The organism is uncultured Polaribacter sp. (assembly GCF_947495205.1).
Lineage (GTDB): Bacteria > Bacteroidota > Bacteroidia > Flavobacteriales > Flavobacteriaceae > Polaribacter.
Window position 1 is genome coordinate 57,672 of sequence record NZ_CANLXV010000007.1, and the last position, 57,671, is coordinate 115,342.

Genomic DNA, 57,671 nt, shown 5'->3' on the forward strand with positions numbered 1-57,671 from the left:
TACAATGTGAATATTTTGCTTTAGAAGGTTTAGGAAAACTTTTAAATACCATTAAAAGTGTACAAAAAATTCACAATGCAGATTTAGAAATTGAAGGATTACTTTTAACAATGTTCGATTCGCGTTTACGCCTGTCTAATCAGGTTGTAGATGAAGTTAGAAAGCATTTTTCTAGTATGGTTTTTGATACAATTATTAGACGAAATACGCGTTTAGGTGAAGCACCTAGTTATGGTGAAAGTATAATTGCTTACGATGCAACTAGTAAAGGCGCTGTAAATTATTTAAATTTAGCACAAGAATTACTTAAAAAGAACGCGTAATGGCAAAAGCAACAAAAAAGCAAGCTTTAGGTAGAGGATTGTCTGCTTTACTAAAAGAATCTCCAAACATTAATTCTGCATCAGATAAAAATGCAGATAAAGTGGTAGGTAATATTATTGAAATTGAATTGGGTTTAATTGATGTAAATCCTTACCAACCTAGAACATATTTTGATGAAGAAGCCTTAAGAGAATTAGCAGGTTCCATAAAAGAACTAGGCGTAATTCAGCCAATTACTGTTAGAAAATTAGCGGGTAATAAATTTCAGTTGGTCTCTGGAGAACGCAGATTTAGAGCTTCTAAATTAATAGGCAATAAAACAGTACCAGCATACATTAGAATAGCTAACGACCAAGAAATGCTAGAAATGGCATTGGTAGAAAATATTCAAAGAAAAAATTTAGATCCAATAGAAGTTGCCCTTTCTTACCAACGTTTAATTGATGAAATAAAACTTACGCAAGAAGAGCTAAGTACAAGAGTTGGTAAAAAACGTTCTACGGTAACTAATTATTTAAGACTTTTAAAATTAGATCCTATTTTACAAACAGGCATGCGAGATGGCTTTATTTCTATGGGCCATGGTAGGGCAATGATTAATGTAGAAAACACGGAAGATCAACTCGCTATTTACGAGAAAATTTTAAGAGATAAATTATCTGTTAGGCAAACAGAAGATCTTGTAAAAAGCCTAAAAACAGGTAGTATTGCAAAGCCTAAAAAGAAAGCAATACCTGCTTTTGTAAAAAATAACACAAAAGAAATTAGCGCTTTTTTTGGTCACAAGGTAACAATTACTGCCACTAGCAATGGTAAGGGAAAAATATCTATTCCATTTCATTCTGAAGAAGATTTTAATCGCATAAAAAACTTACTAAAATAAGGTGCTTTTAAAAAAAATCATATTCGTTTTAGTGTTATCTTTTTCTAGTTTAACAATTTTAGCCCAAAAAGATGCTGCAAAGGTTAAAATAAAAAAAAATGCATCATTACAGCAAGGTAAATACGAACCTTTAAAACCAACTAAGGCTGCATTTTATTCTGCCATATTTCCTGGAATGGGTCAAATTTATAATAAAAAATATTGGAAAGCTCCATTAGTTTGGGCTGCCTTAGCAGTACCTACTTATTATTATCAACTAAATAATAACGAATACAAAAGATTCAGGCGTGCTTACAGATTAAGAAGAACTGGTTTTCAAGATGAGTTTACAGATAATTTTGGAAATGAAAGTGTTTCTTTAGAAACCTTAGAACGTGCACAACAACAATTAAGCGAAAATAGAGATTTATCTTTACTATCTGGTGTAATTGTTTACGTTTTACAAGTTTTAGAAGCCAGCGTAAATGCACACTTATTACAATTTAATACAGACGATAATTTAACAATTAGACCAACTATTGTGCAAGATCCAATTCAGTTTGATGCACCTAAAGTTGGTTTTACACTAAAATATACTTTTTAAAAATGAAAATTGCACTTTTAGGTTATGGAAGAATGGGTAAAGAAATTGAAAAAATTGCAGTTTCTAGAGGTCATGAAATAGTTATAAGAAAAGATGTAAACGATGTTATAGACATAAATATAGCAGATGTTGCCATAGATTTTAGTGTACCAACTTCTGCGTTTGATAACATTACCAATTGCATAAAAAATAATGTTCCTGTAATTTCTGGAACCACAGGTTGGTTAGAAAAATATAATGATGCTGTTGCTCTTTGTGAAAAAGAAAAAGGAGCGTTTATCTATGCATCCAACTTCAGCTTAGGGGTAAATATTTTCTTTGAACTGAACAAGCAGTTGGCAAAAATGATGCGTAATTTAGAAGATTACAACATTTCTTTGGAAGAGATTCATCACACCAAAAAATTAGACGCACCAAGTGGAACTGCAATTACTTTAGCGGAAGGAATTATAGAAAATTCAGCAAAAAAGAATTGGGATTTAGACGAAAAAACATCCGAAGAAAATATACCTATAGTAGCAAAAAGAATTCCTGAAGTTCCTGGTACGCACACAGTTTGGTACGACTCTAAGGTAGATTCTATAGAAATTAAACACACTGCACATAACAGACAAGGTTTTGCATTAGGAGCTGTGGTAGCTGCAGAATGGATTCTAGGAAAAACAGGCGTTTTTAATATGAAAGATGTGTTAAGTTTAAAATAAACTGTAACTTTTTTTATAAAAAAACACTAATTAAATAATAAATTGACTTCTTGAGCGCAGTTTAACCATTTATTTTTAATTTTTAAATAATATTGCTTTACTGCGCTTAAACAGACATCAAAATAAAAAATTATGACATTTACAGAATGGTTTATCTTCTTTTTAATTGTACAGATAATTCACTTTTTAGGTACTTGGAAGTTGTATGTTAAAGCAGGTAGAAAAGCGTGGGAAGCAGCAATACCCGTTTATAACGGCATTGTATTAATGCAAATTATAAATAGACCAAAATGGTGGATTATTCTACTATTTATACCCATTGTAAACCTTTTAATGTTTCCTGTAATTTGGATAGAAACCATAAGAACTTTTGGCTATTATAAAAAAATAGACTCTCTTTTAGTAATCTTAACTTTAGGCTTATATATTTTTTACATCAATTATAAAGAAGATGCTAAATACAATGCAGAAAGAAGTTTAAAACCGCGCTCTGAACTTGGGGAATGGGTTAGTTCTATTACTTTTGCTATTATAGCAGCAACGCTAGTGCATACTTATTTTATGCAACCTTTTACCATACCAACTTCTTCCCTAGAAAAATCGCTATTAATAGGAGACTATTTATTTGTTAGTAAATTTCATTATGGCGCCAGAGTTCCTTCAACAGTAATTGCAGCACCAATGGTGCACGATTCTTTGCCTTTTACAGGAACAGCTTCCTATTTAAAAAAACCACAATTACCGTACACAAGGTTACCAGGATTACAAAAAATAAAAAACAATGATATTGTTTGTTTTAATTGGCCTGCAGATTCTTTAGCAACCATGTGGGGCGATAATTCTGGAAAATTCACTTACAAACCTGTTGACAAAAAAACAAATTATGTAAAACGTTGTGTGGGTATTGCAGGAGATTCTTTAGAAATTAAAAATGGTTATGTTTACATAAATGGTAAGAAAAATGAGTTGCCATACAGAGCTAAAATTCAATTTTATTACACCTATGAAGCTAAAAAACCTATAGATAGAAATAGTTTTCCAAAGTTTTTAATAGAAAAAGAAAGAACAGGTGTTTATAGAATTTCTAATGAATACTGGAACGATTCTAGAGTGCAAGATGCATTTAAACAAAGTGCAAATTTAACCAAAATTGGTGCTGACTCTTTGTATACAGAAGTAGCAGGTGGTGTTGCGCAAAATTTAGCAACTCGTTTAAAAATGGAAAACGTTGCGAATAAAATAAATATTAATTTAACTGAGGAAGAAGTAATTCGTTTAAGAAAACAGCCAAACACAATTTCTGTAACTAAATTAAATTATGGTGCAGATAATGCTATTTTTCCTCATATAGAAAGCAATCATTGGAGTCAAGATAATTTTGGCCCAATATACATACCAAAAGCAGGAGCTACCGTTAAATTAGACACAAAGTCTTTACCATATTACGAGCAAATTATTAAGAATTATGAAAATAATGATTTAACTTTTGTTGGTGATGATATTTATATTAATGGTGAAAAAGCAGATACCTACACCTTTAAACAGGACTATTATTGGTTAATGGGTGATAACCGTCATAATTCTTTAGATGCACGTTATTGGGGTTATGTGCCTTTTGATCATGTTTTAGGAAAACCTGTATTAATATGGTTTAGTTGGGATGCAAATGCAGGCTCTTTTGGCGAGAAAATAAAATCGATACGTTGGGATAGAATGTTTACTACTGTTGGTGGAGACGGCGCACCAGTGTCCTATAGATATATAGCATTTGGTTTAATTGCCTTATATATTGGTTATAGCTTTTTAAAATCTAAAAAGAAAAAAACTAAATAACTTTATTCTTTTTGAAACAACATCATGGCGCTGTTTATACCCACGTACTTCTCTCCTATAATTCAATATCAAGAAATTATAAAATATAAGGATATTGTATTTGAAGTAGAAGATAATTTTCAGAAACAAAGCTATAGAAACCGTTGTTACATATACAATACAAATGGCAAACAACTATTAAACATACCTGTAAAACATCCAAAAAACTCGGATAGAAAAAAAACAAAAGATACACGCATAGAAAATGATGAAAATTGGCAAGATCAACATTTTAAGAGTTTAAAAACAGCCTACAGAAACTCTCCTTTTTTTGAGTTTTATGTAGACGATCTTTTACCAATTTTTGAAAAAAAATACACCTTTTTGCAAGATTTAAATATAGATACTTTTCTTTTTATAAATGATGCTCTGCAATTGGATATTAACTTTAAAAAATCTAATACCTACATAACTAACAATAATGTATTGGATTTCAGAGACTTGGCCGACTCCAAAAACAAACCAGAGATACAAGCCAAAAAATACATACAAATGTTTGACTTAAAGCATGGTTTTCTTCCAAATTTATCCATCTTAGATTTATTATTTATGGAAGGACCAAATAGTACTTGTTTATTGTGAAATTATGATTAACTTTGCCTAACCAAACTTTCCCCCATAAGAAATAAAAACATTTCTAATGGAAAACTTATTACATTACTTAGATGCGTTTGAAACTATATCAGACGAATCAAAAAAAAAGTTGTTTAAACTAGCAAAACCTGTATCTTTCAAAAAAGGAGAGTTTTTAGGTAAGCTAGGAGAAAAGCACAAATTCATTTACATTTTAGATACGGGTATAGTGCGTTCTACTTTTATAAACAATAAAGGAAAAGAACAAACTAGGAATATCTTTATGGGCAATAGAGCTGTAGGTGCTTTAGATGCATTGATTTTAGATAAGCCCGCAAAATTTAGTTACATCTGCTCTACAGACTGTACTCTTTTTGCCATACACTTTAAAAAGTTTAAAAAACTGGCCAAAAAAAACAACGCAATTGGGCATTTATATGCGAAAATTTTAGAGCTTGTATTTTTAGAGGTAGAATCTAAGGTCATTGAACTATCTAACTTAAATTCTACAGAAAGGTATTTGAAATTAATTAAGCAAACACCTGAAATTGAAAATGCTGTAAAGCAATATCACATTGCTTCATTCTTAAACATTACTCCTGTACAATTAAGCCGAATAAGACGTAGTTTAATAGAAAAATCTTCAACATTAGCCTAATAAATAACTTTTAATATTTGACTATACTACATTATGGCTTGCATTTTATTGCACCTCTAGGAATTTCGTTACTATTTTTTAGAAAAAAATGGAAGATGGTATATTTGATATTTTTAGCCTCTATGTTAGTAGATTTAGACCATTTACTGGCTACACCAATTTTTGTTGAAGAACGATGTAGTATAAATTTTCATCCGCTACATTCTTATATTGCTATTGGTTTTTATACGGCTGGCTTGTACTTTAAAAAAGTAAGAATACTTTGTATTGCACTGCTATTTCATATGTTTACAGACTATTTAGATTGTCTTTTATAAAACTTGTTTAAAAGTGCATCAAATTCATTAGAAATTTTTAATTTAATTACTAAAAAAATATAAAGAATTGTAATTAAAATACTTTTTAGAGCAATATTAATGATTGGTGATACTGTAAAATCTAAAATTACTATCTCTCCTATGGAAAAATCCCAAAAATAAAATGCAGAAAACAGTACCATTATTATTGTTAGCATTTTTAAAGATTTCGGAGTAAAAGGTGTTATAGAAAATTTATAATGTACAAACCATAACTTAAAAGAATTAAATAGTAATAAGGTTATTAGAGTTGATAATGCAAGACCATCTGTACCTATTTGTAAATTAAAATAAAACAATTTATTTAAAAAATACACACATAAAGACATACCAACAGCAATTGGTAATGCAATTTTGTAAAATTTAGAATTATTTATAATAGCTCCATTACTTCCTAAAAACATAGTAAAAAGTTTTGCCGCAGAAATCATTAAAACCACCAATTCTCCACCAGCATAACCTTTTTCTGGCATTAATTTAAATAATTCTCTAACGCCACAGTTTACTAGAATAAAAAAGAGTCCGCCCACTAAAAGCAAATTTATAGAACTCTTTTTGTATAAATTTTCTACTTCTTTTGTATTAAATTCATTTAAAGATTTTGATGTTAAAGGTTGTAAAATCTGTGTCATAGCTCTACTAGGAGCCTCTATAAAAGAGCCAATAAATACGGCTACAGAATAATACGCTGCCTTTTCTATAGTGTCTTTTCCTGGAATCATTATTTTATCTATATCTAGTAATATAGCACCCGCAGAACCTGCAAGAATTATATATAAAGAATATTTTAAAACTTCTAAATAATTATCTGGTAGCTTAAAATAAAACTTAGGAAAATACATAGAAAATGCATAAAACATCATTACAAAAGCTCTTAAAACATAAGCTCCTGTTAAAAAGTAAATAAACTCTGGTTTGGTTATAAATTCACAAAAAACAGCTATTAATAAAATACAAACTACTACTCTATTCCATAGTTCTTTTAAAATATTACCAAAAACAGTTTGTAATTGTACTTTTGTCCAAGAATAAAAAAGTTCAAAATAGGCACAGGCTACAGCAACTGCATAAATATAAAAAGTATAATTTTCTATAATTTCATTTTCTTCTGTAACTCTACTCATAATCCATGTATGTGCATAATCCCAAAAAAAACCTAATGGTAAAGCTATAAAGAAGGGTAAAAATATTACAGACCATAAAAATTTATCTTTTTCTACTTTTGTGCTATAAGAAGAATAAAATTTTACAATTGTATATTGAATTCCAAATGCTGTTAACGGCATTATTAAATTAGAGGCAGATAGTAAAAAAGTAACCATTCCGTAAAATTCAGATTCTAAAAACCTGGGATAAAAAACAATGGTATTTATACCTCCTACTAAAAAAGCTCCGTAAATAATTATTGTATTTCTAAAAGATTGCTTTAAAACAATTCCCATATAATCTTATATCTTTTTTATAATTTCTGCCAACTGTTTTGTAAGCTCTTTTCTATGGTACTTTTTAGTATTCTTAGAAGTTACAACTAAATTTCCTTTTTTATATTGTTGATATAATTGTAAAATTTCAAATTTTAATTTAGCTTCATTACTAAAATCTAAAACAACACCTGCATTTGTATCTTTTAAAATTTCCGATAAATCTCCATTTTCTGGCCCAATGGCTAAAATAGGTCTTTTTGCCTTTAAATACTCAAACAATTTGCCGGTTACAATACCTTTATTATTTGGCACGTCTGGAATTAACAATAGTAAAACTTGACTTTTATTTTGAAATTCTATGGCCTTTTCATGCGCAACATAACCTATAAAATTAGTGTTTTTAGTAAGGTTACAATCTGTAATTTCATGCTTTATTGCTGCAGCTATATCTCCTATAAAATTGAGTTGTAAATCTTCTTTAAACTTAGCATCTCCTTTACAAAGTTCTTGTAAAACAGCAAATAGCACTTTAGGGTTACTTTGTATTGGCAATAAGCCAATGTAAGAAATGGTAAATTTTGAATCTAATTTCGTTTCTTCTTCTTGGTTAATTTCGTCATCAAAACCATTGGTAACTACATGTACTTTATTTGCAAATTTTAAAAACTCTTTTTTTAAATTCTCACTAACTGTAACCACACAATTGGCTTGTTTTAAAACTAGTTTTTCTAATTTTAAATTTCTATTTTTAGCAAATGCTAATTGCTTAAAATCTTTATTATAATATAAATCTGACCAAGGATCTCTAAAATCTGCCAACCATTTTACACCTAATTTTTGTTTTAATTTTTGTGCAATCAAATGCAAACTGTGCGGTGGTCCTGTTGAGATTATTACATCAACAGCATTATTGGTTATATATTTTTCTAGATAAGTAACAGATTTCTTTACCCAAAATATCTTGGGATCTGGTATAAAAAAATTACCTCTTATAAAAGATAAAAATCCACCTTTACTTAAATTAGAAACTCCTGTAGATTTTTTCTTTTTCCAGAATAAAATATTGGTGGGTTCCCAAACGGGTTGCTTTAGCACCCTTAAATTTTTAGATACTTCTTTTAAAAGTGTTGTGTCTTCTTTTGGATAATTGGCATTATCTGCCGTATAAATAATTGGTTCTATATCAAAATCTGGTAAATATTTAGCGAATTTTAACCAACGTTGTACGCCAGAACCACCTGCAGGCGGCCAATAATATGTTATTATTAAAACTTTCAATGCGCTAAAGTATCATATAATTTGAGTAATTTTTTTGACGTTTGTGCCCAACAAAATTCACTTTCTATAAAATGCTTTCCGTTTGCTCCTAGTGTTTTTCTTAAATTTTCATTTTGATGCAGCTGCAATACCTTATCAGAAAAATCTATAACATCTTTTTCTTGATGCACTAAACCTGCCTTAACCTTTTCAATTAAATTTTTCTGAGCAATTGCATTACTTACTAATACTGGTTTTGCAAAACTCATGTATTGAAAAATTTTATTCGCGTAAGCCACATCATGCTGCAAATTTCTGTGTAAAGGAGAAATACAAATTGCGCTAGACAGTATATAAGATTGAAATAAACTTACATCTTGCCAACCTTCAAAATCTACATATTTACTTACATTTAAATCTTTTACTTGTTGCTTTAAAACAGCATCCGTTGTGTTTTTACCCACAATTACCAATTTTACATTAGGTATGGTTTGTTTTAATTCCACTAAAGAAGCAATAGCAGTTTGTAAACCACGTCTTATATTGGTATCTCCTAAATATAAAATTACAAACTTATTTTTGTATTTTTTGATTATGGATTCTTCTACCTTATAATCCGTAAAAAAAGACTTTCTAATGGTATTTGGCACTAAAACTAATTTTTCTTTTGCCGTTGGAATTCTATCAGATAGGTTTGTTATAAATTCTGGAGAAACAGTAATTACTTTAGCTGCTTTTTCTATAAATTCATGTTCCTTTTCTTTCCATTTTTTGGGAGAAATGATATATTTTCCAGGGAATTTCTGTAAATGTGGATACAATTTCATTACCTCTGGCATATTATCATGTAAATCTAAAACGGTGGGTAAATTATACTTTTTATTCGTTTTATAAACCGCTTCTGCTATTCTAATATCATGAATATGCAACGCCTCTATTTTTGTTTCGTCTATAAATTTAGTGATTTTTTTTTGCATCAAAAACCTATAAAGTGGCAATGTATAAGCTAACGCAGATAATTTATATTCTAAAGTATTAGATTGATATCTTTTTACGTGAATACCATTAATAACTTCAGATGTTTTTTCATTTTTATATTTTAAACAAAATAAAAAAACTTCGTGCCCATGATTTACTAAAGAAACTGCTTCATTTTCTACCCTAGGATCTGGTGGAAAAGATGCATCTAAAATCATACCGATTTTCATGAGTTTCGTTTCTTTTTCTCATCATAAAAAAACCATCCAACAGAAACAAATAGCAATAAGGCATATGAAGTTAGTGAATATATTTTTCCTTCTGCAATAACTTTTGGCTCAAATTTAAATACAATTTCGTGGGTTCCTGCAGGAATTTTCATTCCTCTTAACACATAATTTACACGATAATGTGGTTGTAACTTTCCATCTAAATAAGCATTCCAGCCATTCTTGTAATAAATTTCTGAGAAAACAGCAAACTGGTCTGAGTTTGTATTGGAAGCATACACCAATTTATTTAAACTATTTGCTTTTAAAGAAATGGTAGCTAAACTATCCTTTTTTATTGGTAAATTTAATCCAGATTTTTTTAAATCGTTATTTAAAAGAACGGCGGTTGTTTTAGTATCTAAATCATCTAACGCCTGCATTTCTTCGTTTGCATTAGCTACGCCCAATAAATTTTCTACAAACCAAACATTGCCGTTTGCTTCTATATTTTGTTGTGCCTCTAACTTACCTTCTTTATTAGGAATAATTAAATATTTAGTATTTAACATATTTAAAATAGGCATATTATTATTGGCTATTTGATATTCAAACAACTCATTATACCTACCTAATTTAGCAGCGTGATAACCACCAATAGAATTATGAAAGTAAGATGTACTCCCATCATTCATTACATCAATAGCAAAATTTGCAACCCTGTAATGGCCTGTGTCTTTTAATATTTTTTTATCTACTTTAGAGGCTACAAAAGGTTTTTCAATTTTTCTAGCTGCTTTAAAATCATCTGAATTTACATACTTTTTATTTACGGTTATCAAATCGATAAGCACCAAAACTAAAATTGCGAATATTACAGGCAACTGCTTTATTTTTTTCTTTAATAAAAACCATAACAATCCGCCGGTAATTATTACTAAAATTAAAGAACGTAAAGTATCTGTTAACAACATTGCTTTTCTATCTGCAATTACAGCATCTAAAAAACCAGGCACTTCGCCATATTGTTGTGCATCTCTTAAACCTTCAAAAGTACCAAAAACGTGTGCGCATAGAAAACCAAATAAGAGTAAACCTACAAAACTAAATACAGCTTTTTTTAAACCTTCCCTTTTTGTTTCAGCAGACAAGTTAGCCCCAAAAAACTCTTTTAAACCTAAGACTGCTAAAATAGGCACACATAATTCTGCGATAACTTGTATTGAAGAAACTGCTCTAAATTTGTTATATAAAGGAATATAGTCTATAAAAAAGTTGGTTACAACCTCTAAATTTCTTCCCCAACTTAAAATTATAGCGAATAATGTAGCTGAAACTAACCATTGTTTTAACCTTCCTTTTACCAAGAAAATTCCCAAGAAAAACAGAAAGAAAATAACTGCTCCAATATATGCTGGCGCTTCTACAATAGGTTGATCTCCCCAATAGGTTAAAACCTGTTCTGAATATTCTTTTGCTACTTTTTTACCTGCTTTTTTTTCTATAAATTGATAAAAATTAGAATTTTCTCCTAAAGCCTCTACAGTTCCACCACCCATAAATCTAGGAATAAACAAATTAAAAGTTTCTAATTTGGCATAACTATACTGGGTTATATAAGCTTTATCTAAACCTTTGGTAGCTGCTTTTTTAGAACCATCTACATTTATAGTCAATTCAGATTTACCTCTTGTACTAAATTCTGAATATTCTTTCATTGCCATTAAACGTGGCGCGTTGGCACCAATACCTAAAATAACAGCAGCAATGATAACAGCAACTTGTTTAAGAAATACAGGTATCTTTTTCTCTTTTATGGCATTAATAAACTCTACTATTCCTAAAATCAATAAACAAAAACCAAGGTAATAAGTCATTTGTATATGGTTTGCATAAATTTCTAATGCCATTGCAAAACCTGTAACCATAAAACCAAGTACATATTTTTTTCTAAAAATCCATATAAAACCTGCAAGTACCAATGGCATATATGCAATTGCGTGTGCTTTTGCATTATGTCCTGCTCCAAAAATAATAATTAAATAGGTAGAAAAACCAAAATCCAAAGCACCTAAAATTGCAAGTCTATACTCTACTTTTAGCGCCAACATCAAAACAAAAAAGCTTAAAAAATAAAGAAACGTATAATCTGCTGGTCTTGGCAAAAAACGCAGTAATTGATCTATACTTCTTACAAAATCATTAGGATAATATGCACTTACAGAATAAGCAGGCATTCCACTAAAAGAGGCACCTGTCCAATACGGTTCTGTATTATTTTCTGCTCTAAAATCATTAATATCTTTTACCATTCCTCTAAACTGAGTAATGTCTGATTGATTTAATTTTTGGCCTTTTAAAACGGGATGAAAATAAATTAATGAAGCTAAAACAAAAATAAGTACAGCAACTAAGTAAGGAATAATTTTAGGAATTTTCACTTTAAGATTTGGTTTTGATTGATTGATGTTTTTAAAGAGCGAGGTTACTCAATTTCTTCAAAATCTACATATTCGCCTACAGAGTTTTTACTTTGTTGGCCTTGGTTTGGTTTTTTATCTATAATGGTTTCTCCTTCTCTTACATTTGCATTCTGTTGGCCTTGTCTCTGACCACCAAACTGTTGCGCTGCCTTTTTCTGCATAGTTTCTGTTGCTTTTTTTATTAAAAAAGGAGCAAAAAGACGTGCTAAAAACTTAAAACCATAGTAAAAAACAAGAATCCAAAAAAGGGTTTTTAATAATCCAGGTAACATAATTTGTTTTAAAAAATCAACCAAAAATAACAATTTGTAAACAATTGATACGTTTACTTTCTATAAAACTTTCTTAAACCTAAAAAAGTAGGGTTTGCCTTTAAAAATTTGCTTTTTTATCCTATGTTTGTGAAGTATGATTTTTGTAGATGATAAAAAATTTTTCGGCCATAAAAGCTCCTTTAAAAAAATAGTTTTTTTAGGATTGGTTATGCTAATTCCTAAATTGTTTTTTGCGCAATATACAGAAGTAATTAACTCTAACAAACCTGGTTTTTCTGAAAGTCCTTATAGTGTTGGTACTGGTGTTTATCAATTTGAAAGTAATTTGTTTTTAAGAGATATTAGCATAGAACCTACGTTTTCTAAACCACAATCTCTAGGAATCGATTTGCTTTTTAGAACAAGTTTTTTACTAGAAAAACTAGAACTAAATGCGCAATTTACTTACCAAAGAGATAAAGTTGCGTTTAAAAATATTTTTACTTCTCATTACTTTTCTTCTGGTTTTAGTAGAATTACAATTGGGGCTAAATATTTGGTATACGAACCAGAATACACAGATAAATCTAAAGAAGTTAGAAGTTGGAAACGTAGAAATGCATTTGACTTTAAACGCTTTATACCTTCTGTAGCTGTATATTTAGGAGTGAACACAGATTACGTAAACGAAATTCATCAAACGGGACAAATAACACCAAAAGCAGGTATTTTACTTCAGCATAATTTAACAAGTGACTTTAATGTGATTACCAACTTATTTTATGACAATATTGGAAGTGATTTTGCTGAATGGTCTTATATTATAACTGCAACCCAAAACTTTAGCAATAGATGGTCTGCATTTTTCGAAAATCAAGTTATTTTTCAAGAATTGCAAAATAATATTAATTTAGGATTAGGATTTGCTTATCTGTACAACAGAAACTTGCAACTAAACACGTCTGCAAGAATGCTTTTTGAAGGAAAAGCACAGGGTTTTTATGCAGGTTTAGGTGTTTCTTACAGAATTGACAAACATAAAGACGCCTTCAAAGAATTAGGCGAAAAAGGAGAACCTATTAAAGATACTCCAATTTCTAGATATGATAAAAAACAGAATAATATTTTTTACAAGTTTCTAAGAATCTTTAAAAAGAAAGATAAAAATAACAGTAGACCAACACGAACAAGAATACAGGAGAGTAAAAAGAAGAGTGGACGGTTTTTAGGTGTTTTTGGAAAAAAAACAGAAAACAGAGAAAAAAAAGTACGCAAAAAAAGAGAACGAAAAGTAAAACCTAAAAAAGAGGAAACTGAAATAGAAAAATTAGAAAGAGAAATTAAAGAGCTAGAAGAAGAAATGAAGAAGGAAGAAAAAAAATCTAAGAAAAAGAAGAAAAACAACAACTAATCATAGATTTATTTAACAGATGATTACCATAAAAAAAATAGAATCTGCAAAGGAAATGAAGCAATTTGTTACATTTCCTTTTTCTTTATACAAACATAATAAATATTGGGTACCTCCTATTGTAAAAGACGAAATAGCCAATTTTAATCCAGCCATAAACCCTGTATTTCAAAATGCTGATGCTCAATTTTTTATAGCTGTTAAAAACGGCAAAATTGTTGGTAGAATTGCAGCTATTATCAACTGGTTTGAAGTAGAAAAACAACAAATTAAAAAAATGCGTTTTGGTTGGTTTGATGTTATAGATGATATTGAAGTAAGCAAAACACTACTAAACAAAATAAAAGCTATAGGTCTAGAAAATAATTTAGAATATATAGAAGGGCCTGTTGGTTTTAATAATTTAGACAAAACGGGTGTCTTAATAGAAGGTTTTGACCATATAGGCACAATGATTACTTGGTATAATCACCCATATTACAAAGATCATTTAGAAGAATTAGGCTTTGTAAAAGAAAAAGAATACCTAGAAAGTACTTTTAAATTTAAAAATGTAGATGCTGTTTATTTTAATAGAATTAGTAAAATAATTCAAAAACGTTTTGAATTAAAACCTTTAGATTTCACCAAAACCAAAGACATTTTACCTTATGTAGATGAAATGTTTGAAGTATTTAATAAATCTTATGCGAAACTCTCTACATACGTTCCAATTTCTGATGCACAAATTGCTTTTTTTAAGAAAAAATACATTTCTTTTATAAATCCTGAATATATAAAATTTGTAATTGATAAAAATAATAAATTAGTAGCCTTTGCTATTGTAATGCCTTCTTTTTCAAAAGCATTGCAAAAATCAAAAGGTAAATTATTTCCGTTTGGTTTGTTTCATTTATTAAAAGCAAAAAAACAATCTAAAGACGTTATATTTTACTTAATTGGTGTAGCACCAGAGTATCAAAACAAAGGAGTTACCGCCATAATTTTTGATCAATACACCAAAACATTTACACCTTTAGGTATAGAGAATTGTATTAGAACTCCAGAGTTAGAAGACAACAAAGCCATTGAAAAACTTTGGAAAGATTTTAACCCAAGAGTTCATAAACGCAGAAGAACATATCGAAAAAATATTTTGTAAATCTTTAGATAATCGTAATTACAGTTATTCGAAAAAAATTTAATCTAAAGTGACTTTAATTTAAAAACTATTAGTTCAAGGAATTTTAATTTCTCATCAAAATTGTATCGCACACAACTTTAAAACTTAAATTTAAAAATCATTTTAAATCCTTAAATTTGAATGCTAATTCTAAAACTTTAAACCTCTAGTGCAACTCTTTTTCAATTCAGACATTTCTAAAGAAACCAAGCAAATTACTTTTGATAAGATTGAAAGCAAGCACATTGTGCGCGTTTTGCGTAAAAAAGAAGGCGATATTTTAAAAATTACCAACGGTAAAGGTTTTTTGTTTGATGCAGAAATTAATTTTGCAAACGATAAAAGATGTGCTGCCCATATTATTAAAATTGAAGAAAAACCAAAACCTTGGAGCTATTACTTACACATAGCCATAGCACCAACTAAAAATAACGATAGGTTGGCATGGTTTTTAGAGAAAGCAACAGAAATAGGCATTGATGAAATTACGCCCATTATTTGTACAAACTCAGAACGCAGAGTTGTAAAAACAGAAAGGCTAGAGAAAATTGTTCAATCTGCTATGAAGCAGTCCTTAAAATTTACTTTACCAAAATTAAATGCACCGCTAAAATTTAACGAGTTCCTAAATCAAGATTTTAAAGGTAAAGTTTGTATCGCACATTGCGAAAATCAACCTAAAAACAAGCTAAAAGAAATTTTAAAACCTTCAGAAAAAACAACCATTCTTATTGGGCCAGAAGGCGATTTTTCTACTAAAGAAATAGAAAAAGCTATAGCGCTTAATTTTACACCGATTTCTTTAGGCGAAAGCAGACTTAGAACAGAAACTGCAGGTTTGGTGGCTGTAAATTTAGTTTCTTTTATCAATCAGTAGTTTTTGCTTATCTTGCTTATAAAATAGTATTAATGAAAAAAACAATTACACTCTTTTCTCTAATTTTATACATTACAATTACAGCACAAGACGTTGCTATTTTAAAGTACAATGGTGGTGGAGATTGGTATAGCAACCCAACTGCAATACCTAATTTAGTTGAATTTACAAACACAACTATTAAAACTAATATTTCTAAAAACCCACAAACAGTTACAGTTTCTAGTGAAGAAATTTACAATTTCCCAATTGTATTTATGACAGGACATGGAAACGTTTTTTTTTCTGATGATGAAGCTAACAATCTAAGAAACTATTTAATTTCTGGTGGTTTTTTACACATTTCTGATAATTACGGATTGGATAAATTCATTAGAAAAGAGATACAGAAAGTGTTTCCAAAATTAGAGTTTCAAGAAATTCCTAGCAATCACCCTGTTTATAACCAAACTTTTAAATTTCCAAACGGAATTCCTAAAATACATGAGCATAATAAAAAACCAGCACAAGGTTTTGGTATTTTTTATGAAGGCAGATTGGTTGTTTTTTATGATTATGAAACCGATTTAAGTGATGGTTGGGAAGATGAAATCATACACAACAACCCAAAAAGCGTAAGAGAAAAAGCGCTAAAAATGGGCGCTAATATTATTGAATTTGCATTTAAAAATTAGTTTTGGTTTTTGGTAATTGATTTTTTTGATGGTTTAGGTGTTATGACTTTATTAGCTGCTTTTTGGGGCGTTTGGGATATTTTTTCTGGTTTACTTTTAGCCATTTATTGGGGGTAGAAAAACAAAGCATAAAACTACAAGTATAATTACAAATTAAGAGATAAAAACTTGAGAACACTTTGGTATTTTTTATTTAAACTTTTCCTAAAAACAGGGTTGTTTTTCTACACCAAAAAAATAAAAGTTTCAGGGAAAGAAAATATCCCAAAAAAAGGAGCCGTTTTGTTTGCAGTAAATCATCCAAACGGATTAATTGATCCACTTTTGGTGACTACCAATATTTCTAGAGTAAATCATTTTTTAGTTAGAGCTGCAGTATTTAAAAAGCCCTTAGTAAAATGGTTTTTAGGTACTTTAAATTTAATGCCCATTTATAGAATTAGAGATGGTGCAAGTAATCTTGGAAAAAACAAAGCCATCTTTGAAGATTGCTTTAATATTTTTAAAAACGGCAAAACTTTAATGATTTTTCCAGAAGGAAGCCATGACAGCAAAAGAACTGTAAGAACTTTAAGTAAAGGGTTTACACGCATTGTATTTGGGGCAATTGAAAAATATCCTGAAATCAAAATTACAATAATACCTGTGGGTATTACCTATCAAAACGCAGCTGCTTATCCCAGTAAAGTTGCCATAAATTTTGGCAAGCCAATTCTTGCAAATTCATTTTTACATAAAGATAATTTACCTGTAGCTGCCATAAAATTAAAAAATGAAGTTAGCTACCAATTAAAACAATTGTGCGTACATCTTAAAAATGATGATAATTATAACACAAAATTAAAGCATTTAAATAAAGCTCAAATAGATTTTACAGAGGTTCAAAAAATAAATAAATTCATAGAAGAAGATATTTTTCTTATAGAAAAAAAACCTCAAAAAAACAATTACAAGTGGTTGCTACTGCTTATAAAAATTAACTTTTTTGTTCCGTTTTTAATATGGAAAGTTGTTTCTAAAAAAATAGATGAATTCGAGTTTATAGATACTTTTAGATTTGGAATTAACGCAATAACTTTCCCTATATTTCTTTTGATTCAAGGTCATGTAATAAAGTTATTTTTTGGCAATATTGTTGGTATAAGTTATTTAGCAATTTCAATTTTATTAGTATTACTCTATACCAAATTGGCTCCTACAAACACAAAAAACAACTAAGCATTAGAAATAAAAACTATTAAGCTATTTAAATTTTCCTTCTTTTTTTTAGCGTAAAGTAATTTTGCATAAAAAACTTAATTTATAATGGCATCTTGAATTACCTGTTGTATTTTAGTTCGCATATTACTTCTTACCAAAGCTCTATTCTCCATTGTTGGGTATACTCTATTTGACAGAAAAACATAAACCAAACCGCTTTCAGGATCTGCCCAAGTGTAAGTGCCTGTAAAACCAGAATGTCCAAAACTCTCTTGAGAAACACAACCACAAGTTGCTTTTACTTTTTCTTTTAACTGTGGTTTATCAAAACCTACACCTCTTCTTACTTTTTCGTCTAAATAATACCTATGGTTAAATTTATCTACAGTTTCAGATTTTAAATAACGTTTACCTCCATAAGCACCTTTTTGTAAATACATTTGCATTATTTTACCAACATCATTTGCATTTGCAAACAAACCTGCATGCCCGCCAACACCACCTAACATGGCAGCACCCATATCATGCACGTAACCTTGCAGTAATTGGTTTCTATAATACGTATCTTTTTCTGTAGGAATTATTTCTTTCTTAGCAAATTTCTTTAAAGGTAAAAAACGAGTTCTGTTTGCGCCTAAAGGCTTATAAAATTCATTTCCTGCCAATTGATCTAATGGTTTTTTATATTTCTTTTCTAAAGCTAGCTTTAAGATATAATAGCCTAAATCGCTATATTTATAACCTTTGCGTGTTCTTTGGTCTGCTTCTTTAATATACTTATAAATACTATCTTTATAACTAGCAGTTATAAATAAATCTTCGGCAACTTTTACTTTAAATTGTTTGGATTTTTTATGGCTATATATTTTAGTATCATTTTCGCCTGTAAGACTGTCTTTCGTTTTTAAATAAAACGGAATCCATGCTTTTAATTGTGCATTGTGAGAAAGTATGGCTTGTACAGTTACATTTGCTTTATTGGTGTTTTTAAAATCTGGTAACACTTCTTTTAAAGTTGCTTTTAAAGGTATTTTATGTTCTTCTTCTGCCTTCATTAATAAAGGTAACGATGCTAAAATTTTAGTTAATGAAGCCAAATCATAAATATCAGAATTTTTTACAGGCAAGCGTTTCTCAAAAGTATGGTAACCATAACTTTTATTTAAAACAACTTTACCATTTCTAGCCACAAAAATTTGTAAACCTGGCGCCATTTTTTCTTTAATAATAGTATCTGCCATTTGATCTATAATTCTTAATTTTTTAGCGTTTAAACCCGCAGCTTCTGGTATGGTGTATTCTAATCTATTTAATTTTGTTGTTAATAAACCTCTACCTTCACTAAAATAATTACCAATAGAAACAGGTAGTTTCCCTTTTGCATTAAATGCACCAAATAACATTTGTGCAGACAATTCTTGCGAAATTTTACTGTTTTGGTAAGAAACCACAACACCCTCTATATTTGTAAAACTTTTAAGCTGCAACAAACTATACGGACTCGCAAAAACATCTAAAACCACTTTTTTTTGTCTTGCTATTTCTTGCAACCAAACCAACTCTTTATTCGTAAATTTATAACTCTTCCAAGGGTTTTTATTAGATTTATGAAAACCGATAATTACATAATTAAAAGGTTTTAATTTTTTAGCCAAACCATCTAAATTAGGATCAGCAATTTCAGTTATCTCTGTATAATTTTTCAACATACTTACAAAAGCCTTATTACTTGCATCACCAAGTTTTACGTAAGCAATTTTCTTTTTATCTAAATTTTTAATGGGTAAATTTTGGTTGTTATTTTTAACTAAAGTAATTGCATTTTTCACTAATTTTCTATGCAATAAATCGTCCTGAACCCTATTAAGATCTTCTTGTAAACGTTCTAAAACTATAGGTTTTAATTTTTGCAAACCTGCCCAATACTTTGCTTTTAATATTTTTTTTACAGAAAAATTAATTCTTTCTTCAGTTAAAGTATGGGTTTCTAAAGCTTTTTTTAATAAAGCTATAGATGCTGGTATTTCTTGCGGAATTAATAAAACATCATTTCCTGCTTGTATTGCTGCCAAATTAATTGCAGCAGAAGTTGCATAATTTGCAGCACCTTTCATATTTAAACCATCTGTAATAACCAAACCCTCAAAACCCAATTGTTCTTGCAACAAATTGGTAACAACATTTTTAGATAAAGATGTTGGCAAATTTGCTTGAGACTCTAAACTTGGTATATTTAAATGAGCCGTCATTACGCTTCCCAAACCAGCATCAAAAGTTCTTGCATACGGGTACAATTCTATAGAATCTAAACGTGCTTTATTAAAGTTTAATACGGGTAAAGTGTGGTGAGAATCTGTTGCTGTATCTCCATGACCAGGAAAATGTTTACCGTTTGCTAAAACACCTTCACCTTGCATCCCTTTAATAAAGGCAATTGCTTTTCTGGTTACATTTTCTTTATTTTCTCCAAAAGAACGATTTCCAATAATTGGGTTTTCTGGATTTACGTTAACATCTAAAACCGGAGCAAAATTTACATGAATTCCCATTCTTTTAGCATGTTGCCCCAAATGTTTCCCAAATTCCATAACCAAAGAATCATTTCTAATGGCTCCCAAAGTCATATTCCAAGGAAAACGATACGTATTTTTCAAACGCATATCTAAACCCCATTCACCATCAAAACCAATTAACAAAGGTACTTTTGCCACCGTTTGATACGTGTTATTTAACCTTGCCTGTTTCTCTGGCGTACCTTGCATAAAAATTAAACCACCAACATGGTATTTGGTAATCATTTCTGTAATAAAATCTTGGTGTTTTTTGTCTTTATTAGAATAGGCTTGTACCATAAAAAGTTGCCCTAATTTCTCATCTACAGACATTTGATTTAAGATGGAATCTACCCAAATTTCTTGCGCTTCAAAATCTTTAGTTCTTAAAGGATCTGGTCTTTGTGCCAAAGATGATAAGGCAAATGCAACTAATAAAAAGGAGAATATTTTTTTTTTCATTTCAATTTTTTCAGAATATTTTTTGGGCGCTTTAACAGGCTTTCGCTACTCGCTTTGCACAAAAAAGTGCAAGAGCTCAAACATGCGCTCAATCCTTAGCGCAGCTTGTTTGCGAGCTTATTACATAATCAAAATCAATTTTTATACCAAAAAGCGTTTGTGCCAACTTTCTTTAGCAGGTATTTCCCAATTATTTTCTAATTCTTTTTTGGTTTGCACCATATTGTTAAAAACAATGGTTTGTGAAGTTACTTTTTGTTCTTTTGCAAAACGCTGAAAATCTGATAATTTTACCAAATTTATGTTTTCATTATCTTTAAAAGTAACATTCATTTTATCCATTAAATCTACTTTCAATTCTTTTTCTAAAGCTTGTACAAAACGCACAGAACTATCTATAGAACAACCAGAAACATTATTAAAACTCTCATCTACAGCCAACACTAAAAACTGATTGTATTTAATGGTAAAAGAGCCTTTTAAATCATCTCCATGACGTGTCCATTGGTTTATAAAATCAATTGCTTTTTCTGTAATTTTTTCTATTTCATTTGCTGTAAAAGCTCTATCTGCTTGGTAAATCCAAACTCTAGAATTATCTGGTAAATTTGTATATTCTGTAAACATTTTAAACCGTTAATTTGTAATTATTAAAAAAAACTTCTCGATAAAAAATTCTCAATAAAAGAATTTTACTCGAAATAACAACATGTGTATTTTACCTTAAATTAAATTTTTGTTGCAAAGCTTGTAATTTATCTGCATCAGACATGGTGTCTTTTGGTGCAGACATACGCTCTTTAATTTCTCTTAATACTTTTTTAGTGTATAAAGGAAAATCTGCATTTTGCATCCAATTGTTATAACCTGGGTTTTCTTTAAAAACCTCTTCTACAGTTCTACCTTTGTATTTTCCAAAAGAAAATATTTCTTGGTTTTCTTCATTCATCAAAATAAAACCAGCAAAATCTGCTCTTACACCATGTGTAGAAAATTCACTTAAACTTTCTACAGAATTTCCAATATCATCGTATTTTTCTACTTGTGCTAGTAAAATTTCAAAAGTTGCATTAGTATCTGCTTCTGCACCATGTGCGCCTTCCAACTCTTTACCACAATAAAATTGATAACCAGCACCTAAAGTTCTTTGTTCTTTTTTATGAAAAATTACTTGCACATCTATGGCTTTTCTATCTTTCATGTCAAAATCTATGCCTGCACGCATTAATTCTTCCGCTAAAAGCGGAATATCAAATCGGTTAGAGTTAAAACCTGCCAAATCGCAACCGGCTATCATTTTACTTACAGTTGGTGCCAATTCTTTAAAAGTTGGTTCTACAACAACTTTCTCGTTAGTTATGCCATGCACATCTGTTGCTCCTTGTGGAATTTCAATTTCTGGATTTACCAACCAAGTTTTACTTTCTTTATTTCCGTTAGGAAACACTTTTAAAATAGAAATTTCTACAATTCTGTCTGTTGCTATGTTTACGCCTGTAGTTTCTAAATCAAAAAATACAATTGGCTTTTCTAGTTTTAAGTTCATTTTATATTTGTATTTCCTACCTAAGCAGGCTTTTTTTTTCTTTTTAATTAAAATTATTTTGTTTTTCCTGTTTGTATAGGAAATACAACCGTGTTTATTCTTTATTTAATTGTGCTTTAAAATTCTCAATATTTTCCGAAATTTTTTTCGGTAAAATTGGTGCTTTAAAATTTTGTTTTTCTAACGTATCTAATAAAATTTCTGCCAATATTAATCTTGCAGTCGGTTTATCATCAGAAGGTATTACAAACCAAGGTGCATTTTCTTTAGAAGTTCTGTTTAATAAATCTTCATAACAAAACATGTATTTGTCCCAAAGTTTGCGTTCTTTTAAATCGGCTTCAGAAAATTTCCAGTTTTTATCTGGTCTGTTTAACCTTCTTAGCAACCTATTTTTTTGTTCGTCTTTAGAAATATTTAAAAAGAATTTTAAAACTACAGTTCCGTTTTCTGCTAAATGATTTTCAAAATGATTGATGCGTTCCATTCTATTTTCAAAAAAAGCATCATCTACATCAGCTACACTTTTTATTGCAGGTATATTTTCTCCTAAAATATAATTGGGATGTACTCTTGTTACCAATACATTCTCATAATGCGTTCTATTAAAAATACCAATTTTACCTTTTGGCGGTAAAGCAATATAATGTCTCCACAAAAAATCGTGTTTTAATTCTAACTCTGTTGGTACTTTAAAACTTTTTACAGCAACACCACTGGCATTAATATCTTTAAAAACCTCTCTAATTAAGCTGTCTTTACCTGCAGTATCCATACCTTGCAAACAAATTAAAACACCTGTTTTGCCTTCTGCATACATTTCATTTTGCAGTTTACTTAACTTTTTTCGAAGCTTTTTTAATTTTTTATCAGCATTATCAATAACTATTTTGGTCTCAATATTGGATAACTTTAAGGGTTTTAAAGCTTTATATTTTTCTAAATTCATCTGATTTTTATTGAACTTTAAAGATAGAAAAAATATAATTTTCACAAGCATTATTCTTAATTGTTTAACAAAACATTTTAACAGTATTTCACCCGTTTATTGTTAATATTTTTACCTTTGAAAACTAAAAAACATTTAAAATGATTAAAAACCTATTTATTGTATGCTTTTTTACTGTTTTATTTTTTTCATGTAAAAAAGACAGCGTAAAAACAACATCTAAAGCATTAGAAACAGCTGGCGTAAACCAAAAATCAATAACATCAGATTTACAAATAATTCCTATTTCGCACGCAACAGCTGTATTAACTTTTAATGATGAAGTAGTTTACCTAGACCCAACAGGAGGTGCAGCAGCATTTAAAAGGTTTCAAAAACCAACATTTGTTGTAATTACAGATATTCATGGAGATCATATGGATTTAAAAACGTTAAACGCTTTAGATTTAATGGAAACCAAAATTATAGCTCCAAAGGCGGTTGCTGATAAAATTAATCAAGTAAAAGCAAAAGAAATTATTGTGCTTAATAATGGTGAAGAAAAAGATTTTACAACTTTTAGTTTGGAGGCTATACCCATGTATAATTTAAGAAAAGAGGCCTTAAAATTCCATAATAAAGGAAGAGGAAATGGTTATGTTTTTACCATTAATAATGAGCGCATTTACTTTTCTGGCGATACAGAAGATATACCAGAAATGCGTAATCTTAAAAATATAGACAAAGCGTTTGTTTGCATGAATTTACCTTACACAATGACAGTTAACAGTGCTATTGATGCTGTTTTAGCGTTTTCTCCAAAACAAGTATATCCTTACCACTATAGAGGAACAGCTGGTTTAAGCGATGTTGCAAAATTTAAAGAACTGGTAAATGCTAAAAACCCAGCTTTAGAAGTTGTGCAATGGAATTGGTACCCACAATAAGTTTTAGTTTTTAGTTTTTAGTTTTTAGTTTTTAGTTTTTAAAACACTTTACTTTTTATCTCTAAAATTCAGTTTTTAAAATATACTTTTGCGTTATGCGAATAGATATCATTTCAGTTGCTCCAGATTTATTAGAAAGTCCGTTTAACCACTCTATAGTAAAGCGTGCCAAAGAAAAAGGTTTGGCAGAAATTGTAATTCATGATTTACGAAAATTTGGTTTAGGAAATTACAAACAAATAGACGACACCCAATTTGGTGGCGGCGCTGGCATGGTTTTAATGATAGAACCCATATCAAACTGTATAAAAAAACTACAAGCAGAACGTGTTTATGATGAAATTATCTACATGACTCCAGATGCGAAAACACTAAATCAATCTACAGCAAACACACTTTCTTTACAAAAAAACATTTTAATTTTAACAGGACATTATAAAGGTGTAGATCAAAGAATTAGAGATTTGTATATTACTAAAGAAATTTCTATTGGAGATTATGTGCTAACTGGTGGCGAATTAGCAGCTGCAGTTTTGGTAGATGCAGTTGTGCGTTTAATTCCTGGTGTTATTGGTGATGAACAATCTGCATTAACAGATTCTTTTCAAGACAATTTATTATCGCCACCTGTTTACACAAGACCTGCAGATTTTGAAGGAAACAAAGTGCCTGAAATTTTATTAAGCGGTAATTTTCCTAAAATTGATGATTGGAGAAGCGAACAAGCTTATAAAAGAACCGAAGAAATTAGACCAGATTTATTAAAGGAGTAATAATCCTATTATTTCTTTCTGTAAAAAATACAGTTAATTTACTATAAAGAAGCATTTTAGTTAAATAAAAAATAGTTAGCTAAAAATTTTATCAACTAAAAAAAAGTACTACTTTTGCAACCGCTAAATTAACCTCTGACGAAGAAATCGTGAATGTTGTTTTACAAAATTATTTAAATTAAAAGATATGGAATCTTTAATAAAATTTGTACAAGACGAATTTGTAACAAAAAAAGAATTTGCAGAATTTGCTGCTGGTGATACTATCACTGTTTATTATGAAATTAAAGAAGGAGACAAATCTAGAACTCAGTTTTTTAGAGGTGTTGTAATTCAAAGAAGAGGCGCTGGTCTTTCAGAAACGTTTACAATCAGAAAAATGTCTGGTACTGTAGGTGTAGAAAGAATTTTTCCAGTGAACTTACCTTCTATTCAAAAAATTGAAGTTAATAAAAGAGGTAAAGTTCGTAGAGCTAGAATCTTTTACTTTAGAGGTCTTACTGGTAAAAAAGCTAGAATTACTGAAAAAAGAAGATAATACTTCAATTTCTATAATATTTAAAAGCGTTGTGAATAATCACAACGCTTTTTTTTATTATGCCACACACTTTCTATTATATTATTAACTAAAGTTATTTTTTGCTTTTAAAGGAAATAATTTAATAATCTACTACAAAACAATCTTATTTTAAACTTCGTGTAAAATAGCTTTCAAATATTGTTAATATTGTAATAAAACTACCTTATTAATAGGATTTTACCAACATTAAAATCAACAAAAATTCTTAAATTTGCTCGCTTTCAAATAATTGCAATCCTTTTTTTGAAAGCTCATTACAATTTACAACGTTTAAAAACACAAGTTATATGAGCAAATTAGCTAAAATAATATATACAAAAACAGATGAGGCACCTGCCTTAGCTACCCGTTCTTTTTTACCAATTGTAGAAGCATTTACAAAATCTTCTAATATTGCAATTGAAGTAAAAGACATTTCTTTAGCTGGAAGAATTTTAGCAAACTTTTCTGAATACTTAACAGCAGATCAAAAAGTAGAAGATGCTTTAGCTGAATTGGGTGAACTGGCAAAAAAACCAGAAGCAAATATTATTAAACTACCTAATATTAGTGCATCTGTACCACAGATAAACGCAGCCGTTAAAGAGTTGCAAGCGCTAGGTTATGCCATACCAGATTATCCTGAAGAAGCAAAAACAGAAGAAGAAAAAGCAGTTTTAGCTTTGTTTAACAAAGTAAAAGGTTCTGCAGTAAATCCTGTTTTAAGAGAAGGAAATTCTGACAGAAGAGCACCAAAGGCTGTTAAAAATTACGCTCGTAAAAACCCACATTCTATGGGTGCTTGGTCTTCTGACTCTAAAACACACGTGGCTACTATGGAAGCTGGAGATTTTGCGCATAACGAAAAATCTGTTACCATTTCTAACGCAACTTCTATAAGCATACAACATACAGACACCAACGGAAAAACTACCGTTTTAAAAGAAAATGTAGCCCTTTTAGATGGAGAAATTATAGATGCTACTGTAATGAGTAAAAAAGCATTGCTAAATTTCTTAGAAACAGAAATTAACGATGCACATGAAAAAGGAATTTTACTTTCTTTACACATGAAAGCAACTATGATGAAGGTTTCTGACCCAATCATCTTTGGTCATGCAGTGCGTATTTTCTTTAAAGATCTATTTGCAAAACATAGCGAAACCTTTAACGAAATTGGTGTTGATGTAAATAATGGGTTTGGTAACTTATTAAGAAACTTAGAAGAAGTTACTGCAGATAAAAAAGCAGAAATTTTAGCAGATATTCAAGAAATTTACAACAATAGACCAGATTTGGCTATGGTAAATTCAGACAAAGGAATTACCAATTTACATGTACCTTCTGACGTTATTATAGATGCTTCTATGCCAGCAATGATTAGAACTTCTGGTCAAATGTGGAATAAAGCAGGAAAATTACAAGACACAAAAGCGATAATACCAGATAGTTCTTATGCAGGTATTTATACTGCAACTATAGATTTTTGTAAAGAACATGGTGCTTTTGACCCAACAACAATGGGAACTGTGCCAAATGTTGGTTTAATGGCGCAAAAAGCAGAAGAATATGGTTCTCATGATAAAACTTTTGAAATTGCTGCTAACGGAACTGTAAATGTAATTGACGCAAACGGATCTACCTTAATTTCTCATGAAGTGGAACAAGGAGACATCTGGAGAATGTGTCAAGTTAAAGACGCTCCAATACAAGATTGGGTAAAGCTAGCAGTAACAAGAGCTAGAGCTTCTGAAACACCTGCAGTTTTTTGGTTAGATGAAAATAGAGCGCATGATGCTGAAATTATTAAAAAAGTAAATACATATTTAAAAGACCACAATACAGAAGGTTTAGATCTTCGTATTTTATCTCCAATTGAAGCAACTCACTTTACTTTAGAAAGAATTAAAAAAGGTGAGGATACGATTTCTGTTTCTGGAAACGTATTAAGAGATTATTTAACAGACTTATTTCCTATTTTAGAATTAGGTACTTCTGCAAAAATGTTATCTATTGTTCCTTTAATGAATGGTGGTGGTTTGTTTGAAACTGGTGCTGGTGGTTCTGCGCCTAAACACGTAGAGCAGTTTTTAGGAGAAAACCATTTAAGATGGGATTCTTTAGGAGAATTTTTAGCACTAGCTGTCTCTCTAGAACATTTAGGTAATTCTACAAATAATGATAAAGCTTTAATCTTAGCAGAAACATTAGATGATGCCACTGATAAATTTTTAGATAATAAAAAATCTCCATCAAGAAAAGTTGGCGAATTAGACAACAGAGGTAGCCACTTTTATTTGGCATTATACTGGGCAGAAGCATTGGCAAATCAATCTAAAAACACAGATTTACAAGCAGAATTTTCTATAATTTATAAAGAATTAATAGCAAATGAAGCAAGTATTGTTGCAGAATTGAACAAAATTCAAGGATCTGCCGTAGACATTAAAGGTTATTATCAACCAAATGATGAATTGGCGAACAATGCAATGCGTCCTAATACATTATTAAATGGCATTTTAAGCAACTAGTTTTTATAACTTTATAAAGATATTAACATTAATGAGAGCCAATTGGCTCTCATTTTTGGTTAGATTTGGTTTTAACTAAACCAAACGTATAATGAGTAAGAAGAAAATTGCTATAATTATAGCCTGTATTGCTATTATTGTATTTGTTGCTTATAGCTACTTTTCACCATCTTCTAGTGATGCCATTTATTTAACATCAAAAGTAAAAAAAGGCAATTTTCTAAGTGAAGTAGTTACTTCTGGTGAAGCACAATCTACAAGTCTTAAAAAAATTACAGGACCTTCAAATCTAAGAAAATTTAGACTTAGAGAAATCAAAATACAAGATTTAGTGCCAGAAGGTACTGTTGTAAAGGCAGGAGATTATGTAGGTAAATTAGATCCTTCTGGCGTAAACGAACTTATTTTAGATGCAAGGTTAAATTTAGAGGCAGAAGAATCTAAATACACTCAACAACAATTAGACACTACACTTTCTTTAAAACAAGAAAGAAACGCGCTTAAAGATTTACGTTTTAATATGGAAGAAACCAAGTTAGAACTAAAACAATCTATATACGAGCCACCAGCTACCATCAAAAAGTTAGAAAATCAATTAGAAAAATTAGAGCGCGATTTTAGAGAAAAACAAGAAAACTATAAAATTAAAAAAAGACAAGCCAACGCTAAAATGGTTGTAGTTGGCACCAGAGTTTCTAAAATAAGAAAAGAATTAAACGATTTACTAAATCTATTAAAATCTTTTACCATTTATTCTGATGGTAATGGTATGATTACTTATGATAAAAATTGGGACGGTTCTAAGAAAAAAGTAGGCTCTTCTATAAGTCCTTGGCAAACTTCTATTGCCACATTGCCAGATTTAACTAAAATGGAATCTAAAACTTATGCAAATGAGGTAGATATAAGAAAGGTAAAAAAAGGACTACCTGTAAAGGTTGGTTTTGATGCTTTTCCAGATGTAGAATTAAAAGGTATTGTTACAGATGTAGCTAATGTTGGCGAAAACAAAAGAGGTTCTGATATAAAAGTTTTTCAAGTATTGATAAAACTATCGGAAACGAATGAAAATATAAGACCTGGAATGACTACTTCTAATAAAATTTTAACTTTTGAACGTAAAGATGTTTTAAGCGTACCTTTAGAAGCTATTTTTACTGAACATGAAACGACTTATGTTTATAAAAAGTCTGGATTTTCAATCGATAAAAAAGAGGTTGAATTAGGAGATTCTAATAACGATGCTGTAATTATAACCAATGGTTTGTCTGAAGGAGATGAAATTTATTTAAATAAACCAGAAGGATTAGAAAAAACTGAAATTGCTAAATTAAACTAGTTTTTCTATGTTCAATAAAATCTATATAGAAAAATTAAAGTCTAATTTTAGTGAGGCTGTGCGCGTAATTTTAACCAATAAAGTTAGAACGCTGTTAACTTCTCTAGGTATTATTTTTGGTGTAGCTGCAGTAATTACAATGCTGGCAATTGGTAATGGCGCCGAAAAAGAAATTTTAGCGCAGTTAGAACTGGTTGGCGTAAATAATATTGTAATTACGCCTATATCAGATGAAAAAGATGATAATTCTGAAGAGGAAAACGATGGCAACGCAACAGAAGCAAAGCGTTTTTCTAAAGGTTTAGATTTATTAGATGTGCACAGCATACAAAAAACCATTCCTTCTATAAAAACTGTTAGTCCAGAAATTATATTAGAAACTTATGTAATAAAAAAAGGAAGACAAAACCCTGTAAAACTTATTGGTGTTTCTAAAACCTATTTTAAAACATCAAACATTAATATAGAAATTGGAAAAAACTTTTCTGCCATACAAGAAGAAAATGCATTACCCGTATGCATTATTGGTAAAAAAATAGAAAAAAAATTATTCACAGGAGAGAGCGCTATTGGCAAAAGAATTAAAGTAAAAGATGTTTGGTTACAAGTGGTTGGTGTTATTGAAGAAAAATTTATATCAGATTCTGCACAAGAAAACCTAGGCATTAGAGACTTAAATCAAGATGTATATATTCCTTTAAAAACTTTTTTAGTAAGATTTAAAGATCGCAAAAACATTATAGACAAACCTTTAAACTTTGGCGGTGGTGGTAGCATGATATTTATCAGCGGAAACAATCAAGGTCCTAAAAAAAGAATTCCTAGAGGTAATTATCATCAATTAGACAAGTTGGTTGTTCAAGTAAATAATTCTAACCAACTTAACGCCACGGCAGACGTTTTAAGTAGAATGTTAAAAAGAAGGCATAATGATGTGTTAGATTTTGAAATTTCTATTCCAATTCAACTCTTAAAACAACAGCAAAAAACAAAGCAAATTTTTAATATCGTACTAAGCATTATTGCAGGTATTTCTCTTTTAATTGGTGGTATTGGTATAATGAATATTATGTTGGCTTCTGTTTTAGAGAGAACCAAAGAAATTGGTATTATAAGAGCCATTGGTGCTACACAAGAAGATGTTATTCTTCAATTTTTAACAGAATCTGTTTTGGTTAGTATTGGTGGCGGAATTATAGGTATTATTTTAGGCGTTTTATCATCCTACATTTTACAAATAACTACAGGTATAGAAACTATTTTATCATTAAGTTCTATTTTACTTTCCTTTTTTGTAGCTACATTAATTGGTTTAATTTTTGGTATTGCTCCAGCAAAATCTGCAGCAAGTAAAAGTCCTATAGAAGCTATTAGACATGAATAACATTATGAAAAAAACATTTATATATTGCTTATTTCTTTTTACTAGTTTGATCTACAGTCAACAAAAACGCTTTATTACTTTAGATGAAGCTATAAAAATAGCGCAAGTAGCATCTCCAGAATACAAAGCATTGGTAAATCAAAACCAAGCAAGTTATTGGCGCTACAGAAATTACAAAGCCAGATTTTTGCCACAGTTGCGTTTAGATGCAACATTACCACAATTTAGAAATTCTATTAATCGAATTTTATTAGATGATGGTTCTGATGATTTTAGACGTTCTAACCAAGTTAGTTTTGATGGTAGTCTTTCTTTAAATCAGAATATTGCATTAACCGGCGGAACAATCTCTGTAAGTTCTCGTTTGGAAAGAATAGATAGGTTTGAACCTAATGAATCAATTGGCTTTGCAGTAATTCCGTTTTCTTTAAACTACAACCAAAACTCTTTATTATACAATCCTTTTAAATGGGAAAAACAAATAGAACCCTTAATTTATGAAGAAGCAAAAAGAGAATTTATTGAACGTATGGAAAGAATATCTTTTAATACAAGTAGAAGATATTTTGCCTTGCTAAAAGCACAAATTCAAGAAAAAATTGCAAAATCAAATTTATCTAATCAAGATACACTTTTTCAAATTTCTAAAGGAAGATTTAAAATGGGTAAAATTGCAGAAAACGATTTATTGCAAATAGAATTATCTGTCTTAAACTCAGAAAACGAAGTAATTACTAATGAAATCAATGTAAAACAAGCTTCACAAAATTTATCTAGATACCTTGTTTTAGATACAGAAAACATTTTATTAGCAACACCAAAAGAACTTACCACATTTACAGCAACTGTAGAAAAAGCTTTAGAAGAAGCTAAATCTAATAGAAAAGCTGTTATAGAATTTAGAAGAAGACGTTTACAAGCAGAACAAAATGTAGCAGAAGTAAAAGGAAATAATAGATTACAAATGAGCCTAAGAGCAAATTTTGGTATTGCACAACAAGGCAATCAATTTGATAATTTATTTAACGATTTTAACCAGCAACAAAGTGTTGTTTTATCTTTAGGCATACCAATTTTAGATTGGGGCGTTTCTAAGTCTAGAAGAAAAATAGTAGAAGCAAATAAAGATTTAGTAGAAACCAACATTAAAATAGAGCAACAAGAGTTTGAACAAGAAATATATTTGCATGTTTTAAATTGGCAAAATCAGCGTAATTTTTTAAAAACCGCTAAAAAAGCACAAGAAATTGCATTAAAAAGATATGAAATCGCTAAAAAGCGTTTTATTCTTGGTAAAATTACCATTACAGATTTAAATATTGCGCTACAAGAACAAGATAGATCTGTATTAACTTACCTAAACGCTTTAGAAAAATTTTGGACAGACTATTACACCTTAAGAAGGTTAACTTTATATGATTTTGTGAAGAACAAAAAAATAGAAGTAAACGACATACTTTACGATTAAAATTTTGCAATAATCTTTTATTTTAACGTTTTCTTACCATACTGTTGTTGTACTTTTGTTTTACAAATTAAAACAACAATTAAACAAAAATGTTGCAACCCAAAAGATTACTCTTCCTATTTTTTTTAATTTCTTCTTTAAGTTTTAGTCAAGAAAAAGTTACTTTAAGCGGAACAATTTATGACGATGCCAATAACGAAACTTTAATAGGAGTTTCTGTTTATTTCCCCGAGTTAAACGCTGGAACCACCACAAATGAGTATGGTTTTTACTCCATTACCATACCAACAGGTACCTATAAAATACAAATTAGCTATTTAGGTTTTACAACTATTACAGAAGAAATTATTCTTTCAGAAAAAACTACTAAAAGTTTTAAATTAAAAGAAGCCTCACAAAGTTTAGATGAAATTGTTATAGAAAGTAACATAGAAAATCTAAACATTAGAACACCACAAATGAGTGTTAACAAATTAACCTCTGCAAGTATTAAACAAATTCCTGTTGTTTTAGGTGAAGCAGATGTTATAAAAGCACTTTTACTTTTACCTGGTGTAACAAGTGCAGGTGAAGGCGCTTCTGGCTTTAATGTTAGAGGTGGTGCAGCAGATCAAAACTTAATTTTATTAGATGAGTCCATTGTTTTTAACTCGTCTCACTTATTTGGCTTTTTCTCTGTATTTAATCCAGACGTTATTAAAGACGTTAAGTTATACAAAGGCGGTATTCCTGCTAAATATGGTGGTAGATTATCTTCTGTACTAGATATTTATCAAAAAGAAGGAAACAGTAAAGAGTTTAAAGCAACTGGCGGTATTGGATTAATTTCTTCTAGATTGTTAATTGAAGGTCCAATTAAAAAGGAAAAAATATCTTTTTTAATTGGTGGTAGATCTTCTTATGCACATTTATTTTTACCGTTAATCGATAATGAAAATACAGCCTATTTTTACGATTTAAACACCAAAATTAACTACAGAATAAATGATAGAAATAATCTTTTCTTTTCTGGTTATTTTGGTAAAGATCTATTTGGAATTAATGATAGCTTTGTAAATACTTATGGAAACCAAGTTGCTAATTTGCGATGGAATCATCTTTTCTCTGATAAAATATTCTCTAATTTATCTTTAATTTACTCCGATTATTTTTATGGATTAACCCTAGATTTTGTTGGTTTTGAATGGGATTCTGGTATAACAAACTACAATATTAAGTATGATATTAATCACTTTATAAACAACGACCTGAAACTATCTTACGGAATAAACAACATTTATAGCCAGTTTAATCCAGGTGAAATTGGCCCAAATAGACCAGATTCTACGATTGAAAACACACAATTAATTCAGAAATATTCTAATGAATTTGCAGCATATATAGATGCAGAACATACCATTTCAGATAAACTAAGACTGCAATATGGTATTCGTTTTAGCAACTTTGCCCGCTTAGGACAAGATGAATTAAACGTTTACGCCAATGACCAAGCCGTTATTTATAATGAAACTACAAAAACCTATGAATCTGCAAGTAGATTAGAAGAGGAAACCTTAACATTTGATAGAAATGATGTAATTACCTCTTTTAATAATTTTGAACCAAGATTTGCGCTTTCTTATTTAATTGATGATGATAGTTCTGTAAAATTAAGCTACAACAGAATGGCACAATATTTACACTTATTAACCAATACAGCCTCTCCTACTCCACTAGATATTTGGGCACCAAGTGGCAAGTATATTAAACCTCAATTGTTAGACCAATTTGCTGTAGGATATTTTAAAACTATAGAAAACGGAATGTTTACTATTGAAGCAGAAGCGTTTTATAAAGACATTCAAAATAGAATAGACTACATAAACGGCGCAGATTTAGTTGCCAATGATGCCATTGAAACTGTAATTTTAAACGGGCAAGCAAGAGCTTATGGTTTAGAGGTATTGTTTAAAAAAAATAAAGGAGATTTTACAGGTTGGCTGGCATACACTATGTCTAGATCTGAACAACAAACCTTAGGAAGAACCGCAAATGAACCTGGTATAAATTCAGGAGAATGGTATAGTACTCCTTTTGACAAAACACATGACGTTTCTGTAAACGCAAGTTATCGTTTAAATGAAAAATGGCGTTTTAATGCCAATTTAACGTACCAAACTGGGCAACCTACAAATTACCCAGTTGCATTGTATGAAGGCCCAGAAGGAATTGAAGTTCCTTTGTTTGACAGTGATAGAAGAAATGCAGACAGATTACCATCTTTTCATAGACTAGATGTTTCTGCTATTTTAACACCTAGAAAAAATAAGGATAGAAAATGGCAAGGAGAATGGGTTTTTGGAATCTATAATTTATACAACAGACAAAACGCAGCTTCTATAGTTTTTAGACAAAATGAAGACACCAGAAGAAGTGAAGCTGTACAAACTTCTATTTTTGGTATTGTACCTTCTGTAACCTATAACTTTAATTTTTAACAAAGAGTTTTAACTTTTTGTCTACAATAACATAAAAACAAAATGAAAAAAACATATTATATACTTGCAGGATTATTACTTTTTTTAAGCAGTTGCGAAAAAGTAGTAGATGTAAATTTACCTTCTATTGAACCAAAATTAGTGGTAGATGCAACTTTTGAAGTTTATTTTAATGAAAGTCCTGTAACAGCAGATACAGATGTAAAATTAACCTTAACTACAGATTTTTTTGATGAAAATATACCACCATTAAATAGTGCTACTGTTTTTGTAACCAATTTAACAGACAACACTATAATTAATTATTCTAATAAAAATGATGAAGGTTTTTATAGTGCAGATTCTAATTTTATACCAGAAGATGATGTTGCTTATGAACTCACCATTATTTACAATAATGAAACCTATAAAAGTATTCCTACAAAAAAAATAAAATCGAATCCGATAACCAACATTGTGCAAACAAGCAGGTTGTTTTTTGTAGATGAAGTTATTGAATTACAACTTAGTTTTTTAGACCTTGCAGATGAAGAAAACTTTTACTTATTCAATTTATCTAAAAATGAGTTTTCATTGGTGTCAGATCGTTTATTTACAGATGGTGCTGTAATTACAACATCAGAGTTTTTTGACCCAGAAGATTTTGAACTTCCAGAAACAATTGAAATAAAATTATCTGGTATTGATAGAGCTTATTTTAATTATTTTAGAATTTTATCTAGCCAAGGTGGCACTGGCGGTGGTGGCCCTTTTGAAACAGTACCTTCTACCCTTTTAGGAAATATTATTAATAATACAACAGATACTAATTTTCCTTTAGGTTATTTTCATATATCTGAAACAAATACGGTTGCTGTAACTTTAAATGAAATTGAAAATTAAATTTTGTTATTTCACAAAATCCTATGTGTTTAAAACGAAAACCAATCTGAACAAATAAAAATGGAGAAAGATTATTTTCTTTTAGAGGACAAGAAAAAAGAAATTAAATCCAAGTTTTCAATCAAAAACGGTTGGCTAAAAATATATGAAGATGACTCAAAAGACATTGACGACTTCGCTGGAATATATTGTTGTCTTATATCAAACGACAAAGTTGAGAAATACAGCGAGGACTATAATTGGCCACTTTCTATGGGAAGTGAAGGAAAACCATCTGTTTATGAAGATAACACATATAAATCAAATGACGAAGAAGGTTTAGAACCTTTTTTACTTTACAAAAGTTTTTCATTACAGGAATCTTCTATAAAGTATATAGATGTAGCGGAAGAATTTGTTCTTTACTTTCGCCTTTACGAAAAAGGAAATGACAAACAAAACCGCACATTTTATTATGTTAGCGATTATGGTGAATTGGACGAAGTACTTACTATTGAGCCAAAATTGATTAAAGTTAAAATCAAGTATTTGAGGGAATATATAACAATGAGAGATATGAACTTTGTGGTTTGCTATGATTTTATGAGATTGCAAAAAGAAATTCCTTCAGATTGGAACATCAAACACAAGGATGAACTAATAAAAGAAAACGACCTTATTTACAGTCATTTAATTAGAAATGTATCCGAAAAAACTCAAAGTTGGGTAATGGGAAAAGTATTCATTAAACCAAATGAAATAAAAAAATCGCATTTTGACTTAGGAGAATCGAAAAACGAAAGTTTCATAACTGAAATCGACGATGAGGGGGAATTAATTTATAAAGATTGCGGAGAAAAGGACGGAAATCATTTTAAAGTTACCTATTTCAAAAAAGAAGTTTTAAACAAATATTACAATGAACCAAACAAATATCAAGTTGATGGATTTAGCGTTGGTTCAAAATTTTTTAGATTAAAAATAGATAATAATGTAGATGAGTATATTCCGGTATTTCTTACTAATTTAAGGATGCTTCCAGAATTAGAACAACTTCATTGGAAACAATACAATATTCCGCCAAAAGAAGGAATGAATATCAGCCAAACTTATTATAGGACAATGATAGAAGGAGAATGGGCGGAGCAACCTGAAACGGTTGATTTATTTTTTAAATCAAAATATAAGAGTTTTAATAAAAAGTGGGAAGATAAATTTGGTTGGAAACTATATAAATCTTTATCGAAAACTGATGAATATCTATTTACAGCATTACACAAAATAACATCCAACAATGTCAAAGCATTTTGTGAGCAAACATTGACTATTGTAAAACTAACAGTTGACAGATTAAATGAAAAAGAGCTAACCAAAGATTTAGATGCAAAAGTTAAAGGTAGTATTACGAAATTGGAAAAATTTTTAGAATCACAAGGAATGAATACTCCCGATATGTTTGAGTTTTTAAGAAATCTTCAAAATTTGAGGTCTGGATTAATTGCTCACACATTTAGTGAATCAAATAAGGATTGTAAAAAAGCAATTAAATATTTTGGAATTGAAAATGATAATTATGTTAAGGTTATGGAGGGAATATTCGTTAAAACTTTATATACTTTCAATACTTTAGAAAAATATTTTGAATTAAACAAGGAAAGCCAAGTGCCTAAAAATGTATATAAAAATTAGAGCAAAAAAGAGCTTAACTACAAGGTTTGTTGACATTTACCAAGTCTTCAAATCTTTAAATTTGGTGTAATAAAAGTAAGAAAAATTATTTAACTATATTTTAAAATTCGGCTTTAGATCAATTCGAGAAATTACTTATAACTACCTTATTTTTAACACACTAAACGTTATTTACTATTAAAAAACGTAACTAAATCTCTACAAAAATTACCTTAAGTAGCTCGCGTTAGGGATTGCAATGGAAATCCTTTTGCCTTTTTTCGGGCAAAAGATTGTAGTGTAAAGCCCGTTAAAACGCCCAAAAAATTAGTCTTATTTTAGTGTAGAATTCAGTATTTTTGACACATGAATTTTACAAAAACTACAGAACAAGACTCGCATTACAATCATTTAGAAAAAATGACGGTAAAAGAGCTCTTAACCAATATAAATACAGAAGACAAATCTGTACCACTTGCCGTAGAAAAAGTGCTTCCAGAAATAGAAAAGTTAACTATTGCTATTACAGAAAAGCTAAAAAATGGTGGTCGTTTATTTTACATTGGTGCTGGCACTTCTGGCAGATTAGGAATTTTAGATGCGTCTGAATGCCCGCCAACTTTTGGTGTACCACATGAACTAGTAGTTGGCTTAATTGCTGGTGGCGATGTTGCCATAAGAAAAGCTGTAGAAAATGCAGAAGATTCTAAAAACCAAGGTTGGTTAGATTTACTAAACTTTAACATTTCTAGTAAAGATATTGTTGTGGGTATTGCTGCTTCTGGCACAACGCCTTATGTAATTGCTGCTTTAGAAAATTGTAATGCCAATGAAATAACAACAGGATGTATTGCTTGCAATAAAAATAGTCCTTTAGGTGCTGTGGCAAAATTTCCTGTAGAAGTTGTGGTAGGTCCTGAATTTGTTACAGGCAGCTCTAGAATGAAAGCAGGAACTGCACAAAAATTAATTTTAAACATGTTGTCTACAAGTGCTATGATTCAACTTGGAAAAATAAAGGGCAATAAAATGGTAGACATGCAACTTTCTAACAAAAAACTTGTAGAAAGAGGTGAAAAAATGTTAGTTACCGCTTTAAATATAGACTTAGAAACTGCCAGTATTTTATTAGAAAAACATGGCAACGTAAGAAACGCGATAAAAAACTTTAAATAATGAGTACAAACACTAATTTGCTGGCAAAAGGTTTAAAGAACTTAGCCATTTTAGTGGGGCTTTTTATAGCTGCTCCATTAACGCTTACCATGGCTTTTAAAGCTTTAAAAAAGTTTGAAAATACGCCTAAAGAATACATTTCTTATATGCTTTTAGCTGTTGCCGGCTTATTAATTATTTTTACAATTTATTTTGCTTTTAAAACATTTCAAGTTTTATTAAAGGCCATTTTTAATAATTAACAATGCAAAATTCAGACGGAATAATTATAGTGCTTTCTTATCCTGATACTGTTGTAAGACCTGCTTATTGGGAAACTTTAAGTAGTTTTTGGCCTAAAATTGGTATTGGTAGTAAACACGCAGTGCAAGCGGGACATGCAGCTTTATTATTATTGAAAAAAAATTGCCCCGAAATTAATTATTATGATTTTGGTAGATACATAACTACCTATGGCAATGGACGCGTAAGAAATAAAAAAACCGATGCCGAATTAGAAATAACGTTGCAAGCTACCTTTAAAAACAACCAATTAACTAACATTAAAGAAATTTTATTGTGGTTAGAAAAACATCCGGAAAAAACGCATGGTGATGGTAGAATGATTGCGACCATTAATGATGAAATAGATTATAAAAAAGCTCAAAAATATATTAATAGTATAATAAAACGTAAGGAAATACCTTATGGCACTTTTTTAAAAAATGGTAGCAATTGTGCAAGGTTTGTAACAGATACCATTATTAAGAGTACAAACCACAAAAAAATTAAAAAAAGCTTAAAACAATCTAATTATCTTACACCTAGCCCTATTGGCAATGTAATTAAAGGTACTTCTACGAATATTATTTATAGCGTTTATAAGCAAAAAGTTACGCTTTACAAAAACAGATCTATTTTAAAAGAATATAAAGCTTCTTTTTTTAATAAGTTTAATGACGAGCTAAATATAATTGGTACGGAAGAACCAAATTTATCTAAATTTAATATTAAAAAAGCAACTTGGCTTGGAGGAATTGGTAGTGGAGCTTGGTTTCATCTTGAAGAAAAACTAGATGAAAATCTGTTTAAAATTTCTAGATATACCTCTTCTGGAAAAAAAGATTTTGAAGGCATCTTTAAAAGTAATCTTAAAGACTTAGCAATAGAACAACCGTATCATTTTGAATATCCTTCTAATTGCGAAGAAATGTACATTTATCAAAAAAATAAAAAATATTATTTAAAAAACACTAAACTTTAACCTTTTTGGGCGTGGTAGGATTAAAACCAAAACTAGCATCTGGAAGTGCGATACCCAATTGATAAATAATATAACCTATACTAGCAAAGTGATGTATGGCATGACTATTTGCTTGCATTAAAATAGCACCAAGTGTGTAATTTGCATTTACTACGCCTAAACCCATATCATCTTTAACTTGTACTTTTTTATCTAAATCGTTATTTTTTAATAAATTAAGCTGTACAATAATGCGCTCTATATATTGCAAACCAAGCTTAATTTCTGTTTCTGCACATTTATCTCTATTGCGTTTGTTTAAAAAGATTTCATGGTCTTCTAAACCTTCAAAAATACAAGAAAACACATCTAACATATGACGCAAATGACAACCTATACTAGAGTAATAAGGCGCTACTGAACAATCTGAATATTGTTCATTTGAAATTTGATTTAATAAGTTTGTTCCTTTTCTTAAGTTTTTTTCAATAGCTTCAATCATAATGGTATTTGTAAAACCTATCAGTCGTTAAAATTTGCAACAATTTACTAAAAGTTGTTCGTTTTTTAAATATTTTTTTTTATTTTATTAACACACTAATAATTAGGCAAATAAAACACCAGCACCACTTTTAAACCTACTATTTTTAATTTTGGCACGCTGTTTGAAATTACAATAACAAATGCGGAAGTTGAAAAGCACACAGAGTAAACAAAATCCTTAAAACCATATATTATGAAAAAAGGTATACTTATATTATTAGCAATGTTCATGATGGTTTCTACTGTTGAAGCCAAAAATGGCAATTATTTACCAAACAACAATAACAGGATTTATGCGTATGAAAATGCAGTAAACTTTGTTGAAAACGGTGTGGAATTTTTTGTTTTTACTAACGGAGATTTTGATTTTGACACTCGTTTAAACAATTCTTTTTATTCTAGAAACGGAATAAGAATTGCACACAATAATACTAGAATTTTTAGAGATTATAGAGGTAGAATTAATAGAATTGGTAATATTTCTATTCGCTATGATTTCAGAGGAAATGTAGCTAGAATTGGAAATGTACGCATGACTTATTTTAGAAACAGACTAACAAATGTTGGCGATCTATTTGTAAATTATGATGGTTGGGGAAATCCTTTTTTTAACGGAAATGTTAGAAATAACTTTTACAACTATAATGGTGTAAATATTAATGTAAACGTAGGTAGAATTTGTAATTTTAATGATGCTTACTTTTATAGACCAAATTTTAGAAGAAACTACACGCAAATTAGAGAAGATAATAGATACTTTTACTACAAAGCTAATAAAAGAGGTGCCGCAGGAAATAGAGGTGAAATTATAAGAAGAAGAAAACCAACAAGTTTCAAAAACAGTAGCAATAGAATTGTTAGAAATAACAATAATACTTACAGAAGACCCGTAAGCAATTCTAAAAGAAGTGTAAATAACAATGCAACTACTTCTAGAAGAAATATAACACCAAATAGAAGTACCAATTTCAAAAGAAATAATGCTGTAAATAAAACACGTAATGCTGTAAGAAAACCAGCAACTGTTGACTCTAACAGAACCATACGCAATTCAAGATCTGTAAATAGCAACCAGATAAAACGAGAAACGCGTAAAGTAGAAAGCAAAAGGATTTCTAAAAACAGAAACACCACCAATTCTAAAATAGAAAGAACACGAAATAGAAGATAAAAACAGGTGTTTATACGGGTATTTAAAACAGCGGTTTTGGTTAAATTTGTAACATAGTTTTTGAATTTATGAAATTGCTAGAATAAAGCAAAAGTTAAAAACCTCATTTAGTAATAAATGAGGTTTTTTATTTATAAATAAATTAATGCTATTTTGTTTTTGATAGCATTTCTTTTGTAACTACAGTTCTAAAACCAATATGATCTGAGCTAGAACTTGGCTCCATACCCATTCTTGCAGAAATTCTAAAACTTGCACAGTAAGACTCGTGGCATAAAAAAGATCCGCCTTTTATAACATGCTCTAATTGATATGGGTTTGAAGGTGAATAAGATGTTTTTGCTCCTATTGGGTTCTTTAAAACTTCATTAATATTTAACATTTTATAATAATTTACGTTAAACAAATCTGTAGTTATCTCCCAAACATTACCTGCCATATCATACAAACCAATCTCATTTGACGGATATGATTTTACAGGAGAAATATAGTCATAACCATCTTCAGAATTATTTGTTGTAGGAAACTGCCCTTGCCATGTATTTGCATTTGTATTTAAATCTTGTTTATTATTACCCCAAACAAAAATATTATTCGTATTATTTCCTTGGGCTGCAGATTCCCACTCTGCCTCTGTTGGCAATCTTCTATTTGCCCATTTGCAGTAAGCTAAAGCATCTTCTAAACCAACATGAACTACTGGGAAATTATCTTTCCCTTCTATAGAACTGCCAGGTCCTGCAGGTTGTTTCCAGTTGGCGCCAACCTTCCAAATCCACCATTGCTGGTAATTCGCCATAGATACAACTCCTGTTGCTTTTTTATTAAAAATTAAACTTCCAGGTTGTAAAACAGACGCATCTGGTTTTGGTGTATTGAGTGGTAAATCCTTTTTTATTTCGTCCCAATTTATTGGTCTTTCTGCAGTGGTAACATAGTTTGTAGCAGCTACAAATGCTTTAAATTGTGCATTAGTAACTTCATGCGTATCAATATAAAAACCATCTACATAAACATTATGCGCTGGTTTTTCTCTTGGCATTGCTAAATTATCTCCCTCTTTTGCTCCCATTAAAAAAGTTTTAGAGGCTACCCAAATCATATCTTTTGGACTCTTAATTTTTTCTTTAAAAGTAATTAATTGATCATCTAAAAGCTTTTTATTCTCTTTTTTACTTGAATTACAAGCACTAAACAAACAATAAAACACAATGGTAAAAAGTAAAAATTTAGAATTCATTTTTAAATATTTATAGATGAAATGTTTACACAAAAATAGGTAATTATTGCACTATCAAATATTTTTTGACTCAGATTTTTTACGCAATAAAAACTACTAGCTTTTAACAAAAGATTATTGTTTAATGAAACGTTAACTTTGTTAAACATTCGTATCTTTACGTAAAATTTTATTTATTATGGCACGCAAGAAAAACATTACGAAAGACAATCTAATTTCTTGGTACATGGAGTTTGTACTAGAAAACAATCATCAACCTAAATCGGTCTTCAGTTTTGCGAAAGAAAACAATTTTGAAGAAAGCGATTTTTATAAATCTTATGGCTCTTTTGAAGCAATAGAAGAATCTATTTTCTCTGAATTTTTTAACAATACCATTAAAGTTTTGGCTAAAAGTGAAGAATATCCTGATTATGATGCCAGAAATAAGTTGTTAAGTTTCTATTTTACTTTCTTTGAAATGTTAACTGCAAATAGAAGTTATGTAGTTTACGCATTAAAAGGTAAAGACCTTAAAAAGTTAAAGAATTTAAAACACCTTGGTAAAGATTTTAAAACCTATGTTAAAAATATTGGCATAGAAAAAATAGATTTAAAAGAAGAACGTTTAGAAAAAATTCAAGATAAAGGCATAGAAGAATCTTCTTGGTTGCATTTATTAATAACAATGAAATTTTGGTTAGATGACACCTCTGCATCATTTGAAAAAACAGACATTTTTATAGAAAAATCCATTAATGCACGTTTTGATTTAATGGACATTAAACCATTAAAATCAATTATAGATTTTGGGAAGTTTATTTTAAAAGAAAAAGTAAACTTTAATTAATAATTTTTCCTGATAACCATATGAAAACCATAGACTCTATACCAACATCTAAAATGCAACGTGCTACCAAACTGGTAACTACAGGAGCTAAAATTGGCGTTAATTACCTTAAATATTATGGTGATAAAATTACCAAAACAGAAGATGAAGCAAAAGCAAGATTGAATGAAAATAATGCTGAAGATATTTACGATGGCTTAAAGCAATTGAAAGGAAGTGCTTTAAAAGTTGCGCAAATGTTAAGTATGGAAAAAAACATTTTACCAGCAGCTTATGTAGAAAAGTTTTCGTTATCACAGTTTTCTGTACCACCATTATCTCCTGCTTTGGTAAGTAAAACTTTTAAAAATTATTTTGGCAAAAACCCAAATGAAATTTATGATAAATTCGATTTGGTTTCTGTAAATGCAGCAAGTATTGGGCAAGTGCATAAAGCTGAAAAAGATGGCCAAAAATTGGCAGTAAAAATTCAATATCCTGGTGTTGCAGATAGCATTGCATCAGATTTATCTTTAGTGAAACCAATTGCCATTAAAATGTTTAATATTAGAGGTAAAGATTCTGACAAATATTTTAAAGAAGTAGAAAACAAGTTAGCAGAAGAAACCAATTATATTTTAGAAGTAGAACAAAGTCAGGCAATTGTGCAAGCTTGCAAACATATTCCTAACTTAAGTTTCCCTAATTATTACCCAGAATATTCTTCAGAAAGAATTATAACCATGGATTGGATGAATGGCGTACATTTATCTGAATTTGAAACCTTAGATCAAGAAACTAGAAACAAATTAGGACAAGCACTTTGGGACTTTTATATGTTTCAAATTCATAAACTAAAAAAAGTACATGCAGATCCTCATCCAGGAAATTTTATGATTTCTCCAGATAACGAGTTAATTGTTATCGATTTTGGTTGTATGAAAACAATTCCTGAAGAATTTTATGTACCTTATTTTGAGTTAGCAAACTCAGAAAACTTAAAAGACCCCGTATTTTTTGAGAAAAAATTATACGAATTAGAAATCTTAAGAGAAGATGATTCTAAAGAAGAATTGGACTTTTTTAGAGCTATTTTTCATGAATTATTAAGTTTATTTACACAACCTTTTAATAATGAGGTTTTCGATTTTTCTAGTGAAGAATTTTTTGGCAAAATCTCTGATTTAGGTCAGAAATATGCAAAAAGTACGGAGTTGAAGAGTATGAATGGAAATAGAGGATCTAAACATTTTATTTACATAAACCGAACTTTCTTTGGTTTGTACAATTTAATGCATGATTTAAAAGCAAAAGATGTAAAAATTAATAATTTTAATTCTTTATAAATGGCATTTTTCAACCGAAAAGATATCGACGAATTAGAAAAATATTATAAAATAAATCTAATCAATAGCTGCTCTGGTTTTAAATCTGCAAATTTATTAGGTTCCATTTCTAAAGAAGGCAATACCAATGTTGCTGTTTTTAGCTCTGTAACACATTTGGGCTCTAAACCACCAACTTTAGGCTTTATTTTAAGACCTACAACTGTGCCTAGAAATACGCATAAAAACCTAAAAGAAACTGGAGTTTTTACAATAAATCATATTTGGGAAGATGTTATTGAAGACGCACACCACACTTCTGCTTCTTACCCAGAACATATTTCTGAATTTAAAGTTACCAATTTAGAAGAAGAATATAAAGGCAATTTTAAAGCTCCTTTTGTTAAAGGTGCGCCCGTACAAATGGCAATGAAGTTTGTAGAAGAAATTCATGTTGCTTCTAACAATGTTTGGTTAATTGTAGCGCAAATTGAAGAACTATATGTAGATGACAAAATTTTAAAAGAAGATGGTTTAATTAATCTTGCTGAAGGAAATATTGCCACTATTAATGGTTTAGATACTTATGCCATTCCTAAATTTAAACAACAACTGTCTTACCAAAGACCTAAAAAAATGTAAAAAAGTGTATGAGAATTTTAGTAACAGGTGCAACTGGTTATATTGGCAAGCGATTAATACCGCTGTTACTAAATGATGGACATACCGTAGTTTGTGCTGTTCGTGATAAAGCTAGGGCAAAAAATTATTTTAAAGATAGCGCAAATATTGAGTTGGTAGAAGCTGATTTTTTAAATGCAGATTCCTTAAAAAACATACCAAAGAATTTAGATATAGCGTATTACTTAATACATTCCATGTCTAATTCTGCAAAAGAATTTCATGTTTTAGAAGAAAAATGTGCTTTTAATTTTAAACGATTTGCAGAAGATTCTCAAATAAAACAAGTTATTTATTTAAGTGGAATAACTAACGACACCAAATTATCAAAACATTTATTGTCTCGTAAAAATGTAGAAAAAACGTTAGCATCTCAAAAATATGCACTTACCACTTTTAAAGCAGGCATCATAGTTGGTTCTGGTAGTTCTTCTTTTGAAATTATAAGAGATATTGTAGAAAAACTGCCTTTTATGATTGCCCCAAAATGGCTAAATACAAAAACACAACCTTTAGGTATAAGAGATGTTTTAGCTTTTTTACATAGCGCTATTGGTAAAAAAGAATTATACAACAAATCTTTTGATGTGTTTGGTCCAGAAGTGCTTACTTACAAAGAAATGCTGTATCAATTTGCTGCAGTTAGAAAGCTAAAAAGATATATTTTAACAGTGCCTGTAATGACGCCCAAATTATCTTCTTACTGGCTATACTTTGTTACCTCTACTTCTTACAAGTTAGCAAGCTCTTTGGTAAACTCTATGGGTGTTGAGGTTATTGGACAAAAAAGTGATATTAATAAAATATTAAAAGTAAATCCCATGACTTATAAAAAAGCTGTGGAATTTGCATTTAAAAAAATTGAGCAAAATAGTATTATCTCTAGTTGGAAAGACTCTTACATAAGTAGTGGAAAACTAAAAAATTACGTTCATGAATTTATAAATGTTCCAGAATTTGGTTGTTTCAAAGATTTTAAAAAAAGAACAGTAAAAAACAAAGAAAACGCACTAAATAGAATTTGGGCAATTGGCGGAGAAACTGGTTGGTATTATGGCACTTTTCTTTGGAAAATTCGTGGTTTTTTAGATCAGTTTTTTGGTGGTGCAGGTTTAAGAAGAGGTAGAAGACACCCAACAGAACTAAATGCAGGCGACGCTTTAGACTTTTGGCGTGTAATTTATGCAGATAAAGAAAAAGGTAAACTCCTACTCTATGCAGAAATGATTTTACCTGGTGAAGCATGGCTAGAATTTAAAATAGAAGGCAACCAATTATACCAAACCGCAACTTTTAGACCACATGGTTTAGCTGGCAGATTGTATTGGTATGCTGTAATGCCATTTCATTGGTTTGTATTTAATGGTATGATTAATAACATCAACAAATAACAAAAACAATTTTGTTGTAAAGATGAAAAAACAACACCTACCTCAAAAAATATGTGTGGTTTGCGAAAGACCTTTCACGTGGAGAAAAAAATGGGAGAAAAATTGGGAAAACGTAAAATATTGTAGTAAAAAATGCAGCAGCAACAAGAAAAAACAGGGTTAGTTTGGTTTCGCAATAATTTGCGAGTAAACGATAATATTTCTTTAAAAAAAGCAGTAATTGAAAATACAAAGATTATTGCCATTTATTGTTTTGACCCAAAGCAATTGGCAACAGACAAATTTGGCTTTCAAAAAACCGCAAAATTTAGAGCAAAATTTCTAATTGAAACAATTGAAGAATTGCAAAAAAATTTAGCGGATTTAAACATAACACTACTCACTTTTTTTGAAAATCCAGCGCATAAAATAACTGAAATTGTAAAGCAATACAATGTAAACACAATTTATACCCAAAAAGAATGGACTAGAGACGAAGTTGAAACCAATAAATTAATAGCTGATAAACTACCTAAAACAGTTGGTTTTATTGAAGATTATGATCAGTTTTTGTATCATCCTAAGCTAGTTTCTAAAGATTTTGAAAACATACCAAACGTGTTTACTGTATTTCGAAAGAAATTAGAAAAAACGGTTTCTATAGAAGCAGCCATAAATGTTACTGCTGTGCATGAAGAAAACATTATTGAAAACCAAACTAAAGTACCAACCTTACAAGATTTAGGTTTCACAGATTTTGAAGTTCCAGCAAAAACCGCTTTTCCTTTTAAAGGTGGAGAAAATGAAGCTTTAAAACGTTTAGAAAACTATTTTTTTGAAACTAAAAAAGTAGGTTTTTACAAAAAAACAAGAAATGGTTTAATAGGTACAGATTACAGCACAAAATTTTCTGCTTGGTTGGCAAATGGCAGTATTTCTGCAAAAACCATTTATTGGAAAATAAAAGAATATGAAGCAAAACACAAAGCAAATCAATCTACATATTGGGTAATTTTTGAATTGATTTGGAGAGATTATTTCAAATATATTTCTTTAAAATACAACAATAAAATATTTAAAATTGGCGGTATTTTAGATAAAGATTATCAGTGGAATTACTATCAAAAAGACATTAATAAATGGATAAATGGTGAAACAAAAGACGATTTTGTAAATGCCAATATGATAGAATTACAAAAAACAGGTTGGATGAGCAATAGAGGAAGACAAAACGTAGCCTCTTATTTGGCAAAAGAACTGTTATTAGATTGGAGAATTGGTGCCGCTTATTTTGAGTCGCAATTAATAGATTATGATGTACATAGTAATTATGGAAATTGGATGTATGTTGCTGGTGTTGGTAATGATCCTAGAGACCGAAAATTCAATACAAAAATGCAAGCAGAACGTTATGATGCAAATCATAAATTTAGAAAAATGTGGCTAGAAAAAACATTGTTTTAAAATGAAAACATTACGATTAGTTTTAGGAGATCAACTCAATAGCAAACACTCTTGGTTTGCAGAACAAAACAGCAATATTTTATATTGTTTGTTTGAAATGCGCCAAGAAACAGATTATGTTACGCATCATATTCAAAAAATTGTAGGCTTTTTTGCTGCAATGCGAAATTTTGCAGCTGCACTTCAAAAAGAAAATCATAAGGTTGTATATTTTAATATAGATGATGACAGAAATACACAAAACCTAATCAAAAACATTCAGCTTTTAATTGAAGAAAACGGAATCGAAAAATTTGAATATTTAGCGCCAGATGAACATCGTTTAGACCAACAATTAAAAGATTTTTCTAAAAACTTATCAATTGAAGTAGCACAATTTTCTACTGAACATTTTTATACTGAAAAAGAAGAATTAGCCACTTTCTTCAAAGGAAAAAAACAATTTTTGATGGAAAATTTTTATCGTAATATGCGTAAAAAACATCAAATTTTAATGGTAGATCAACAACCAGAAGGTGGCAAATGGAATTATGATGCTAGCAATAGAAAAAAATGGAAAGGCGATGTTTTGATTCCGCCAGAAATTAATTTTGATAATGATGTTACTGAGATATTAAATGCTATTGAAAAAGCCGATATCAAATCCATAGGAAAAATAAATGCGAAATATTTTGAATATCCCATTTCTAGAGCACAAGCTTTAGAGCAACTCAATTATTTCTGCGAACATTTATTGGTGCATTTTGGCGATTATCAAGATGCCATGCATACCGATAAAATCTACTTATTTCACAGTAGAATTTCTTTTGCAATGAATACAAAAATGATTGCTCCAAAAGAAATCATCAACAAAACACTAGCAACGTATAGAGAAAGAAAAGATGAAATAGATATTTCTCAAGTAGAAGGTTTTATAAGGCAAATTTTAGGTTGGCGAGAGTATATGCGTGGCATGTATTGGATGTTAATGCCAGATTACAAAAAGAGCAACTTCTTAGAAAATAAAAATCAATTACCAGACTTTTTTTGGACAGGTAAAACCAAAATGAATTGTCTTAAAAATGCAGTAAATAATTCTTTAGACAACGGTTATGCGCATCACATTCAAAGGTTAATGGTAACTGGTAATTTTGCACTTTTAGCACAAGTAAATCCAGATGAAATAGATGCTTGGTACTTGGGCATTTATGCAGATGCTATAGAATGGGTGCAGTTACCTAATACAAGAGGTATGAGCCAGTTTGCAGATGGTGGTAAAATTGCTACAAAACCGTATGTTTCTAGCGGAAGTTACATTAGTAAAATGGGAAATTATTGCGATAATTGTCATTATAAAAAAACTAAAAAGTTTGAAGATGATGCTTGCCCGTTTAACTCACTTTACTGGAACTTTTTAGACGATAAACAAGAAAAACTAAGTTCTAATTTTAGAATGAGAATGATGTATAGCGTTTTAAACAAAATGTCTGCAGAAGATAGAAGTAAAATAAAAGAAAAAGCAAATCACATATTAGAAAATCTAGATGCCTACTAAAAAAGAAGAAATACATGTTGTTTGGCTAAAACGCGATTTACGTTTACAAGATAATGAGGCAATTTACAATGCTTTTAAAACTGGCAAGCGCATACTTTTTATTTATGTTTTTGAAAACTCTTTATTAAAAGACCCACATTATGACAAAAGACATTGGGATTTTATAAAACAATCTTTACAAGATTTAAATACAGATTTAAAAAATTACAACAGTAAAGTATTGTGCGTACAGACAGAAGTAGTATCTGCCTTTAATCAATTACTAAACCAATATAAAGTACATACAGTTTTTTCGCATCAAGAAACGGGTTTATTAATTACTTTCAATAGAGATAAGGAATTTGCTAGATATTGCAGAAACAACTCTATAAATTGGACAGAGAACAACAATAATGGTGTTTTAAGAGGTTTACTAAATAGAACAGATTGGTTTGATAAGTGGGAAGATTACATGTGTGCACCACAATTTAAAACACAACTACACGCAGAAAAACTAGTTTCTATAGCAGAAATAAATAAACTAGAAAATTACTTTATTACCGTTAATTTAGAAACAGATAAAGAAACACCTTTTCAAAAAGGAGGCGCTAAATTGGCTTGGAGATATGCGAATTCTTTTTTTGATGAAAGGCATAAAAAATACATGTCTCACATTTCTAAACCAGCATTGGCAAGAGAAAGTTGTAGCAGATTGTCTCCTTATATTGCTTGGGGTAATGTGTCCATTCGTCAAATATTTCAAAAAGCACACGCTTGTAAAACCGAACAAAATAAAAAGCATTTGGGTGCTTTTGTATCTCGTTTGCGATGGCAAGCGCATTTTATTCAGAAATTTGAAATGGAACATACCATGGAAAACGCAAGTATTAATAAAGGTTTTCAAAAATTGAAAAAAAGTATTTCTGAAGAATATCAAAAAGCTTGGAAAGATGGCCAAACAGGTTACCCTTTAATTGATGCAAGTATGCGTTGTTTGGCAGAAACTGGTTATTTAAATTTTAGAATGCGCGCCATGTTGGTATCCTTTTTTACGCATATTTTATGGCAGCCTTGGCAAGCTTCCTCTCAACATTTATCAAAACTATTTTTAGATTTTGAACCTGGTATTCATTTTCCTCAATTGCAAATGAACGCAGGAGAAACTGGTATAAATTTAGTGCGTATTTACAATCCTATAAAAAATAGCTTAGCTCATGATGCAGATGCTACTTTTATAAAAAAATGGTGTCCAGAATTAGCACATTTACCAACTGCTTTTATTCATGAACCTTACTTAATGACTCCCTTAGACCAACAATTTAATAATTTTGAGTTGGGTGTAAATTATCCAAAACCAATTGTAGACATTAAAATAGCTCGTAAAAAAGCAAGTGACATTCTTTGGAAAATGAAAAATGATCCAGATGTTTTTAATGAAAGTAAAAGAATTCTTTTTAAACACACACTTTCTGATAGAAATCGGTTGATGAATAGCGATTTAAACGATTGATTATAAAATGATAATTATTTGTTAATTGTTGTTTAACTTAATATCGTAATCATTAAACAAAATGTATTTTTTGTATATTTGAGTAATGATATTTAATACTACAAATAAAAACAAAGACGCAGAAGCAACTATAACAGAAATGTTGGGTGCTTCTTATTCCTTCTTTAAAGCTATAAAGCTAGGTGGCACAGGTTCTAAACGAATGATAATAAGTGCTGTTAGTCCTGGTTTTATGAAATTTATGAACACGGTTTCTGATGCCAACTACGGTAATATAGAGTTAAGAGATAAAGGTATTTTATTGCACATTACTAAAGGTTTGCAAAACTTTAGTTGGGCTATACCTTACTACCAACTTCACACTTACAAAACAGATGGTTTTAGCATACATGCACAAGGTAATTTTGTACGCTTTAAAAACAACAAATTACTGCAAGAGAATAAAAAGTTTATAGAGAAATTAATAGATATTAAAATTGAATACGACAAACAATTTGAGTTCCACTAAAACAAAACAATTAAATGGCATATCTATTGATAGAATAATAGAAATGGCTTGGGAAGACAGAACAACTTTTGAGGCAATACAGTTTCAATTTGGTTTAAAAGAACAAGAGGTTATAAACCTTATGAGAAAAGAAATGAAGCCAAAAAGCTTCAAAATGTGGAGAAAAAGAGTACAAGGAAGAAAAACAAAACATGAAAAACTAAGAACGTTTGAAAAAGGAAGATTTAAATGTTCTAGACAAAAAACAATATCAAATAACTCTATAGCAAAAAGATAAAAACCGTGCTTTGATTCAGGTTTTGGGTACCTGAAAACAGCACATTAAAAAGACAAAAAATGATTACAGACGTAGTATTAAAAGAAAAACAAATAGAAAGTAAATTAAGTGGCTTTTCTCACGATGAGGTTGGAGATGACCATTTGTTTACTGGCATAGAAACCCCAATGAAACCAGACGCTTTTGAAATTTCTGATGATGAAAAGAAAGAAAAAATAGCTGGTTTATTCTCTGAAATCATGAATGTAATGGGCTTAGATTTAACAGATGATTCACTAAAAGGCACACCTAAAAGAGTTGCTAAAATGTATATTGATGAAATCTTTTCTGGTCTAAACCCTAAAAACAAACCAAAAGTTGCATTGTTTGATAACAAGTACCAGTACAACCAAATGTTGGTAGAAAAAAATATTACGTTTTACTCCAATTGCGAACATCATTTTGTGCCAATTATTGGTAAAGCACATGTTGCGTACATTTCTTCTGGTAAAGTAATTGGCTTATCTAAATTGAATAGAATTGTACAATATTATGCCAAAAGGCCACAGGTTCAAGAAAGATTAACCAACCAAATTGCAGAAGAATTAAAAGCAATATTAAACACAGAAGATGTAGCTGTAATTATAGACGCTAAACATTTATGTGTATCCTCTAGAGGTATAAAAGATGAAACTTCTGCTACAGTAACATCTTATTTTGGAGGAAAATTTAATACACAAGAGAAAATTGCAGAATTACAAAACACTTTAAAATACTAATTATGGAACTAATTAAAAGAGCACAAGAGTTTGAGACTAGAAAAATGAGGTTTCCAACAACTAGCGACCGTATTTTAGCCGCTAGAGAAGCAAAAGAGTTAATTTTAAGTTTAAACGAAATCTATAAGAAAACTAAAGATGCAAAACTTATGGATATTATGAAAAGGTTAACCGCAATAAAACAACGTATAGAAAAACGTTTAAAAGGAAAACCACTAACAGCTTAAAGCATAAATAATTCAGTTTTTTATTGCTAGTTTAACTTTTATATCTATATTGGAAAAATTATAAAATTAGACAAGTAATTAGAATGAATTTATTAGAAAGAGCTGTTGAATTTGAAAATAGAAAATTTTCATTTAAAACCACAAGTGATAGAATTTTAGCATCTAGAGAAGTAAAAGCACTTATTTTAGAGTTAAACGAAGTATATAAACAAGAAAAAGATCCAGAAATTATGGATCAAATGAAGCGCTTAACAGCTGTTAAACAGAAAATTGAAAAGCGCTTGAAAGGAAGACCTTAAAAGCACATGAAAAATATAGTAATCGTAGGAGGAAGTAAAGGAATAGGACAAGCAATTGTAAATTCTTTAGTAGAAAACAACAAAATTATAAACATTAGTAGGTCTGAGCCTTCACTTTCTCATACGAACTTAACACACATTTCTTGTGATGTTATAAATGATGAATTACCAGAAATAGATGCGATAGACACTTTAATTTATTGCCCAGGTAGCATCAACTTAAAACCAATTTCTAGATTAAAACTAGAAGATTTTAGAAATGATTTTGAAATAAACGTAATTGGTGCTGTTAAAGTTATTCAACACTTTCTTACAAAACTCAAAAACGGTAACAATCCTTCCATTTTATTGTTTAGTACTGTTGCAACCAAATTAGGTATGCCATTTCACGCAAGTGTAGCTGCAGCAAAATCTGGTGTAGAAGGTATTACAAAGTCTTTAGGTGCAGAATTAGCACCAACAATACGTGTAAACGCAATTGCACCAACTGTTACAGATACAGATTTAGCTTCTAAATTATTAAGAAATGAACGTATGATAGAGAATATCACAGAACGTCATCCACTTAAAAAATATTTAAAACCAGAAGAAGTTTCAGATTTAGCTACTTTCTTAATTTCCGATAAAGCGAAATCAATTTCAGGTCAAATTTTCGAATTAGACTGTGGTATCGTAAATTTCAAAATTTAAAAACATGACAAATATCTACGATATAAACATCAATAGCTTACAAAATAAAGCTATTGACTTATCCGAGTACAAGAATAAATATATACTATTTGTAAATGTAGCTTCTAAGTGTGGCTTTACATCACAATATAAAGAGTTAGAGGAATTGTACCAAAAACATAAAAACAATTTAATAATTATCGGCTCTCCTTGCAATCAATTTGGCAGCCAAGAACCAGGAACTTCAGAAGACATTGCTGCTTTTTGTAAAGTTAATTTTGGTGTTTCTTTTTTAATGACAGAAAAAATTGATGTTAAAGGTTCTAAGCAACATCCATTGTATAGTTGGTTAACAGATAAAAGTAAAAATGGTACAAAAAGTTCTTCTGTAAAATGGAACTTTCAAAAATACCTAGTAGCACCAAATGGGCAATTAGTAGATTATTATTTTTCTATTACAAAACCCATGAGTTCTAAAATAACAAAACACTTAATCTAAAAATTATGTTTGGTCTATTCAAAAAAAAGTCTGAAGTTGATAAGTTACAAGACAAGTACAAAAAGTTAATGGAGGACGCTTATAAGTTACAATCTATTAACAGAACAGATAGTGATACAAAATACAAAGAAGCAGACGACATTTTAAAGAAAATTGAAGCAATTCAAGGAAAATCTTAAAATGAAACAACTAAAATTAACAATACTATTTTTAATTATTAATTTTAGTAGTTTGGCTATTGGAAATTGGTTCATGCAAAACGGACCAATTTCTAATTGGCATGTAGCTTTAAACAAAGCTCCTTGGACACCTCCAGGAATTGTTTTTGGTATTGCTTGGAGCTTAATAATGATTTGTTTTTCTTTTTATCTAGGCAAATTATTTACTCAAAAAAATACCGCTAAAAATAGAATCTTATTCTACTTCCAATTTACACTAAACGTAAGTTGGAATTTTATTTTTTTCAATCAGCAACAAGTATTTTTAGGCCTTGTATGCATTAGTTTATTAACTGTTTTACTTTTTCTCTATTTTTTTAAATTTAGTAAACAACTTAAAAACTACAAATATCTATTAGTACCTTATATGGTTTGGCTTTGTATAGCAACCTCATTAAATCTTTATATTTTTATCTACAATTAATATTATGTATAAACTTCATAAAACACAAAAAGTACCCATTTCTTTGCAAGAAGCTTGGGATTTTTTAAAAAGCCCCAAAAATTTAGAAAAAATGACCCCGAAAGAAATGGGATTTAAAATTATAGATGGTGCAGATAGAGAAACCTATGCAGGTCAACTAATTACCTATGAAGTTACACCACTTTTAGGCATAAAAACAAAATGGGTTTCTAAAATTACACAAGTACAACATTTAAGTCATTTCACAGATGAGCAATTATCTGGACCATATGCTTTTTGGCATCATACACATTTTCTAAAAGAAATTGATGGCGGTGTAATTATGGAAGATTTAATTTATTATAAAGTTCCTTTTGGTTTCTTAGGAAGATTGGTACACCCTATTATTTTAAAACCACAGTTAGAAAAAATATTCGAATTTAGAAGTAAAAAGTTAGTAGCGCTTTTTGGCGAATTTAAATAAATATGAGTAAAAAAGTAAATATTTTTTGGTTTAGAAGAGATTTAAGGTTAGATGATAATTTAGGTTTTTACAATGCCTTAAAAGGTGATAAACCTGTGCTGCCAATTTTTATATTTGATCGGGAAATTTTAGACAAACTCCCAAAAGAAGATGCACGTGTAAATTTTATTTTTAACACTTTACAAGCCATGAGAACCATCTTACAAAACAAACACAATAGCAGTTTGGCAATGTATTATGGCAATCCTGCAGAAATTTATAAAAACCTAATTAAAGCATACGAAATTGATACTGTTTTTACCAATAGAGATTACGAACCCTATGCTACACAAAGAGACGCAAAAATTGAAAATCTTTTAAAAGAAAACAACATAAAATTTGAAACTTTTAAAGATCAAGTGATTTTTGAAAAAAACGAAGTTGTTAAAAAAGATGGAAATCCATATGTAGTTTACACTCCTTACATGAAAGTTTGGAAAGAGCATTTTAAAACGTATAATTTAGACAGCTACTACACCAATTCCTTTTTACAAAATACAATACAAAACAAAGAATTACCTAATATTACACTGGGCGATATGGGGTTTGCAAAAACCTCACAAAAAATAGAAGATTACAAAGTTACGCCTAAGCTAATTCAAGAATATGAAGACACTAGGAACTTTCCCGCGCAAGACAACACTTCTAAACTAGGACCACATCTAAGATTTGGAACCGTTTCTGTTAGGCAAATGGTAAAAAAAGCGGTAGCTGAAGAAAATGAAATTTTCTGGCAAGAATTAATTTGGCGTGAATTTTTTATGCAAATTTTATGGCATTTCCCAAACACCTCTAAACAAGCATTTAAGTCTAAATATGATAGAATTGAGTGGAGAAACAATGAGGAAGAATTTAAAAAGTGGTGCAACGGCCAAACGGGATACCCTTTTGTAGATGCTGGTATGCGTCAATTAAACCAAACAGGTTTTATGCACAACCGCGTAAGAATGCTAGTAGGTAGTTTTTTATGCAAACATTTATTAATAGATTGGCGCTGGGGCGAAGCTTATTTTGCAGAAAAACTACATGATTATGAAATGGCAAGTAATGTTGGTAATTGGCAATGGGTTGCAGGTTCTGGCGTAGATGCAGCGCCTTATTTTAGAATTTTTAATCCTACCACACAAATAAAAAAGTTTGATAAAGATTTGGAATACATCAAAAAATGGGTTCCAGAATTTCAAGAACTAACTTACGCAAAAGAAATTGTTGATCATAAAATGGCTAGAGAACGTTGTTTAGCTACTTATAAAAAAGCGCTTAATTAAAATAGATTGTATAATCTTAAACGTAAAAACAACAATTTAAAAATATTATCGTTTTATATACTGCGCAATCAAAAGGATGCAAAAACATACCTTTAGTTGTATTGAATTATTATTATTTCTTATGAAAAGCTTCAATTTTTATTGAGGCTTTTTTTAGTAAAAAAAAGTAATTTTTCTTTTGGTAGAAACTAAATATTATCTTTAATTTGCGCTCGTTAAAATGAATTTTACATTTTTAATGCCGATGTAGCTCAGCTGGCTAGAGCAGCTGATTTGTAATCAGCAGGTCGGGGGTTCGAGTCCCTTCATCGGCTCTCTTAAACAAAGTCTCAATTTTTTTGAGACTTTTTTTTTCGTCAAAATTTAAAAGTTTATATTGATAAAAAAAAGTAAATTCTTAAAACTAAAACTAATATCTATAAAATTTATATATTTACCTATATAATTTTATATTCTAAAACCATAAAATCTCGTATGCTAATTATTGGAATTGCTGGTGGTACAGGAAGTGGTAAAACCACTGTTGTAAACCAAATTATTAAAGAACTACCAACAGATGAAGTTTGCGTAATATCACAAGACTCTTACTATAATGCTACCGATAATTTATCGTATCAAGAAA

General features: G+C 29.8%; 58 protein-coding genes and 1 tRNA gene (2 of these 59 cut by a window edge). 48 read left to right on the top strand and 11 right to left on the bottom strand.

The genetic code is table 11. The features are described from left to right. The 8 genes from Q0762_RS08290 to Q0762_RS08325 all read left to right on the top strand — a co-directional run. Positions 1–323, top strand: the 3' end of a protein-coding gene (locus Q0762_RS08290; RefSeq protein ID WP_298765898.1) for an AAA family ATPase. It extends 442 nt beyond the left edge of the window; the window shows 323 of its 765 coding nt (coding positions 443–765); its start codon lies beyond the left edge, outside the window; it ends in the stop codon at positions 321–323. Next, complete coding sequence (locus Q0762_RS08295) at positions 323–1,207, top strand: ParB/RepB/Spo0J family partition protein (protein WP_298765899.1); 885 nt, start codon at positions 323–325, stop codon at positions 1,205–1,207. The genes Q0762_RS08290 and Q0762_RS08295 overlap by 1 nt, the downstream gene beginning before the upstream one ends. A gap of 31 nt (positions 1,208–1,238) precedes the next feature. After that, positions 1,239–1,790 carry a DUF5683 domain-containing protein gene (locus tag Q0762_RS08300; RefSeq protein WP_298765901.1) on the top strand — a complete coding sequence of 184 codons (552 nt, stop codon included), beginning with the start codon at positions 1,239–1,241 and terminating at the stop codon, positions 1,788–1,790. Between the two features lie 2 nt (positions 1,791–1,792). Next, a complete protein-coding gene (gene dapB / locus Q0762_RS08305; RefSeq protein WP_298765903.1) occupies positions 1,793–2,494 on the top strand; it encodes a 4-hydroxy-tetrahydrodipicolinate reductase in 702 nt (233 codons plus the stop codon). 132 nt (positions 2,495–2,626) lie between these two features. Then, positions 2,627–4,327 carry a signal peptidase I gene (gene lepB / locus Q0762_RS08310; protein WP_298765904.1) on the top strand — a complete coding sequence of 567 codons (1,701 nt, stop codon included), beginning with the start codon at positions 2,627–2,629 and terminating at the stop codon, positions 4,325–4,327. A gap of 24 nt (positions 4,328–4,351) precedes the next feature. After that, a complete protein-coding gene (locus Q0762_RS08315; protein WP_298765906.1) occupies positions 4,352–4,948 on the top strand; it encodes a WbqC family protein in 597 nt (198 codons plus the stop codon). A 58-nt stretch (positions 4,949–5,006) separates the two neighbouring features. Continuing rightward, positions 5,007–5,597 carry a Crp/Fnr family transcriptional regulator gene (locus Q0762_RS08320; protein ID WP_298765908.1) on the top strand — a complete coding sequence of 197 codons (591 nt, stop codon included), beginning with the start codon at positions 5,007–5,009 and terminating at the stop codon, positions 5,595–5,597. Positions 5,598–5,635: 38 nt separating this feature from the next. Then, the gene (locus Q0762_RS08325; protein ID WP_366940997.1) at positions 5,636–5,914 is read left to right on the top strand and encodes a DUF6122 family protein; all 279 of its coding nucleotides are present in this window, start codon (positions 5,636–5,638) and stop codon (positions 5,912–5,914) included. On the opposite strand, the gene Q0762_RS08330 is transcribed toward Q0762_RS08325, so the two are convergent. From Q0762_RS08330 to Q0762_RS08350, 5 genes are read right to left on the bottom strand one after another with little or no spacing between them, the layout of a single operon-like run. Beyond that, entirely contained in the window at positions 5,893–7,395 is a 1,503-nt protein-coding gene (locus Q0762_RS08330; protein WP_298765911.1) for a lipopolysaccharide biosynthesis protein, read from the bottom strand. The genes Q0762_RS08325 and Q0762_RS08330 overlap by 22 nt on opposite strands. A 6-nt stretch (positions 7,396–7,401) precedes the next feature. Next, entirely contained in the window at positions 7,402–8,655 is a 1,254-nt protein-coding gene (locus tag Q0762_RS08335; RefSeq protein WP_298765913.1) for a glycosyltransferase family 4 protein, read from the bottom strand. Continuing rightward, on the bottom strand, positions 8,652–9,842 hold the full coding sequence (locus Q0762_RS08340; protein WP_298765916.1) for a glycosyltransferase: 1,191 nt from the start codon (positions 9,840–9,842) through the stop codon (positions 8,652–8,654). Before Q0762_RS08340 ends, Q0762_RS08335 begins: the two co-directional genes overlap by 4 nt. After that, positions 9,839–12,262, bottom strand: coding sequence for a YfhO family protein (locus Q0762_RS08345; RefSeq protein WP_298765918.1), 2,424 nt, complete (start codon positions 12,260–12,262; stop codon positions 9,839–9,841). Before Q0762_RS08345 ends, Q0762_RS08340 begins: the two co-directional genes overlap by 4 nt. 44 nt (positions 12,263–12,306) lie before the next feature. Beyond that, positions 12,307–12,576: a DUF4834 family protein gene (locus tag Q0762_RS08350; RefSeq protein WP_298765920.1), complete on the bottom strand. Its 270-nt coding sequence runs from the start codon at positions 12,574–12,576 to the stop codon at positions 12,307–12,309. 136 nt (positions 12,577–12,712) lie between these two features. On the opposite strand from Q0762_RS08350, the gene Q0762_RS08355 reads away from it, so the two are divergent. The 5 genes from Q0762_RS08355 (at position 12,713) to Q0762_RS08380 (ending at position 17,900) form a co-directional block, all read left to right on the top strand. After that, a complete protein-coding gene (locus Q0762_RS08355; protein ID WP_298765922.1) occupies positions 12,713–13,969 on the top strand; it encodes a transporter in 1,257 nt (418 codons plus the stop codon). Positions 13,970–13,988: 19 nt separating this feature from the next. Then, positions 13,989–15,110: a GTP cyclohydrolase gene (locus Q0762_RS08360; protein ID WP_298765923.1), complete on the top strand. Its 1,122-nt coding sequence runs from the start codon at positions 13,989–13,991 to the stop codon at positions 15,108–15,110. A gap of 190 nt (positions 15,111–15,300) precedes the next feature. Next, positions 15,301–16,008 (top strand): 16S rRNA (uracil(1498)-N(3))-methyltransferase, encoded by a 708-nt coding sequence (locus Q0762_RS08365; protein WP_298765925.1) that lies wholly within the window; start codon positions 15,301–15,303, stop codon positions 16,006–16,008. Between the two features lie 32 nt (positions 16,009–16,040). Continuing rightward, positions 16,041–16,682, top strand: coding sequence for a DUF4159 domain-containing protein (locus Q0762_RS08370; RefSeq protein ID WP_298765928.1), 642 nt, complete (start codon positions 16,041–16,043; stop codon positions 16,680–16,682). Between the two features lie 168 nt (positions 16,683–16,850). Next, positions 16,851–17,900, top strand: a complete 1,050-nt coding sequence (locus Q0762_RS08380; protein WP_298765930.1) for a lysophospholipid acyltransferase family protein — start codon at positions 16,851–16,853, stop codon at positions 17,898–17,900. 77 nt (positions 17,901–17,977) lie between these two features. Here the strand turns inward: Q0762_RS08380 and Q0762_RS08385 are convergent, their stop codons facing one another. The 4 genes from Q0762_RS08385 to Q0762_RS08400 form a co-directional block, all read right to left on the bottom strand. Beyond that, positions 17,978–20,896 (bottom strand): glycoside hydrolase family 3 N-terminal domain-containing protein, encoded by a 2,919-nt coding sequence (locus tag Q0762_RS08385; RefSeq protein ID WP_298765932.1) that lies wholly within the window; start codon positions 20,894–20,896, stop codon positions 17,978–17,980. Between the two features lie 141 nt (positions 20,897–21,037). Beyond that, positions 21,038–21,523, bottom strand: a complete 486-nt coding sequence (locus tag Q0762_RS08390) for an ABC transporter ATPase (RefSeq protein WP_298765934.1) — start codon at positions 21,521–21,523, stop codon at positions 21,038–21,040. A gap of 91 nt (positions 21,524–21,614) precedes the next feature. Then, positions 21,615–22,442 carry a 3'-5' exonuclease gene (locus Q0762_RS08395; RefSeq protein WP_298765936.1) on the bottom strand — a complete coding sequence of 276 codons (828 nt, stop codon included), beginning with the start codon at positions 22,440–22,442 and terminating at the stop codon, positions 21,615–21,617. 94 nt (positions 22,443–22,536) lie between these two features. Then, a complete protein-coding gene (locus Q0762_RS08400; RefSeq protein ID WP_298765937.1) occupies positions 22,537–23,391 on the bottom strand; it encodes a PPK2 family polyphosphate kinase in 855 nt (284 codons plus the stop codon). Between the two features lie 140 nt (positions 23,392–23,531). On the opposite strand from Q0762_RS08400, the gene Q0762_RS08405 reads away from it, so the two are divergent. From Q0762_RS08405 to Q0762_RS08465, 13 genes are all read left to right on the top strand, one after another. Further along, positions 23,532–24,317 (top strand): MBL fold metallo-hydrolase, encoded by a 786-nt coding sequence (locus Q0762_RS08405; RefSeq protein ID WP_298765939.1) that lies wholly within the window; start codon positions 23,532–23,534, stop codon positions 24,315–24,317. A 95-nt stretch (positions 24,318–24,412) separates the two neighbouring features. Beyond that, positions 24,413–25,090, top strand: a complete 678-nt coding sequence (gene trmD, locus Q0762_RS08410; RefSeq protein ID WP_298765941.1) for a tRNA (guanosine(37)-N1)-methyltransferase TrmD — start codon at positions 24,413–24,415, stop codon at positions 25,088–25,090. 187 nt (positions 25,091–25,277) lie between these two features. Beyond that, complete coding sequence (rplS, locus tag Q0762_RS08415; RefSeq protein ID WP_298765943.1) at positions 25,278–25,628, top strand: 50S ribosomal protein L19; 351 nt, start codon at positions 25,278–25,280, stop codon at positions 25,626–25,628. A 329-nt stretch (positions 25,629–25,957) separates the two neighbouring features. Next, positions 25,958–28,180: an NADP-dependent isocitrate dehydrogenase gene (locus tag Q0762_RS08420; protein ID WP_298765945.1), complete on the top strand. Its 2,223-nt coding sequence runs from the start codon at positions 25,958–25,960 to the stop codon at positions 28,178–28,180. Between the two features lie 91 nt (positions 28,181–28,271). Then, positions 28,272–29,519 carry an HlyD family secretion protein gene (locus tag Q0762_RS08425; protein ID WP_298765947.1) on the top strand — a complete coding sequence of 416 codons (1,248 nt, stop codon included), beginning with the start codon at positions 28,272–28,274 and terminating at the stop codon, positions 29,517–29,519. A 7-nt stretch (positions 29,520–29,526) separates the two neighbouring features. Then, positions 29,527–30,903: an ABC transporter permease gene (locus tag Q0762_RS08430; protein ID WP_298765949.1), complete on the top strand. Its 1,377-nt coding sequence runs from the start codon at positions 29,527–29,529 to the stop codon at positions 30,901–30,903. Positions 30,904–30,907: 4 nt separating this feature from the next. Then, positions 30,908–32,371, top strand: coding sequence for a TolC family protein (locus Q0762_RS08435; protein ID WP_298765951.1), 1,464 nt, complete (start codon positions 30,908–30,910; stop codon positions 32,369–32,371). A gap of 89 nt (positions 32,372–32,460) precedes the next feature. Further along, positions 32,461–34,848, top strand: coding sequence for a TonB-dependent receptor (locus Q0762_RS08440; protein WP_298765953.1), 2,388 nt, complete (start codon positions 32,461–32,463; stop codon positions 34,846–34,848). A 42-nt stretch (positions 34,849–34,890) separates the two neighbouring features. Continuing rightward, positions 34,891–35,730, top strand: coding sequence for a DUF4249 family protein (locus Q0762_RS08445; RefSeq protein WP_298765955.1), 840 nt, complete (start codon positions 34,891–34,893; stop codon positions 35,728–35,730). Positions 35,731–35,790: 60 nt separating this feature from the next. After that, the gene (locus tag Q0762_RS08450) at positions 35,791–37,398 is read left to right on the top strand and encodes a hypothetical protein (protein ID WP_298765957.1); all 1,608 of its coding nucleotides are present in this window, start codon (positions 35,791–35,793) and stop codon (positions 37,396–37,398) included. Positions 37,399–37,743: 345 nt separating this feature from the next. After that, a complete protein-coding gene (gene murQ, locus Q0762_RS08455) occupies positions 37,744–38,553 on the top strand; it encodes an N-acetylmuramic acid 6-phosphate etherase (RefSeq protein ID WP_298765959.1) in 810 nt (269 codons plus the stop codon). Then, positions 38,553–38,795 carry a DUF6095 family protein gene (locus Q0762_RS08460; RefSeq protein ID WP_298765961.1) on the top strand — a complete coding sequence of 81 codons (243 nt, stop codon included), beginning with the start codon at positions 38,553–38,555 and terminating at the stop codon, positions 38,793–38,795. Before murQ ends, Q0762_RS08460 begins: the two co-directional genes overlap by 1 nt. 2 nt (positions 38,796–38,797) lie before the next feature. Beyond that, positions 38,798–39,796, top strand: coding sequence for a DUF6695 family protein (locus tag Q0762_RS08465; protein WP_298765963.1), 999 nt, complete (start codon positions 38,798–38,800; stop codon positions 39,794–39,796). Here the strand turns inward: Q0762_RS08465 and Q0762_RS08470 are convergent. Then, positions 39,786–40,277 (bottom strand): DinB family protein, encoded by a 492-nt coding sequence (locus Q0762_RS08470; RefSeq protein WP_298765964.1) that lies wholly within the window; start codon positions 40,275–40,277, stop codon positions 39,786–39,788. The two genes, Q0762_RS08465 and Q0762_RS08470, sit on opposite strands and share 11 nt — an antisense overlap. Positions 40,278–40,511: 234 nt before the next feature. On the opposite strand from Q0762_RS08470, the gene Q0762_RS08475 reads away from it, so the two are divergent. Further along, entirely contained in the window at positions 40,512–41,489 is a 978-nt protein-coding gene (locus Q0762_RS08475) for a hypothetical protein (RefSeq protein WP_298765966.1), read from the top strand. 148 nt (positions 41,490–41,637) lie between these two features. Here the strand turns inward: Q0762_RS08475 and Q0762_RS08480 are convergent, their stop codons facing one another. Next, on the bottom strand, positions 41,638–42,729 hold the full coding sequence (locus Q0762_RS08480) for a formylglycine-generating enzyme family protein (protein ID WP_298765968.1): 1,092 nt from the start codon (positions 42,727–42,729) through the stop codon (positions 41,638–41,640). A 178-nt stretch (positions 42,730–42,907) separates the two neighbouring features. Between Q0762_RS08480 and Q0762_RS08485 the strand changes: the two genes are divergently transcribed. From Q0762_RS08485 to udk, 21 genes are all read left to right on the top strand, one after another. Then, entirely contained in the window at positions 42,908–43,558 is a 651-nt protein-coding gene (locus Q0762_RS08485) for a TetR family transcriptional regulator C-terminal domain-containing protein (RefSeq protein ID WP_298765970.1), read from the top strand. Between the two features lie 20 nt (positions 43,559–43,578). After that, positions 43,579–44,883, top strand: coding sequence for an AarF/ABC1/UbiB kinase family protein (locus Q0762_RS08490; RefSeq protein WP_298765971.1), 1,305 nt, complete (start codon positions 43,579–43,581; stop codon positions 44,881–44,883). Further along, on the top strand, positions 44,884–45,504 hold the full coding sequence (locus tag Q0762_RS08495; RefSeq protein ID WP_298765973.1) for a flavin reductase family protein: 621 nt from the start codon (positions 44,884–44,886) through the stop codon (positions 45,502–45,504). A gap of 8 nt (positions 45,505–45,512) precedes the next feature. Then, positions 45,513–46,934: an SDR family oxidoreductase gene (locus tag Q0762_RS08500; protein WP_298765974.1), complete on the top strand. Its 1,422-nt coding sequence runs from the start codon at positions 45,513–45,515 to the stop codon at positions 46,932–46,934. Between the two features lie 22 nt (positions 46,935–46,956). Further along, on the top strand, positions 46,957–47,097 hold the full coding sequence (locus tag Q0762_RS08505; RefSeq protein ID WP_298765976.1) for a DUF2256 domain-containing protein: 141 nt from the start codon (positions 46,957–46,959) through the stop codon (positions 47,095–47,097). Further along, a complete protein-coding gene (locus tag Q0762_RS08510) occupies positions 47,067–48,377 on the top strand; it encodes a DASH family cryptochrome (RefSeq protein ID WP_298765978.1) in 1,311 nt (436 codons plus the stop codon). The genes Q0762_RS08505 and Q0762_RS08510 overlap by 31 nt, the downstream gene beginning before the upstream one ends. Before the next feature lies 1 nt (position 48,378). Next, entirely contained in the window at positions 48,379–49,911 is a 1,533-nt protein-coding gene (locus Q0762_RS08515; protein WP_298765980.1) for a cryptochrome/photolyase family protein, read from the top strand. Continuing rightward, entirely contained in the window at positions 49,901–51,400 is a 1,500-nt protein-coding gene (locus Q0762_RS08520) for a cryptochrome/deoxyribodipyrimidine photo-lyase family protein (protein WP_298765982.1), read from the top strand. The genes Q0762_RS08515 and Q0762_RS08520 overlap by 11 nt, the downstream gene beginning before the upstream one ends. Positions 51,401–51,485: 85 nt before the next feature. Then, entirely contained in the window at positions 51,486–51,908 is a 423-nt protein-coding gene (locus Q0762_RS08525; RefSeq protein ID WP_298765984.1) for a hypothetical protein, read from the top strand. Next, positions 51,895–52,185 (top strand): TIGR03643 family protein, encoded by a 291-nt coding sequence (locus tag Q0762_RS08530; RefSeq protein ID WP_298765985.1) that lies wholly within the window; start codon positions 51,895–51,897, stop codon positions 52,183–52,185. Before Q0762_RS08525 ends, Q0762_RS08530 begins: the two co-directional genes overlap by 14 nt. 59 nt (positions 52,186–52,244) lie before the next feature. Then, complete coding sequence (folE, locus tag Q0762_RS08535; protein WP_298765987.1) at positions 52,245–52,943, top strand: GTP cyclohydrolase I FolE; 699 nt, start codon at positions 52,245–52,247, stop codon at positions 52,941–52,943. Positions 52,944–52,945: 2 nt separating this feature from the next. Continuing rightward, the gene (locus Q0762_RS08540; RefSeq protein WP_298765990.1) at positions 52,946–53,170 is read left to right on the top strand and encodes a hypothetical protein; all 225 of its coding nucleotides are present in this window, start codon (positions 52,946–52,948) and stop codon (positions 53,168–53,170) included. Between the two features lie 83 nt (positions 53,171–53,253). Then, complete coding sequence (locus Q0762_RS08545) at positions 53,254–53,469, top strand: hypothetical protein (protein WP_215995832.1); 216 nt, start codon at positions 53,254–53,256, stop codon at positions 53,467–53,469. A 6-nt stretch (positions 53,470–53,475) separates the two neighbouring features. After that, positions 53,476–54,159: an SDR family oxidoreductase gene (locus Q0762_RS08550; protein ID WP_298765996.1), complete on the top strand. Its 684-nt coding sequence runs from the start codon at positions 53,476–53,478 to the stop codon at positions 54,157–54,159. Between the two features lie 4 nt (positions 54,160–54,163). Next, positions 54,164–54,637, top strand: coding sequence for a glutathione peroxidase (locus tag Q0762_RS08555; RefSeq protein WP_298765998.1), 474 nt, complete (start codon positions 54,164–54,166; stop codon positions 54,635–54,637). Positions 54,638–54,642: 5 nt separating this feature from the next. After that, on the top strand, positions 54,643–54,816 hold the full coding sequence (locus Q0762_RS08560; RefSeq protein ID WP_298766000.1) for a Lacal_2735 family protein: 174 nt from the start codon (positions 54,643–54,645) through the stop codon (positions 54,814–54,816). 1 nt (position 54,817) lies between these two features. Beyond that, on the top strand, positions 54,818–55,279 hold the full coding sequence (locus tag Q0762_RS08565) for a TspO/MBR family protein (RefSeq protein ID WP_298766002.1): 462 nt from the start codon (positions 54,818–54,820) through the stop codon (positions 55,277–55,279). A 4-nt stretch (positions 55,280–55,283) separates the two neighbouring features. Continuing rightward, the gene (locus Q0762_RS08570) at positions 55,284–55,742 is read left to right on the top strand and encodes an SRPBCC family protein (protein ID WP_298766004.1); all 459 of its coding nucleotides are present in this window, start codon (positions 55,284–55,286) and stop codon (positions 55,740–55,742) included. Between the two features lie 2 nt (positions 55,743–55,744). Beyond that, positions 55,745–57,049 carry a deoxyribodipyrimidine photo-lyase gene (locus Q0762_RS08575; RefSeq protein WP_298766006.1) on the top strand — a complete coding sequence of 435 codons (1,305 nt, stop codon included), beginning with the start codon at positions 55,745–55,747 and terminating at the stop codon, positions 57,047–57,049. A gap of 240 nt (positions 57,050–57,289) precedes the next feature. Then, a tRNA-Thr gene (locus Q0762_RS08580) sits at positions 57,290–57,363 on the top strand. A gap of 160 nt (positions 57,364–57,523) precedes the next feature. After that, positions 57,524–57,671, top strand: the 5' end (the start) of a protein-coding gene (gene udk, locus Q0762_RS08585) for a uridine kinase (protein WP_298766008.1). 458 nt of this gene lie beyond the right edge of the window; only the first 148 of its 606 coding nucleotides appear in the window; it begins with the start codon at positions 57,524–57,526; the stop codon falls past the right edge of the window.

Coding starts and splice junctions, on each gene's coding strand:
- Q0762_RS08295 (WP_298765899.1), top strand. CDS start 323: ATGGCAAAAGCAACAAAAAAGCAAGCTTTAGGTAGAGGATTGTCTGCT.
- dapB (WP_298765903.1), top strand. CDS start 1,793: ATGAAAATTGCACTTTTAGGTTATGGAAGAATGGGTAAAGAAATTGAA.
- lepB (WP_298765904.1), top strand. CDS start 2,627: ATGACATTTACAGAATGGTTTATCTTCTTTTTAATTGTACAGATAATT.
- Q0762_RS08315 (WP_298765906.1), top strand. CDS start 4,352: ATGGCGCTGTTTATACCCACGTACTTCTCTCCTATAATTCAATATCAA.
- Q0762_RS08320 (WP_298765908.1), top strand. CDS start 5,007: ATGGAAAACTTATTACATTACTTAGATGCGTTTGAAACTATATCAGAC.
- Q0762_RS08330 (WP_298765911.1), bottom strand. CDS start 7,395: ATGGGAATTGTTTTAAAGCAATCTTTTAGAAATACAATAATTATTTAC.
- Q0762_RS08340 (WP_298765916.1), bottom strand. CDS start 9,842: ATGAAAATCGGTATGATTTTAGATGCATCTTTTCCACCAGATCCTAGG.
- Q0762_RS08350 (WP_298765920.1), bottom strand. CDS start 12,576: ATGTTACCTGGATTATTAAAAACCCTTTTTTGGATTCTTGTTTTTTAC.
- Q0762_RS08355 (WP_298765922.1), top strand. CDS start 12,713: ATGATTTTTGTAGATGATAAAAAATTTTTCGGCCATAAAAGCTCCTTT.
- Q0762_RS08360 (WP_298765923.1), top strand. CDS start 13,989: ATGATTACCATAAAAAAAATAGAATCTGCAAAGGAAATGAAGCAATTT.
- Q0762_RS08370 (WP_298765928.1), top strand. CDS start 16,041: ATGAAAAAAACAATTACACTCTTTTCTCTAATTTTATACATTACAATT.
- Q0762_RS08385 (WP_298765932.1), bottom strand. CDS start 20,896: ATGAAAAAAAAAATATTCTCCTTTTTATTAGTTGCATTTGCCTTATCA.
- Q0762_RS08390 (WP_298765934.1), bottom strand. CDS start 21,523: ATGTTTACAGAATATACAAATTTACCAGATAATTCTAGAGTTTGGATT.
- Q0762_RS08395 (WP_298765936.1), bottom strand. CDS start 22,442: ATGAACTTAAAACTAGAAAAGCCAATTGTATTTTTTGATTTAGAAACT.
- Q0762_RS08400 (WP_298765937.1), bottom strand. CDS start 23,391: ATGAATTTAGAAAAATATAAAGCTTTAAAACCCTTAAAGTTATCCAAT.
- Q0762_RS08405 (WP_298765939.1), top strand. CDS start 23,532: ATGATTAAAAACCTATTTATTGTATGCTTTTTTACTGTTTTATTTTTT.
- trmD (WP_298765941.1), top strand. CDS start 24,413: ATGCGAATAGATATCATTTCAGTTGCTCCAGATTTATTAGAAAGTCCG.
- rplS (WP_298765943.1), top strand. CDS start 25,278: ATGGAATCTTTAATAAAATTTGTACAAGACGAATTTGTAACAAAAAAA.
- Q0762_RS08420 (WP_298765945.1), top strand. CDS start 25,958: ATGAGCAAATTAGCTAAAATAATATATACAAAAACAGATGAGGCACCT.
- Q0762_RS08425 (WP_298765947.1), top strand. CDS start 28,272: ATGAGTAAGAAGAAAATTGCTATAATTATAGCCTGTATTGCTATTATT.
- Q0762_RS08430 (WP_298765949.1), top strand. CDS start 29,527: ATGTTCAATAAAATCTATATAGAAAAATTAAAGTCTAATTTTAGTGAG.
- Q0762_RS08435 (WP_298765951.1), top strand. CDS start 30,908: ATGAAAAAAACATTTATATATTGCTTATTTCTTTTTACTAGTTTGATC.
- Q0762_RS08440 (WP_298765953.1), top strand. CDS start 32,461: ATGTTGCAACCCAAAAGATTACTCTTCCTATTTTTTTTAATTTCTTCT.
- Q0762_RS08445 (WP_298765955.1), top strand. CDS start 34,891: ATGAAAAAAACATATTATATACTTGCAGGATTATTACTTTTTTTAAGC.
- Q0762_RS08450 (WP_298765957.1), top strand. CDS start 35,791: ATGGAGAAAGATTATTTTCTTTTAGAGGACAAGAAAAAAGAAATTAAA.
- murQ (WP_298765959.1), top strand. CDS start 37,744: ATGAATTTTACAAAAACTACAGAACAAGACTCGCATTACAATCATTTA.
- Q0762_RS08460 (WP_298765961.1), top strand. CDS start 38,553: ATGAGTACAAACACTAATTTGCTGGCAAAAGGTTTAAAGAACTTAGCC.
- Q0762_RS08465 (WP_298765963.1), top strand. CDS start 38,798: ATGCAAAATTCAGACGGAATAATTATAGTGCTTTCTTATCCTGATACT.
- Q0762_RS08470 (WP_298765964.1), bottom strand. CDS start 40,277: ATGATTGAAGCTATTGAAAAAAACTTAAGAAAAGGAACAAACTTATTA.
- Q0762_RS08475 (WP_298765966.1), top strand. CDS start 40,512: ATGAAAAAAGGTATACTTATATTATTAGCAATGTTCATGATGGTTTCT.
- Q0762_RS08480 (WP_298765968.1), bottom strand. CDS start 42,729: ATGAATTCTAAATTTTTACTTTTTACCATTGTGTTTTATTGTTTGTTT.
- Q0762_RS08485 (WP_298765970.1), top strand. CDS start 42,908: ATGGCACGCAAGAAAAACATTACGAAAGACAATCTAATTTCTTGGTAC.
- Q0762_RS08490 (WP_298765971.1), top strand. CDS start 43,579: ATGAAAACCATAGACTCTATACCAACATCTAAAATGCAACGTGCTACC.
- Q0762_RS08495 (WP_298765973.1), top strand. CDS start 44,884: ATGGCATTTTTCAACCGAAAAGATATCGACGAATTAGAAAAATATTAT.
- Q0762_RS08500 (WP_298765974.1), top strand. CDS start 45,513: ATGAGAATTTTAGTAACAGGTGCAACTGGTTATATTGGCAAGCGATTA.
- Q0762_RS08505 (WP_298765976.1), top strand. CDS start 46,957: ATGAAAAAACAACACCTACCTCAAAAAATATGTGTGGTTTGCGAAAGA.
- Q0762_RS08510 (WP_298765978.1), top strand. CDS start 47,067: ATGCAGCAGCAACAAGAAAAAACAGGGTTAGTTTGGTTTCGCAATAAT.
- Q0762_RS08515 (WP_298765980.1), top strand. CDS start 48,379: ATGAAAACATTACGATTAGTTTTAGGAGATCAACTCAATAGCAAACAC.
- Q0762_RS08520 (WP_298765982.1), top strand. CDS start 49,901: ATGCCTACTAAAAAAGAAGAAATACATGTTGTTTGGCTAAAACGCGAT.
- Q0762_RS08525 (WP_298765984.1), top strand. CDS start 51,486: ATGATATTTAATACTACAAATAAAAACAAAGACGCAGAAGCAACTATA.
- folE (WP_298765987.1), top strand. CDS start 52,245: ATGATTACAGACGTAGTATTAAAAGAAAAACAAATAGAAAGTAAATTA.
- Q0762_RS08540 (WP_298765990.1), top strand. CDS start 52,946: ATGGAACTAATTAAAAGAGCACAAGAGTTTGAGACTAGAAAAATGAGG.
- Q0762_RS08545 (WP_215995832.1), top strand. CDS start 53,254: ATGAATTTATTAGAAAGAGCTGTTGAATTTGAAAATAGAAAATTTTCA.
- Q0762_RS08550 (WP_298765996.1), top strand. CDS start 53,476: ATGAAAAATATAGTAATCGTAGGAGGAAGTAAAGGAATAGGACAAGCA.
- Q0762_RS08555 (WP_298765998.1), top strand. CDS start 54,164: ATGACAAATATCTACGATATAAACATCAATAGCTTACAAAATAAAGCT.
- Q0762_RS08560 (WP_298766000.1), top strand. CDS start 54,643: ATGTTTGGTCTATTCAAAAAAAAGTCTGAAGTTGATAAGTTACAAGAC.
- Q0762_RS08565 (WP_298766002.1), top strand. CDS start 54,818: ATGAAACAACTAAAATTAACAATACTATTTTTAATTATTAATTTTAGT.
- Q0762_RS08570 (WP_298766004.1), top strand. CDS start 55,284: ATGTATAAACTTCATAAAACACAAAAAGTACCCATTTCTTTGCAAGAA.
- Q0762_RS08575 (WP_298766006.1), top strand. CDS start 55,745: ATGAGTAAAAAAGTAAATATTTTTTGGTTTAGAAGAGATTTAAGGTTA.